This window comes from Cognatundibacterium curvum, assembly GCF_014284235.1.
GTDB lineage: Bacteria > Pseudomonadota > Gammaproteobacteria > Burkholderiales > Burkholderiaceae_D > Undibacterium > Undibacterium curvum.
Map to the genome: position 1 here is coordinate 230,686 of NZ_JACOGD010000002.1, position 55,201 is coordinate 285,886.

Sequence of the window (55,201 nt, forward strand, 5' to 3'; positions counted from 1 at the left end):
CGCTTCGCTATCCGTGAAGGTGGTCGTACAGTCGGTGCAGGCGTTGTTGCTAAAATCATCGAGTAATTTGTAATTTTGTAGTACACTAGTCGGCTGCCGTGTTTTTAAGCACGGCAGCCGACTTTTTTAGTATTCGCTCTTTGTAAAATTGCCACACTCTTTTGAGATGCTGGCTCGCTCTTTATAGGAATGGTTATGTCTACACAAAATCAAAAAATCCGCATTCGTCTGAAAGCATTCGATTACAAGCTGATCGATCAATCTGCTCTGGAAATCGTTGAAACAGCAAAGCGCACTGGTGCCGTTGTTAAAGGCCCGGTTCCTCTGCCAACACGTATCCAGCGTTTCGACGTATTGCGTTCCCCACACGTGAACAAAACTTCCCGTGATCAGTTCGAAATCCGTACGCACCAGCGTCTGATGGACATCGTTGACCCAACAGATAAAACTGTTGACGCATTGATGAAACTCGACCTGCCAGCTGGCGTTGACGTAGAAATCAAATTGCAATAATCCAGATTTGCCTTCTTTTTAAAAGAAATACGAAAAATTCAGAAAATTTGACATACCACAAATTTTAGGAATTTCAAATATTTTGCCTTGTAAATTAAAAATTTGCGGGCTATAATGGAAGGCTTAAACGTGGGTCAGCTTCGGCTGGCCTATTTGTTTAAGTTTTTTAAACATCAGCCTCACCCAATCGTAGGTGAGAATGGAGAAAATAATGAGCTTGGGCCTAGTTGGTCGCAAGGTTGGCATGATGCGTATCTTTACTGATGACGGGGATTCTATTCCGGTTACAGTATTGGATGTATCCAACAACCGCGTGACGCAAGTCAAAACTCCTGAAACAGACGGTTACTCTGCTGTTCAGGTTACATTCGGTCAGCGCCGTGCATCCCGCGTAACTAAAGCGGCTGCCGGTCACCTCGCAAAAGCAGGTGTTGAAGCTGGTACAGTCTTAAAAGAATTCCGTGTTGAAGCTGCTAAAGCTGCTGAACTGAAAGCTGGCGATGTCGTGCCAGTAGGTTTGTTCGAAGCTGGTCAGAAAGTCGACGTGCAAGGCGTGACAATTGGTAAAGGCTATGCCGGTACCATCAAGCGTTACCACTTCTCTTCTGGTCGTGCAACTCACGGTAACTCCCGTTCCCATAACGTTCCAGGTTCTATCGGTATGGCGCAGGATCCAGGTCGTGTTTTCCCTGGTAAGCGCATGACTGGTCATCTGGGTGACGTAAAGCGCACTGTGCAAAATCTGGAAATCGCTCGCGTTGACGCAGAGCGCCAGTTGTTGCTGGTGAAGGGTGCCGTGCCTGGTGCAAAAAATGGTCAGGTGATTGTATCTCCTGCTGTTAAAGTTAAAGCTAAGAAGGGAGCCTAATCCATGGAACTGAAGCTCCTAAACGAACAAGGTCAGGCAGCAACCAGCGTTGCAGCATCCGACACTATCTTCGGTCGTGATTACAACGAAGCTTTGATTCATCAAGTTGTTGTTGCTTTCCAAGCGAATGCACGCAGCGGTAATCGTAAGCAAAAAGATCGTGAAGAAGTCCACCACACAACCAAAAAGCCATGGCGCCAAAAAGGCACTGGCCGTGCACGTGCTGGTATGTCTTCTTCTCCACTGTGGCGCGGGGGTGGTCGTATATTCCCGAATACGCCAGATGAGAACTTCTCTCACAAAGTTAACAAAAAGATGTATCGCGCAGGTATCTGCTCGATCCTGTCTCAGTTAGCACGTGAAGATCGTTTGCAAGTGGTTGATCATGTTGCTGTTGATGCGCCTAAGACAAAACTCTTGTCTGAAAAACTCAAAGCAATGGGTTGCCTGGATTCCGTTCTGATCATCACTGATGAATTTAACGAAAATCTGATGTTGGCAGCACGTAACCTGGCTAACGTATTGGTTGTAGAGCCACGTTATGCTGATCCAGTTTCTTTAGTGTTCTACAAGAAAGTGTTGATCACTAAGCCAGCACTGGCAAAGATTGAGGAGATGCTGGCATGAGCGCATTAGTCAAACATAGCGAAGAACGCCTGTTGAAGGTGTTGCTGGCTCCTGTGATTTCTGAAAAAGCAACTATGGTTGCTGAAAAGAATGAACAAGTGGTTTTCCTGGTTACTCCAGATGCAACCAAGCCAGAAATCAAGGCCGCCGTCGAATTGCTGTTCAAGGTTCAGGTTGAATCTGTTCAAGTAGCAAATCGTCAAGGTAAACAAAAACGTACCGGTAGATTTACTGGCCGTCGCAATCATACAAAACGCGCTTTTGTATGCTTGAAGCCTGGTCAGGAAATCAACTTCACTGAGGGGGCATAATTATGGCACTCGTTAAGATGAAGCCAACCTCACCAGGTCGTCGTGGTATGGTGAAAGTGGTAACAGAAGGCCTGCATAAAGGTCGTCCGTTTGCTGCTTTGTTGGAAAAGAAATCCAAAACTGCTGGCCGTAATAACAACGGTCATATCACTACCCGTCATATCGGTGGTGGTCACAAGCATCACTACCGTGTAGTTGACTTCAAACGCAACCACAAAGACGGTATCCCTGCGACAGTTGAACGTATTGAATACGATCCTAACCGTACAGCGCACATTGCATTGTTGTGCTACGCGGACGGTGAACGTGCATACATCATCGCCCCTAAAGGCGTTGCAGCTGGTGATCAGTTGATGAGCGGTTCCCAGGCTCCGATCAAAGCAGGTAACTGCTTGCCAATCCGTAACATCCCAGTCGGTACAACTATGCACTGCGTAGAAATGTTGCCAGGCAAAGGTGCACAGATTGCACGTACAGCAGGTGCTGGCGTTGTATTGATGGCGCGTGAAGGTACTTACGCACAGGTTCGCCTGCGCTCCGGCGAAGTTCGTCGCATTCATATCGAATGCCGCGCAACCGTTGGTGAAGTAGGTAATGGTGAGCACAATCTGCGTAAAATCGGTAAAGCCGGTGCGATGCGCTGGCGTGGTGTTCGTCCTACCGTTCGCGGTGTGGTCATGAACCCGATCGATCACCCGCACGGTGGTGGTGAAGGTAGAACAGCAGCTGGTCGTCATCCAGTATCTCCATGGGGTCAACAGACCAAGGGTAAGAAGACACGTCGCAATAAGCGTACTACTTCCATGATCGTCTCACGCCGTGGTAAGAAATAAGGGATAACACATGACACGTTCATTGAAAAAAGGGCCGTTTTGTGACGCCCACCTGGTGAAGAAAGTCGAAGCTGCTCAAGCAACTAAAGACAAAAAGCCAATCAAGACTTGGTCCCGTCGTTCGACAATTATGCCGGACTTCATCGGTTTGACCATTGCGGTTCATAACGGTAAGCAACACGTACCGGTTTATGTTTCCGAAAACATGGTTGGTCATAAGCTCGGCGAATTCGCGCTGACCCGTACGTTCAAGGGTCACGCTGCCGATAAAAAGGCTAAGAAATAAGGACCGATGATGGAAACTAAAGCAACTCTTCGCGGTGTGCGTCTGTCTGAGCAAAAAGGTCGCCTGGTGGCAGATCTGATCCGCGGTAAAAAAGTAGATCAGGCATTGAATATCCTGACTTTCAGCCCGAAAAAAGGCGCTGCAATCATTAAGAAAGTGTTGGAGTCTGCAATTGCAAACGCCGAGCACAATGATGGCGCTGACATCGATGAACTGAAAGTAAAGACTATCTATGTCGAAAAAGGTGCGATTCTGAAGCGTTTCACAGCACGCGCTAAAGGTCGTGGTGATCGTATCTCTAAACAATCCTGTCACATCTACGTGACTGTTGGTAACTAAGGAGTCACGATGGGACAGAAGATACATCCAACCGGTTTTCGTCTGGCGGTAACACGTAACTGGTCTTCCCGTTGGTATGCAGGCAATGGCAACTTTGCTTCCATGCTCGGTGAAGATCTGAAAGTACGTGAGTACCTGAAGAAAAAACTGAAAAACGCTTCCGTTGGCCGCATCACTATTGAGCGTCCGGCTAAGAACGCACGCATCACCATTTACAGCTCCCGTCCAGGCGTTGTAATTGGTAAAAAAGGCGAAGACATCGAAGTTCTGAAAGCAGATTTGTCCAAGATGATGGGCGTGCCAGTTCACGTCAACATCGAAGAAATCCGCAAGCCAGAAATCGACGCTCAGCTGATCGCTGACTCTATCGCTCAGCAGCTCGAAAAACGTATTATGTTCCGCCGCGCGATGAAACGTGCGATGCAGAACGCAATGCGTCTGGGCGCACAAGGCATCAAGATTATGTCTGGTGGTCGTCTGAACGGTATCGAAATCGCACGTAAAGAATGGTATCGCGAAGGCCGTGTGCCTCTGCATACACTGCGCGCTGATATCGACTACGGCTTCGGCGAAGCATCCACAACTTACGGCATTATTGGCGTTAAAGTGTGGGTCTACAAAGGTGATCGTTTGGCAAATGGCGATGCGCCTGTTATTGAATCGACTCCGGAAGACGACAAAAAACGTCGTGGCCCACGTCGTGACGATGGCAAGCCAAATAGCCGTCCACGTGCTAAGCGTCCTGAAGGGCAAAATACATCTGGTGCAGCAGCTCCAGCTAAGCGTGTACGCGCAAAAGCTGACGCAGCACCAGCTGAGAAAGCAGGAGAATAATCATGCTGCAACCAGCACGCAGAAAATATCGTAAGGAGCAAAAAGGCCGTAACAAGGGTATCTCGCATACTCGTGGTACAGCTGTTTCCTTCGGTGAGTTTGGCTTGAAAGCGGTTGGCCGTGGTCGTATCACAGCGCGTCAGATTGAAGCTGCGCGTCGTGCAATGACACGTCACATCAAGCGCGGTGGCCGTATCTGGATCCGCGTTTTCCCAGACAAGCCAATTTCCCAGAAGCCTGCAGAGGTTCGTATGGGTAATGGTAAAGGTAATCCTGAGTACTATGTTGCTGAGATTCAACCAGGCAAGATGTTGTATGAGATGGATGGCGTTGATGAAGCGCTGGCACGCGAAGCTTTCCGCTTGGCCGCTGCTAAATTACCATTGTTGACAACGTTTGTCGTACGTCAAGTCGGCACTTAATAGGGAGTTGTAAATGAAAGTATCTGAACTCCAAAGTAAAGATCAAGCGGCTTTGACCAAAGAACTCAATGATCTGTTGAAGGCACAATTCAGTCTGCGTATGCAAATCGCTACTCAGCAACTGACTAACACTTCTCAGTTGAAAAAAGTTCGTCGTGACATCGCACGCGTGAAAACCGTCATGAATCAGAAGGATGCCAAATAATGAACGATCAAGTTAAAGTGGCATTGAAGCGCACATTGATTGGCAAAGTTGTGTCTGACAAGATGAACAAAACAGTCACAGTACTGGTTGAACGTCACGTTAAACATCCTTTGTATGGCAAGATCATCGTTCGTACTGCAAAGTACCATGCACACGATGAAGCAAACCAGGCAAAGGCTGGCGACACAGTTGAAATTCAAGAAGGTCGTCCAATTTCCAAGACTAAAGCTTGGACAGTGACACGTGTGGTTCAAGTCGCGCAAGTCGTATAAATTTATTGCACAAAAATTTTTTTGATGCGATAATGATGGGCTGTTATTTACAAAGTGCGTGAATAACAGCCTAAATGTCTTTCGCAACACCCTCTCGTTGTGAAAGTGGTTAAAAAAATCGTCCACCTAATCAGTTGGCTCGTGCATTGTGGGTTATGTAGGGGTTTGCTGGCAGGACCAAGACTGACTACAAACTTGCATTGTGCAAGTTGTGTGGATTAAGTTGGGAAAGAGAACATTATGATTCAAACAGAAAGCCGGCTGGAAGTAGCTGACAATACTGGTGCGCGCGAAGTACTGTGCATTAAAGTATTGGGCGGTTCCAAGCGTCGTTATGCGGGTATCGGTGATGTAATTAAAGTCACTGTGAAGTCTGCTGCTCCGCGCGGTCGTGTAAAAAAAGGTGAAATTTACAACGCCGTGGTTGTGAGAACAGCTAAGGGTGTTCGTCGTCAAGATGGCTCGTTGGTCAAATTTGATGGCAATGCTGCAGTATTGTTGAATGCAAAGCTTGAGCCTATCGGCACTCGTATTTTCGGCCCAGTGACACGCGAACTGCGTACTGAGCGCTTCATGAAAATCGTGTCTTTGGCTCCAGAAGTGCTGTAAGGAGTCGTGATGAATAAAATTCGTAAAAACGACGAAGTCATCGTCTTAACGGGTAAAGACAAAGGTAAACGTGGTCAGGTGCAAGCTTGCATCGACAGCGATTACGTTGTTGTAGCTGGTGTTAATGTTGCTAAAAAAGCAGTTAAACCAAACCCAATGACTGGCGCAGTTGGTGGCATCGTAGATAAATTGATGCCGATTCATGTGTCGAATGTTGCATTGTTCAATGCAGCTTCCGGCAAAGCAGACCGTGTAGGCTTTAAGGTCGTGGATGGTAAGAAAGTCCGCGTCTACAAGTCGACTGGCGAAGTTGTGAAGGCATAACATCATGGCCCGTCTACAAGCATTATATAAAGATAAAATCGTTGGTGAACTGACTGAAAAGTATGCGTACAAAACAGTCATGGAAGTTCCACGTATCCTGAAGATCACCCTGAACATGGGTTTGTCTGAAGCAGTTGCAGACAAAAAGATCATTGAGCATGCAGTTGGTGACCTGACGAAAATTGCTGGTCAAAAGCCAGTTGTTACCAAGGCTCGCAAAGCGATCGCTGGTTTTAAAATCCGTGAAGGTTATCCAATCGGCTGTATGGTAACTTTGCGTGGCGCTCAGATGTATGAATTCCTGGATCGTTTCATCACTGTGGCTCTGCCACGTGTACGTGACTTCCGTGGTGTTTCTGGTCGTGCGTTTGATGGTCGTGGTAACTACAACATCGGTGTCAAGGAACAGATCATTTTCCCTGAAATCGAGTACGACAAGATCGACGCATTGCGTGGTATGAATATCAGTATCACGACAACCGCAAAGACCGACGAAGAAGCGAAAGCGCTCCTCGCCGCATTTAAATTTCCGTTCAGAAACTGAGGTCGCCATGGCAAAATTGGCACTGATTAATCGTGAGCAAAAGCGTGCAGACTTAGTGAAGAAATTCGCTGGCAAGCGCGCCGAATTGAAGGCCATCATTGATGACCAATCAAAGACAGAAGAAGAGCGTTATTTAGCTCGTCTGAAGTTGCAGGCTTTGCCACGTAATTCTAACCCGACCCGCCAGCGTAATCGTTGCGCTTTGACAGGTCGTCCACGTGGTACATTCCGTAAGTTCGGTCTGGGCCGTATTAAAGTCCGTGAAATCGCCATGCGTGGTGAAATCCCGGGTATGACTAAAGCCAGCTGGTAATAGGAGAATATGCAATGAGTATGAGCGATCCTATCGCCGATATGCTGACCCGCATCCGCAATGCACAAGTAGTTCAGAAAACTGTAGTTGCGATGCCGTCTTCTAAGGTAAAAGTTGCAATTGCAAACGTACTGAAAGACGAAGGTTACATTGAAGATTTCGCAGTTTCGGAAACTGCAGGTAAGTCCGAGTTGAAAATCGGCTTGAAATATTATGCAGGACGTCCTGTTATTGAACGCTTGGAGCGCGTATCCCGCCCAGGTCTGCGTATTTACAAAGGTAAAGACGAGATCCCAAGTGTGATGAACGGTTTGGGCGTGGCCATCGTGTCCACACCAAAAGGCGTCATGACTGACCGCAAAGCGCGCGCAACCGGTGTCGGTGGCGAAGTTATTTGCTACGTCGCCTAAGGAGTGAAAGATGTCTCGAGTAGGTAAGATGCCAATCGCTTTGCCGGCCGGTGCAGAAGTTGCAATCTCAGCAGAGCAGATTACAGTAAAAGGTCCTATGGGCGTGTTGTCACAAAGCCTGAACGGCTTGGTGACAGTTGCGAACAACAACGGCACTTTGAGTTTTTCTCCAGCCAATGACGGCCGTGAAGCCAATGCGATGACAGGCACCCTGCGTGCCCTGGTCAACAACATGGTAAACGGTGTTACTAAAGGCTTTGAAAGAAAACTCACATTGGTCGGCGTTGGTTACAAAGCGCAAGCCCAAGGTGATAAGTTGAATTTGTCTTTAGGTTTCTCCCACCCAGTTGTACATCAAATGCCAGAAGGCGTTTCCTGTGCTACGCCAACTCCTACTGAAATCCTGATCAAAGGGATGGATAAGCAAAAAGTAGGTCAAGTTGCAGCTGAGGTCCGTGCATACCGCAGCCCAGAGCCATACAAAGGCAAGGGCGTCCGTTACTCGGACGAAGTGGTTGTAATTAAAGAAACCAAGAAGAAGTAATAGGGGTTGACGATGGACAAGAAACAATCACGTCTGCGCCGCGCACGTCAAACCCGTGCCAAGATCGCAGAACTCAAAGTGAACCGCCTGGCCGTGCATCGCACCAATTTGCACATCTACGCAAACATTATTGGCCCAGACGCCAAAGTGTTGGCATCGGCTTCTACATTGGAAGCAGAAGTACGTGCAGAGTTGGCTGGCAAATCCGGTGCGGGTGGCAACACTTCCGCCGCGACTTTGATCGGCAAGCGTGTAGCAGAGAAGGCAATCAAAGCAGGGGTTACCGAAGTTGCGTTTGACCGCTCCGGTTTCCGTTACCATGGTCGCATCAAGGCGCTGGCAGAAGCTGCGCGTGAAGCTGGCCTGAAGTTCTAAGGAAAATTTGTCATGGCAAAAATGCAAGCAAAAACAGCAGCCGACAAGCCGGATGATGGCATGCGCGAAAAAATGATCGCGATCAACCGTGTAACCAAAGTGGTTAAGGGTGGTCGTATCATGGGCTTCGCTGCATTGACAGTAGTTGGCGACGGCGATGGCCGTATCGGTATGGGCAAAGGAAAATCGAAAGAAGTTCCTGTAGCTGTACAAAAAGCGATGGAAGAAGCACGTCGCAAGATGATCAAAGTGACACTGAAAGACGGTACTCTGCAGCACACCGTTACAGGTAAGCACGGTGCATCTTCCGTCATGATTTCTCCTGCGAAAAAAGGTACTGGCGTTATCGCTGGTGGTCCAATGCGCGCGATTTTTGAAGTAATGGGTATTGAAAACGTTGTGGCTAAATCCAACGGTTCCACTAATCCTTACAACATGGTTCGTGCGACTTTGAATGGTCTGTCTAAGATGAGTACTCCATCTGAAATCGCTGCAAAGCGTGGCAAGACCGTTGAAGAAATCCTCGGTTAAGGAGAGCGCGATGACTACTAAGACAGTTAAAGTGCAATTGGTCAAAGGTCTGATCGGCACACGCCAGGATCACCGTGCAACCGTACGTGGTCTGGGCCTGCGTCGCGTCAATTCGGTTTCCGAATTGCAAGACACGCCAGCAGTACGCGGCATGATCAACAAAGTCTCGTATCTTGTGAAGGTTGTAGCGTAAGTCGTCAGGCTTATGTTCGGAGCAAATTATGGAATTGAATAACATCCAACCTGCTGATGGCGCAAAACACTACAAACGTCGTGTTGGTCGTGGTATCGGTTCAGGTTTAGGTAAGACAGCGGGTCGCGGCCATAAAGGTCAAAAATCCCGTTCCGGCGGCTTTCATAAAGTCGGTTTCGAGGGCGGTCAGATGCCTCTGCAACGTCGTTTGCCAAAACGCGGTTTCAAATCGCTGGCAACACCGTTTAAAGCAGAAGTTCGTTTGACAGACCTGGAAAACCTGCCAGTGACTGAAATCGACATTCTGGCTTTGAAACAAGCTGGTGTCGTTTCTGAACTCGCACGTACAGTACGTGTGATTCTGTCTGGCGCGATTTCCAAAAAAGTTACTTTGAACGGCTTGATCGTCACTAAAGGCGCTAAAGCTGCAATCGAAGCTGCTGGCGGAACCATCGCTTAATTCAGTGCAGACACCGGAGCAATAATTGGCAACATCTCCACAACAAGCTAAAAGCGCTGCAAGCGGATTCCCATGGGGTCGACTCTGGTTTTTGCTGGCTGCGCTGGTTGTCTACAGGATCGGTGCTCACGTGCCGGTCCCGGGTATAGACCCTACTGCATTGGCGGACTTGTTTAAACAAAACCAAGGCGGTATTTTGGGGATGTTTAACATGTTCTCCGGTGGTGCATTGTCACGGTTTACCGTGTTTGCGCTGGGTATCATGCCGTATATTTCGGCATCGATTATCATGCAGTTGATGTCTATTGTTTCTCCGCAACTGGAAGCACTGAAAAAAGAAGGTGAGTCCGGACGCAGAAAAATTACACAATACACTCGGTATGGAACGCTGGTTTTGGCGACTCTTCAGGCGTATTTCATTGCGTTTGGATTGGAAGCACAACCAGGTCTGGTGATAGATCCAGGTTTGGCATTCCGTTTTACGACTGTAGTTACGTTGGTAACCGGAACGATGTTCCTGATGTGGTTGGGTGAACAAATTACTGAGCGTGGCTTGGGTAATGGTATTTCTATCATTATTTTTGCCGGTATCGCTGCAGGTTTGCCTGGTGCATTAGGTGGTTTGTTCTCACTGGTTAGCACTGGTGAAATGCATCCTGCTTCGGTCCTGTTAATCTGTGTGATTGCTGCTGCTGTCACGTTCATGGTGGTATTTATTGAGCGCGGTCAGCGTAAGATCCTGGTGAACTATGCGAAACGTCAGGTAGGTAACAAAGTGTATGGTGGGCAAAGCAGTCATTTGCCTTTGAAGCTGAACATGGCAGGTGTGATTCCTCCTATTTTTGCTTCCTCCATTATTCTGTTTCCTGCGACGATTACCAGCTGGTTTACGAAAGGTGCTGAATCTTCCGGTGGTTTTATTACCTTCCTGAAAGATCTGGCAGCTTCTATGGCGCCGGGTGAACCGATCCACGCCTTGTTGTACGCTGCAGCAATTATTTTCTTCTGCTTCTTCTACACCGCACTGGTGTTCAACAGCAAAGAAACAGCTGACAACCTGAAAAAGAGTGGAGCGTTTGTTCCGGGAATCCGTCCAGGTGACCAGACTGCACGTTACATCGATAAGATCCTGATGCGTCTGACACTGGCCGGTGCGGTTTATATTACGCTGGTTTGTTTGTTACCAGAATTCTTAATCGCCAAATGGAAAGTACCATTTTACTTCGGTGGCACCTCGCTGCTGATTATCGTGGTCGTGACCATGGACTTTATGGCTCAGGTTCAGAATTATGTGATGTCCCAGCAATATGAATCGCTTCTTCGTAAAGCAAATTTCAAGGGCGGGATTCCTTCGCGGTGATTGCCTCGAGGAACAGCAGATCGAATGGCAAAAGACGACGTTATACAGATGCAGGGCGAGATTCTTGAGAATCTTCCGAATGCGACATTTCGAGTTAAGTTGGAAAACGGGCATGTTGTACTAGGCCATATTTCCGGGAAGATGCGAATGAACTACATCCGTATCCTTCCTGGTGATAAGGTGACAGTGGAATTGACGCCTTATGATTTGAGCCGGGCGCGAATAGTGTTCCGTACCAAGTAAATTAAATTGTATTAAAAGGGAAGAGGGCAAAAATGAAAGTTCTCGCATCAGTTAAGCGGATCTGCCGCAACTGCAAAATCATCAAGCGCAAAGGTGTTGTTCGTGTTATCTGCACAGAACCACGCCATAAACAGCGCCAAGGTTAATTAACGTTATTGAACGAGGAATAACGAATGGCACGTATCGCAGGGGTTAATATCCCAAATCATCAGCATACCGTAATCGGCTTGACAGCTATCTATGGTATTGGCCGTCCACGCTCACAGCAAATCTGTGAAGCAACTGGTGTTCTGACCACTAAAAAGGTCAAAGATCTGGACGACAACGAACTCGAAAAGCTTCGCGACGAAATCGGTAAATTCATCGTTGAAGGCGATTTGCGTCGTGAACTGTCCATGAACATCAAGCGTTTGATGGACTTGGGTTGCTATCGTGGCTTGCGTCACCGTAAAGGCTTGCCAGTTCGTGGTCAACGTACACGTACTAACGCACGTACACGTAAAGGCCCACGTAAAGCAGCGCAATCTTTGAAGAAATAATCCAGGCTAGCCCGGATCCAAGGAAAACATTATGGCAAAAGCTCAAAATAACGCGGCAGCAGCACGTGCGCGTAAGAAAGTTAAAAAGAACGTTGCAGAAGGTATTGCTCACGTTCACGCTTCTTTCAACAACACTATCATCACGATCACTGATCGCCAAGGCAACGCGTTGTCTTGGGCAACTGCTGGTGGTGCCGGCTTCAAAGGCTCTCGTAAGTCTACTCCGTTTGCAGCTCAGGTTGCAGCAGAGGCAGCTGGTAAAGTTGCTGTAGAATGCGGTATCAAAAATCTGGAAGTACGTATCAAAGGCCCAGGCCCAGGTCGTGAATCTTCTGTTCGCGCTCTGAACAATCTGGGTATCAAGATCTCCCTGATCCAGGACGTAACACCAGTTCCACATAACGGCTGCCGCCCTCCAAAGCGTCGTCGTATCTAAGCAGCGATATTTGTTGCTGGCGTTCTGACGATTTTTTCGTTAGAATGCAAGCCCGCCATTTTGTTGGCGGGTTTTGTGTTGGGAAATTTTATTTCAGACAATAAGCATGTTGCTTACTGTCTTTAAGACCACTGTCTGATAGCAGGTAGATCAGACTAGCGCAGCCTGTGCTGCGTCAATTATTAAAGGAAATTACTGTGGCACGTTATATCGGACCTAAAGCTAAGTTATCCCGCCGCGAAGGCACGGATCTGTTCCTGAAAAGCGCACGTCGCTCTTTGGACTCCAAGTGCAAATTAGATGCAAAACCAGGTCAACATGGTCGCACTTCTGGTGCTCGTACCTCTGACTTCGGTAACCAATTGCGCGAAAAGCAAAAAGTTAAACGTATGTACGGCGTTCTGGAACGTCAATTCCGCCGCTACTTCGCTGAAGCAGACCGTCAAAAAGGTAACACAGGCGAAACACTGTTGAAATTGCTGGAATCCCGTCTGGACAACGTTGCTTACCGTATGGGCTTCGGCTCCACACGCGCTGAAGCACGTCAGCTGGTGAGCCACAAAGCATTCACAGTTAACGGTATCGTTGTGAACATCGCTTCTTACCAGGTTAAAGCTGGTGACGTAGTTGCTGTTCGTGAAAAAGCGAAAAAACAAGTACGTATCGTTGAAGCGCTGTCCCTGGCTGAACAGTCCGGCATGCCTTCTTGGGTTGCTGTTGATGCGAAGAAAATGGAAGGTACTTTCAAGTCCATGCCAGATCGCAGCGACATCGCTCACGATGTCAACGAATCCCTGATCGTTGAATTGTATTCTCGTTAATTCTGAGTTTCACTGCCTGCCTGTTTTTCGACAGGCAGGCTTTTTTCTTTAATGCCATCAGCCTTATCGGTGTAACGAACCGAGGGTATTGAAAAGGACATTTCATGCAAAACAATCTGTTGAAGCCACGTATCATTGATGTGGAAATGCTGGGTGCCGGTCACGCTAAAGTGACTATGGAACCGTTTGAACGTGGCTATGGCCATACACTGGGTAATGCGCTGCGTCGCGTGCTGCTGTCGACTATGACAGGCTATGCACCGACTGAAGTAACTATTGCTGGTGTGGTTCATGAGTATTCCTCCCTCGATGGCGTTCAGGAAGACGTTGTTGACATCCTGCTCAACTTGAAAGGCGTAGTCTTCAAGTTGCACAACCGTGATGAAGTAACGCTGACATTGAAGAAAGATGGCGAAGGCGCAGTGCTGGCTTCTGACATCGATCTGCCACATGATGTTGAACTGATCAACCCGGAACACGTGATCGCGAATCTGACAGCCGGCGGTAAGCTGGACATGCAGATCAAGGTAGAAAAAGGCCGTGGCTATGTGCCAGGTAACGTACGTCGTTTGTCCGAAGATGCAAACAAGACTATCGGCCGTATGATACTGGACGCGTCCTTCTCTCCAGTGCGTCGTGTTTCCTATGCGGTTGAATCTGCCCGTGTGGAACAGCGTACCGATCTGGACAAGCTGGTCATCAATATCGAAACCAATGGCGTGATCTCTCCTGAAGAAGCAATTCGTCAGTCTGCACGCGTACTGGTTGATCAATTGACCGTATTTGCAGCATTGGAAGGCACTGAAGCAGCAGCTGAAGCACCATCCCGTGCACCTGCAGTGGATCCGGTTCTGTTGCGTCCAGTCGATGATCTGGAACTCACAGTCCGTTCCGCAAACTGCCTGAAAGCAGAAAATATTTACTACATTGGTGATCTGATCCAGCGTAGCGAAAACGAACTGTTGAAGACACCAAACCTGGGTCGCAAGTCTTTGAACGAAATCAAAGAAGTTTTGGCATCCCGTGGTCTGTCTTTGGGCATGAAGCTGGAAAACTGGCCACCTGCTGGCCTGGAAAAATAATTTATCCCGATGAACGGTTCTGTCCGGATCGTTCATTTTTTAACGTCGTAAATAATTACCGGCCCGCGACTGATGTCGATAGAAGAGCTGGCATTGAAATCTGAAAGGAAATACCATGCGTCACCGTCACGGCTTACGTAAGCTGAATCGTACCTCTTCCCACCGTCTGGCTATGCTGCGCAACATGACAGTTTCCCTGCTGCGTCATGAAGCCATCAAAACAACTCTGCCAAAAGCAAAAGAATTGCGCCGCGTTGTAGAGCCTATCCTGACTCTGGGTAAAACTGACACACTGGCTAACAAACGTCTGGCATTTGCCCGTTTGCGCGATCGTGAAATCGTTCAGAAGCTGTTCGCTGAACTGGGCCCACGTTACGCAACACGTAACGGCGGCTACCTGCGCATCCTGAAAATGGGTTTCCGCGTTGGCGACAATGCACCTATGGCTTACGTTGAACTGGTAGATCGTCCAGAAACAACTGAAGTTGCAGACGCTCCTGTAGCAGAATAATTGGGAAGTTCGTTTCCTGATGCAAAGAAAACCGCTCAATCCGAGCGGTTTTTTTTCGCCTGTTGTCTGTCCACCGAAGTCATATCAGGCTTGGCTTTGCGGCTCGTCGAAGAAAAAAAAATGAGGCATGACTAATGCTAGCTTGGTGCAGTATGTGCTCCTTGCGCCATCCCGGCTTGTTTGTACAGCAGGGTAAGATGCAATCGCCAGGCGGGGCGTATCCCGACGCGCCGCAGGTGGATAAAGTTCTTACCAATTCATTCAAGAATGGTTTGTCCTATCGGGTTGCAGATTGGCCTTGTTTGACCTTTTGTCGTTTGGAGAAAGAGGATGTTTAGCCTTACGATGTGGCAGGTAGTGATTTGATTAATGATGGCGACAAATTCATGCGGCTCATCGCGATGTGCCCTACTTGTGCGGGTTAGTGCCTCGCAATCGAAGTGGTAGCTAACGAATCAGGTCAAATTAAAATAAATGATATCAAAAGCTTTGAGTCGATTTTGCAGAGTGAATTTCGTATAAAAAGTGGGGAGTTGGAAATGTATGATGCTATCGCACTGAATGAACCACAATCGGCTTCAATTGCTGTGGCAAAAAATCAACTGAATCAATATGTTAAAACGATTTCGATTGAAGGTAATGCCACTAATTTAACGCTGAAAGGCACTTATGGCGTTTGTAAGTTTGTGCCATCGCGAAATGCATCTGATTTTGATAAAAAGATAGACAATGCCTACTCTGCTCTTTCTGTCATTTATTCTGCCCACGACATAGGTATGTTCGTTGACCCGAGATCTCCAGAAATTGATACTACTTCGACAGATATTTCTTTCACTGTTTTTGAGTCGCCAAGGCATGGAAAATTAACCGAGTTTAATGATGTACATGGCTTGAAAGATTTTAAATATGAACCTGATGAGAATTTCATAGGTACTGAAAAAATAGTGTTATTAGTGAAAGGCAAAGAGGGTCGGACAGATTTGGATAGGCCTAAAGGTACTCCAATTGAATTTAAACTTGTTTATTACATCAAGGTGACGAAGGAGAAATACCGTGATTATTTGCAATTAGAGAAAAATGGTGCTCGAATTGATAACAAATATTGTCCACGTATATTTTGGCCAATTTCGCTTTCAAAAGTAATAATAAATGATTTGTATAAGCAAACCGACTTCACCAACTGGAAAACCACTGCCAAGCTAAACGCCATGCTAGCCAACGCCAGCGGCTCACTGACTAACTTCAGCGACCTGACTGCCTGCCCGCGCGTTGCGACGTAACGCTTCGCCGTGAAACAAGGTGCCGTAACTTAGCGTTACCATCTCCAACAACAGTACACAAGCCTGTTGGCAGCGAATCCTGCTGCGTCCATCAGCAGCAAGCCGTCAATGATGGCTATGGTCTGGTCACGGCTCCCCGCCATGCATACATGAAGACCTTGTGCTTATTCGTACGTGCCTAAGCGACACTTGTTACAATACCAGACTTCTTTCTTCCCTATGGTGCTGACATGTCGACTCAGACCACATCAGTTTTGTTGGTGATGACGAATTGCCCGGATCGCGCCAGCGCTTTGCGTATCGCGCAGGCTTTGCTGGAAAAAAGCCTGGTTGCTTGTGTGAACGTTTATCCGGAAATGCTGTCACTGTACAACTGGCAGGGAGAACAGGAACAAGCCCCGGAAGTGGCTTTGCATTTGAAAACCAGGGCTGAACTTTATCCTCAGCTGGAACAGGCGATCATCGCGCTGCACCCTTACCAAGTACCGGAAATCATCGCCATCCCCGTCGTTCAGGGCTTACCCGCCTATCTGGATTGGGTACAGGCAGAAACAGGAAATAATCACTATGCGTATGACAAGCAGTAACTCCACTTTGCCCGCGTTCTGGCGGGTCCTGCAGGCAGCCATGATGGCTTTGCTATTGAGCTGGCTACAACCAGCGATGGCAGAAGATTTTCTTGATCCTGAGGTTGCATTCAAGGTGAATGCAGTCATGCTTGAACCCGGCGTGGCTGAAGTCACTTTCACCATCGCCGATGGCTATTATCTGTACCGCGAGCGTCTGAAATTCAGTTCTGAGCAAGCCAAGCTGGGCGAGCCTGTGCTGCCTAAGGGTAAAGTCAAATTTGACGAAACCTTTAACAAAGAAGTGGAAACCTATCGCGAAAAACTGGTGGTACGTATCCCAGTGCAGGCTGATAAGGATTTCGTACTGAAGGTCGCACGTCAGGGTTGCGCGGATCTGGGTCTGTGCTATCCACCGATGGAAAGTGAGTTCCCACTCAGCGTCAGCGCCAGTACAAATGCGGCCTCCGCGAATGGGGCTGCAGGCTCAGCATCGTCAAAAGCGGGTGCAGCTGCTGCGACAGATAACGAGAGCAGCAGCATCAGCGCTGCCTTAAAGAGTGGCAAGCTGGTGGTGATTCTGCCGCTGTTTTTCATACTCGGCCTCGGACTGTCGCTGACGCCTTGTGTACTGCCTATGGTGCCTATTCTGTCTTTCATCATCGTTGGTGAAGGTGCGGGTGTGAGTCGTATGCGCGGCTTCTTGCTGTCGCTGGCCTATGTGCTTGGGATGTCGCTGGTCTACACCGGCATGGGCGTCGCTGCTGGTCTGGCTGGCGAAGGCTTGGCGGCGACTTTGCAAAATCCCTGGGTGCTGGGTGCTTTCTCTGCGCTGATGGTGTTGCTGGCCTTGTCCATGTTCAATGTCTATCAATTGCAGATGCCTGCAGCCTTGCAGACGCGCCTGACGCAGGTGTCTGAAGGCCAGCGCAACAGCAAGGCAGGCAAGCTGATCGGCGTTTTCCTGATGGGCGCGATTTCTGCCCTGATCGTCGGCCCTTGCGTGACTGGCCCGCTGATAGGTGCGCTGGTCTACATCAGCCAGACCCGTGACGTGTTAGTCGGTGGTGCGGCGATGTTTGCGATCGCCATCGGTATGGGGGTGCCTTTGCTGTTAATCGGTATTTCAGCCGGTAGCCTGTTACCCAGAACCGGTATGTGGATGGAATACATCAAACGCTTCTTTGGTGTGCTGATGCTGGGCATGGCCTTGTGGATGATTTCTCCTGTGATTCCGGCCTGGTTGCAAATGACGGGTTGGGCGCTTTTATTGCTGGCTTATGCGGCTTATCTGTTGTGGATACAGCGCTCGGGCCTGTTAGCGAAAGCTTTTGGCCTGCTGTTCGGTTTGCTGGGCGCAATCCAGCTGGTGGGCGTGGCGACCGGTGGTCGCGATGTGTATGCGCCGCTGGCACACTTGTTGGGTACTCAGGTACACGGCGCCAGCTTCCAGCGTGTAAGAACGGTGGCTGAACTCGATGCCGCGCTGGCGCAAAACAAAGGCAAGACTGCGATGCTGGATTTTTATGCAGACTGGTGCGTGTCTTGTAAAGAAATGGAAAAGCTGACCTTCACCGATCCAGCCGTCAAAGCGAAGATGGAAGCGATGCTCTTATTGCAGGTAGACGTGACTGCGAATAACGAGGATGATAAGGCACTGCTCAAACGCTTTGGCCTGTTTGGTCCGCCGGGTATCATCTTCTTCAATCAACAGGCGCAAGAGATCGCGGGCAGTCGCGTGGTCGGTTATCAGAATGCAGAGAAGTTCCTGCAATCGCTGAGCAAAACCGATCAGCCTTAAGCGCTGGCTGGGCACTGAGATGCTTATAACTGTTTATATATAAGCATCTCACTTATCTGTACTTGAATGTGCGGCCTCACCGGTTTTATAGTGCAGTCTTGGTTCTTATGGAGAAAAACATGACTTTACGTTTAGGCGATATTGCACCGGATTTTGAGCAGGATTCCTCAGTTGGTCCTCTGAAGTTTCATGAGTGGGCTGGCAATTCATGGGTGGTGTTGTTTTCCCATCCTGCCGATTTCACACCCGTCTGCACCACAGAGCTGGGTCTTACGGCCAAGCTGAAGCCAGAATTTGATAAACGCAATGTCAAGGCCATCGCCTTGTCCGTTGATGGCGCGCAATCGCATCTGGATTGGATTAAAGATATCGAAGAAACCCAAAAAACAGTGGTGGGCTTCCCTATCATCGCCGATGCAGACCGTAAGGTCGCCGCGTTGTTTGACATGATACATCCTAACCAGTCCGAGACCGTGACGGTACGTTCGCTGTTCATCATCGATCCAAACAAAAAAGTCCGCCTGATCATCACCTACCCTTTGACCACTGGCCGTAACTTTGATGAAGTGCTGCGCGTGATCGACGCGCTGCAACTGACCGATGGTTATACCGTGGCAACACCAGGTAACTGGCGCGATGGTGACGACGTGATTATTCCTTTGTCGATCAAAGATGAAGAAGTGATCAAACAAAAATACCCGAAAGGCTATCAGGCACCTAAACCTTATCTGCGCATTACACCGCAGCCGAATAAATAAGTGCTGCCCAAGCTATCAGTGAAAAACCCCGGTCTTTGCACCGGGGTTTTTCTTGTCTGTGAAGTTTGGGTTCCCACATTTCAGAGCACGGAGCATGACACCCTGATCAGGTACTCTGTAAAGCTTCCCATTCGCTGCGCAACAAGGCATACATCCTGACATCGACAAAGCGTCCGCGGTTGTAGCCAGCGCCGTGTGCGATGCCTTCGAATTGAAAGCCATTGTTGATCGCGACTTTTTCAGAGCCGGTATTGCCAGCTTCCATGTGAATTTCCAGCCGGTTCAGCAAGGTGGTTTCAAACAGATAGCGCGTGAGCAGTGCCACTGCTTCGCTCATGATGCCTTTGCCATGGAAGGCGGTAGAAAACAGGGAGTAACCGATTTCGCGTGACTGAAAGTACGGCACTGTCTTGAAATGAAACACCCGGCCCAGTATCTGTTCATCGTCACCGATGATCAGAAAGTATTCCATGTTTTCTTTAGAGCTGTGCTGCTCCTCAAAGCGTTTTTCTAGCTGGCCCGGCAGCATCAGTTCGGTCGGCAGCCAGGGGCCGCGTGCGTCCAGATCATTGAGTAAGTGGATGAGTTGCGGAATTTCTTCTTTTTTAGGGTGACGCAAATAAAAGCAGCTGCCGCGTAGCATGGTGTCTCCTTCAAATCAAAAGTATAGACTGAATGAATATGCGCCTTCCCAAACGAAATGCCTTGGAAAGGCGCATGAATACTCAGTCTCTGTTTCTGCGTTTAAGTTAAATCTGCTCAGCTCTGTCCAGCTCAGCTCAGCGCATAGGCGTGATGTGCTCGGCATAGTCATACAAAGCGCCGAGGATTTCTTCGGTACGCTCATCGGCCTCTTCAGATAAGGCATCGATGCGCTCGAAAAAAGCGTCGACGGTCATGGCCTGGCCAGCGCCATCGTGTAAGCGCGCGGCGCGGTGCTCTTCCCAGGCAAGGCTTTCTTCCTGGCTCAGACTATCGGGGAAATTACGGGCACGATAGCGGAACAATAATTCTTCCAGACGTTTGTCCTGAAATGCCAGCGAACGCTGTGCGATTTCTTCGCCGGATAGTTCGCGTAGCTGATTCAATAGCTTGCGGTCAGCCGCACCGATAAAGCCATTGTATAAATCCTCATCCACATCATTGGCAGCGCTTTGCGGACGATCAAATACGGCTTCCCAGATCGCCTGCATATCGGGTGCGGCGGCCGCCAGTTCGGCATGCGCCAGGATGCTGCTCATATCGATGCCCCAATGCGCGGCGCGTTCTGCGCTCAGGGTATTGAGCTTGCTGATCACGATGGGCGACTTATTGATGTGGATGGTTTTCAGCGGCAAGCGGCTCACGCCTTCCGGCAATTCGCTGGCCTTGCTAAACATCCTCAGTTGTATCTGCTCTGCCGACAGCTGGAATAACTCAGTCGGATCAGCCTGCAAATCCCAGACGATGATTTCGTTTTTATTGGTCGGATGCATAGCCAGTGGCCACACCACGCTGATGCAGCCGCGTTCAGCCGGGATCATGCCACTCACATGCAGCAGCGGGCGGCGCTGCGGCCAGCCTATTTCTTCCATCACTCTTTCTTTTTTACGCAGACCGAGGCAGAAGTCAAACAGGCGCGGATTATTTTGTTTGACTAAACGGGCCATCGCGATGGTCGCGCGCACATCGGACAAGGCGTCATGCGCGGCTGTATGCGCGATGCCATTGGCCTGAGTCAGATGCTCCAGCCGGAAGCTGGGTTTGCCGTCTTCATGTTGCGGCCACTGTATGCCGTCGGGGCGCAGCGCATAGGCGGTGCGTACTACATCGAGTAAATCCCAGCGGCTGCAATTGTTTTGCCACTCGCGTGCATACGGATCGATCAGATTGCGCCAGAACAGAAAGCGCGTCACTTCATCATCAAAGCGTATCGTGTTGTAACCCACACCGATGGTGCCGCTTTGGGCGAAGGCGGCTTCTATTTGCTGCGCGAATTCATGTTCAGGTATGCCGTGTTCCAGACAGGTTTGCGGTGTGATACCGGTAATCAGGCAAGAGACCGGGTCCGGCAAAAAGTCGGGCGCAGGCTGGCAATACAGCATCAGCTCTTCGCCGGTTTCATTCAGCTCGGCATCGGTGCGTATCGCAGCGAATTGCGCCGGACGGTCGCGGCGCGGCACGGCGCCAAAGGTTTCATAGTCGTGCCAGAGAAAACTTAATTCTTGATTCATAAGTCGTGTTTACTTTCTTGGAGCTGACGCCAACATGGTCAGCGTCGTTCCCGCAATTGATCTTCCAGATAGCGCTGGCGGCGGAATACCAGCAACAGCACCACCACGATCAGCAGCATCGCGCCCATTGTGATCCAGAATCCCATTTTGTCCTTCAATAAGGGCATCACTTCGAAGTTCATACCGAAGATGCCGGTGATCAGGGTCAGTGGCATGAACAGCGCCGTGATCACTGTCAGCGTGCGCATGATTTCGCTGGTACGGTGCGCCATCGCTGAAAAATGAATTTGCACCGCCGATTCAAGTGAAGCTTCGAGGCGCCGCGCATGATTCAGCACGCGGCTGATATGCTCCATCACATCATTGGTGCGCACCAGCAGTAAGTCTTTGGCGCGGCCCTGATCATCGGCTTGCCCGTCGTGGGTATCGACGATGTGATCACGCAGTTCTTGCAAGGCATCGCGCTGTTCTTCGCACAGATTATCGAGCTTACGTAATTCCAGACGCGAGTCGAGCAAAGCCATCCAGTTGTTAAACGGACGGCGCGGGTCCAGCAGCGCATGCTGCCAGCGGTCGAGTTGTTGTGTCAGTGGCTGACGTAATTCCAGATACTGATCTACCATCGCATTCAGTAAGCGCAGCATCAGGTCTTCCGGTGAAGCCGGCAAGCGACTCGCATGCGGATTGCCTTCCGATTTTCCTTTGTAGTTCAACAGCTTTTGTCTGGCATTTTCTATCGTGCGGCTATTCGCCGCGCGCACCGTCAGCAAAGCATTTCCCAACAAAAAAAATGCGACCGGCACCGTCGCCAGCTTATTCAGTGCGGCGGGAATCTTACGCTTGAAGGGCTCGCCATTTTCCTGACACTGCGCCGAATCAGGCTGCAGAGCCAGCTTGCGGAACACCACCATTTCATAATCATGGGTGCTGTCGAAATACGAGGGATGACTCAGATTGACCGCGTCGGTCAGATGCAGATCGTAAATGTGCACGCCGGTGAGCGCTTCGATGCGGCTGCGCCAGGCTTCCGGATCAGCACTGACTTCATCGTGCGTGGAGTCTATCCACAGAAAGCAGTTGCTGGCCGGTGTGCAGTCCGGATTCAGCGTGACCTGATGATCATTAATGTGAAAAATATCCATATCTGGCAGAGAGGAAGCAGAAAAGCAGCATCAAAGAAGGGCTATAGCGCTGCGCCAACCGTCAGTATCGCGGTAAGGCGGCGGCTTGGCAAATGCGGCGTTGCGCAGTCAGGAAGGGAAGGTCAGCAGCGTGGCTGCTGACCAGTATCAGTCTGATTTGTGCAGGACCTAAATCATACTTAAATCAGACTTAAATCAGACCTGAAATCAGGCTTGTTTTAGCAGGCGGGCGATATCACGTGCAAAGTAGGTCAGCACGCCATCGGCACCCGCGCGTTTAAATGCGAGCATGGCTTCCATCATGGTTTTATCGTGATCCAGCCAGCCATTCTGGGCTGCCGCCTTGATCATCGCGTATTCACCACTGACCTGATAGGCAAAGGTTGGCACCTGAAATTCATCTTTGACGCGACGTACGATGTCCAGATAGGGCATGCCGGGTTTCACCATCACCATGTCTGCGCCTTCGGCCAGATCCAGTGCGACTTCACGCAAAGCTTCATCGCTGTTGGCCGGGTCCATCTGGTAATTGGCTTTATTGCTCTTGCCCAGATTTGCAGCAGAACCGACCGCATCGCGGAAGGGGCCGTAAAACGCAGATGCATACTTGGCAGAATAGGCCATGATGCGGGTATGGATGTAGCCTGCTTCTTCCAGTGCACAGCGGATCGCGCCGACGCGGCCATCCATCATATCGCTGGGCGCGACCACATCGGCACCGGCTGCAGCATGGGTCAGCGCCTGACGCACCAGCATGGCCGTGGTGACATCGTTGAGCACATAGCCATTGTCATCAATCAGGCCATCCTGGCCGTGGCTGGTGTAAGGATCGAGTGCCACGTCAGTCAGGATACCGAGCTCAGGATGGGCCGCTTTCAAGGCACGGACAGCGCGCGGAATCAGACCATTCGGATTAGTCGCTTCTATGCCGTCCGGTGTTTTGAGAGAGGCATCGATGGCCGGGAACAGCGCCAGTACCGGTATGCCCAGTTGTACGCAGTCGGCGGCGACTTCCAGCAGGAAATCGATGGAGACCCGCTCGACGCCAGGCATAGAGGCAACCGGCTGGCGTTGTTGTTCGCCATCGACCACAAACACCGGATAAATCAGGTCAGCGCTGGTGACGGTGTTTTCACGCATCAGCGCGCGCGAAAACGCATCTTTGCGCATACGGCGCATACGGACAGCGGGAAAAGCGGAGGGCAGGGCAGAATTTTTGATTGACATGGTGAGATAAATTTTTAGGCTGGTCAACGAAACTTTTCAGAGATACATGCGTCTTAAGCTACAGGTTGGAGCGTACTCCATGCCTACCGCTTCTCCTCCCTGAGCGGGACACCATTCGTCCCTATTCGAACTGGTGTTACTTTCCCCGGCAACATAGCATGATGCCGGGGATTTTTTTTAGCTGAGCGCTGCAAAACCGCGCGCCTTGCGCCTTACTCAGACTGGATTGGCGTCGCTGTCTGGCAGCGCTGCATGGTTAGCGGCAGCAACAGTATCTGCATCAGTATCAGCAATAGAATCAGTGTCAGCATTGTCGGCTACTGCGGCAGGCAGTTCTTGATCCAGCCCAAGCAGTGCGCGCACAGTGGCATCCGCTTCTTCAATACCAATCCGCTTTAAGGCCGAGAATAATTGTACGCTATACGGGAACAGCGGACCCTGGTCATCCTTGTAGCGCTCCAGCACCGTTTTGGCATGACGCAAGGCATTGGCGGATTCGTTATTGTTGAGCTTATCGGCCTTAGTCAGGATGCAGTGTATCGGGCGACCGCTAGGTGCAAACCATTCCAGCATCTGTATGTCGAGGTCGGTGAACGGACGGCGTGCATCCATGATCAGCACCAACGCAGCGAGCTGGGTGCGGCGCTGTACATAGGCGCCGAGCAATTGGTTCCAGTGATTTTTAGCGGCACCGGGAACTTCCGCATAACCATATCCAGGCAAATCGACCAGCATGGCGCGGATCTCATCGACCTTGGTTTCATCCTTGCGATGCATCGCAACGTGGGCGCCACCGATGGAAAAGTAATTAATGTGTTGGGTTCGTCCCGGAGTCTTTGATGCAAAACAAAGCTTCTTCTGGTTGCATAGTGTATTAATAGCGGTCGACTTGCCGGCGTTGGAACGGCCTGCGAATGCGATTTCCGGAACATGGGTCCGCGGCAGATCTCGTAAATGATTGACCGTGGTAAAAAAGCGGGCTTGCCAGAGGATAGACATAAAGGAAAGGAAAAGTGGAAAAATGCAACAGTTGGCCGTTATAACGCCTGAAAGCTATTGTACAATAAGGGGTTAGGTAATGGGCAGCGCTATCTTTTTCCGTGCCTACTCTGGTTGCTGTTTCTCTCTTTTCCGCAGCAGCTTCGCAGCTACGTGTCGCCAACAGGGCAGATTTCTATTATTTAGTCTCAGGGTGTATGAATGAAACGTGCTTACTTACCAGTTATGAAGTCTCTTGGCATGGCCGTACTGGCTTTGTCCTCCCTCACTTCAGTCGCGTATGCGAATCAGGAAGCGAAGCCTGCTAAAGCGGATGCAGCCAAAGGCGAAGCGCTGTACAAAAACGGTGATGCGGGACGCGGTATCGTCGCCTGCGCGTCATGCCATGGTGAAGCCGGAAATTCCACCATCAGCGCGAATCCAAAATTAGCTGCCCAGCATGATGCCTATCTGGTCAAACAACTCACTGAGTTCGCCAGCGGTGCGCGTAATAATGCGACCATGACCGCATTTGCCAAAAGCCTCACGGCTGACGACATGAAGAATGTCGCGGTCTATCTGAACGCACAAAAATCTGCACCGGGCGCAGCGAAAAACAAAGATATCGTCGAACTCGGCAAACAAATTTACCGTGGCGGTATCGCTGAGAAAAATGTACCTGCCTGTGCCGGTTGCCACAGCCCGAACGGTGCCGGTATCCCAGCCCAGTTCCCGCGTATCGCCGGACAGCATCAGGATTACACGCTGGCGCAGTTACAGGCTTTCTACAATGGCTCCCGTAAAGATGGCGCAAAGATTCAGGGTTCACGCGTCAACAGCGTGCAGATGACAACGATAGCGAAGTCTATGTCTGAAGATGAAATGCGCGCAGTCGCTGATTACATCGCCGGACTGAAATAATATCGGATGGATTTAAAGCCGCCCCAGCGGTGCGATGGCAGCTTGTTCTGCCTGAGCAGCCAGTTCAGGATTGACGGCTAGTCGCCATGCATGACCGGGATAGCTGTAGCAGTTCCGGATGCCTGAAAAACGGCTGACTTGAAGGAATGATGAAGGGGGTGGCGCGCAGCCATCCCCTTTTTTTTGATCAGACGCCGGCCGTCGCGCGCTTGCAGCTCATCCTGGCTGATTGCTCACTGCATTCGCGTGCTGAACAGGCTCAGCGCAGGCGCATCAGGCGGAAACATGAGCCTTGTAGAATTTTCATCGGAACAGTATGGACAATAAGTTGGATTTTGAAAGCCCCACCGATACCGGCGGGATACAGCTGCGCACACGACAGGCCTGGCTGGCTGACAGTGTGGAATTGCTGTCCTCTATGCGTTTTGCCATCAGTATTCTGGTGCTGATCGCAATCGGTGCGGTGATAGGTACGGTGCTCAAACAGAATGAGCCTATGCCGAACTATGTGAATCAGTTCGGTCCTTTCTGGTATGAGGTGCTGGATAAATTCGGTCTGTATTCGGTCTACTCCGCCTGGTGGTTTTTATTGATGGTTGGCTTGCTGGTGGTATCGACCAGCCTGTGTGTAATCCGTAATGCGCCCAAGATGCTGAAGGATATGCGCAGCTGGCGTGACAATGTACGCGAACAGTCACTGAGGAATTTCCATCACCGTGGTGAGTGGACTTCGGCGCAGCAGCCAGCTACGGTGCAGCAGCGCGCCCAGCAATTATTAGCCAGCCTCGGTTACCAGCAAAAGCTGGTCGCAAAAGACGGTGCCACACTGATCGCCGCACGTCAGGGCGCCGCTAATAAATGGGGTTATATCCTCGCGCATTCGGCGATTGTTGTGATCGTACTGGGTGCGATGCTGGACTCCGAATTACCTATCCGTTTGCAACGCTGGTTTGGCGGCAAAGTACCCTATGAAGGTGCCGGTATTATCGCCAACATTCCAGAACAACACCGCCTGCCATTGGGGAATCCCAGTTTCCGTGGTAATTCGCTGATTCCGGAAGGCAGCAGCAGCAATACCGCCATCATTACCCAGTCTAGCGGCGTGCTGATTCAGGATTTGCCTTTCACGCTGCAACTCAAAAAATTCCATATCGATTTTTACAGCAGTGGCATGCCTAAACTGTTCGCCAGCGATGTGATACTGACCGACCATGAAACCGGTAAAAAAACCGAAGCCACCATCAAGGTCAATCAGCCTTTAATTTACCAGGGTATTGCAGTTTATCAGTCCAGCTTTGAAGACGGTGGCAGCCGCCTGCAGGTACAGACTTATGCGATGACGGGCGATAGCGCAACGGGTACTGGCCTGAAAGGTGAAGTCGGTGGCAGCACGCCGCTGACCGCCGCAGACCAGCAGCAATACAGCATAGAATGGACAGGATTCCGGCCGTTTAACGTAGAGAATATGGCGAAGAATGGCACGGATGTGCGTGCTGTTGATACGAATAAAAGCTTCAATGAACGGCTGAGTGCGGATCTGGGTAAGCAACTAGGTTCTGCTGCCAAAAACGTCAATACCAAAGAATTTAAAAACGTAGGCCCCAGCTTCCAGTACAAGCTGCGTGACCAGACTGGTCAGGCCAAAGAGTTCATGAATTACATGCAGCCCATGCTGATTGATGGCGATTACATGATACTGAGCGGGGTGCGCGAGTCGGCGGCCGATGGCTTCCGTTTTCTGCGCATACCGGCGGATGACAATGACAGTGTGACGGAATGGATGCGTTTGCGCGCGGCCTTGCACAATAAGGCCTTGCGGGAAAAAGCCGCCGATCGCTTTGCGGCTGGCGCCTTACCGGCGAGCATGGCCAATTCTGGCGATATGCGCCAGCAGATCCAGGCTTCAGCGGCCAACAGCCTGGCGATTTTTGCAGGGAATGGCCAGGATGCCGGTTTTGTCGCGATCTCGCGCTATCTGGAACAAAAAATACCGGCGGCTGATCAGGCCAAGGCAGCAGACGTGATGATTAAGATACTCAATGGCAGCTTATGGAATTTGTGGATGCTGGCCAGGGAGCAGGACGGTTTGCCCGCATTGGAAATGACAGACAAGCATGCGCGCTTCCTGCAACTGGCGACCACCGCCTTGTCGGATGCAGCCTTTTATCACGCGCCTGTGTATTTGCAATTGCGTGGGTTTGAAGAGGTGAAGGCATCGGTATTACAAATTACCCGTTCACCCGGTAAGAATGTGGTGTATTTTGGTTGCCTGTTGCTGGTACTCGGTGTTTTTGCCATGTTTTACATCCGTGAGCGCCGCCTGTGGATTTGGCTCAAAGCGGATGGGCAGGGATCACATATACTGATGGCCATGAGTTCACAACGTAAGACCCTGGATTTTGAAAAGGAATTTGCCCAGCTCAGTCAGGGACTGGCGGCAATCGCACAGGAAGCCAAACCGTGAGTGCGGGTGCACAAACGTACTGAACACACAGGACACAGATTATTTACACTGAAGCGTATTTTCGCTTCAGGCCGGAGGCAAAGAAAATGATGGAAATGACACAGAATTATCAGGTGCAGCAGAGCTTTTTCAAGCGCCTGAGCATCGTCGACTGGGCGTATGCAGCAGCCTTGTGCGCAGCATCGCTGTTTGCTTTGTCGCGTTTCGGGTCCTTTATGGATATCTACGAAAAAGCGATATTGCTGCTGGCAGCGCCGACTTTCGCCTGGCTGGGCTGGCGCTGGAAACCGGTGCGGCCGCTGATGCTGATACTGGCATTGCTGAGTTTGTCAGCAGTCAGCCTGTATGCGGGCAATCTGGAGCTGGCGAATCAAAAATTTTTCCTCAAATATCTGCTGTCCAGCCAGTCTGCGATACTGTGGATGAGTACGCTGTTTTTTCTGGCCACCCTGTTTTACTGGGGCGGGCTGATACTGCGTTCAGATTTCGGTTCCTCGGTAGGCTCGATACTGTGCTGGGCCGCCGTGGTGATGGGCTTTACCGGCATGCTGGTGCGCTGGTATGAGTCCTACCTGGTCGGTGCCGATATCGGCCATATACCGGTATCGAATCTGTACGAAGTATTCGTGTTGTTTGCATTGATCACGGCTTTGTTCTACCTCTACTATGAGCAACAATACGCGACGCGTGCGCTCGGTGCTTTTGTGCTGCTGGTGATTTCCGCTGCCGTCGGTTTTCTGCTGTGGTATTCGGTCAGTCGTGATGCGGCAGAAATCCAGCCGCTGGTCCCTGCGCTGCAAAGCTGGTGGATGAAAATTCATGTACCTGCCAACTTCATCGGTTACGGCACCTTTGCGCTGGCAGCTATGGTGGCGGTCGCCTATTTGTTAAAGTCCAAAGGCTGGCTGGCAGACCGTTTGCCCGCGCTGGAATTGTTGGATGATGTGATGTACAAGGCGATCGCGGTTGGCTTTGCCTTTTTCACCATTGCCACTATTCTCGGCGCTTTATGGGCCGCAGAAGCATGGGGCGGCTATTGGTCCTGGGACCCGAAAGAAACCTGGGCACTGATCGTCTGGCTGAATTATGCCGCCTGGCTGCATATGCGCCTGATGAAGGGCTTGCGCGGTCAGGTTGCTGCCTGGTGGGCCTTACTGGGTCTGCTGATCACCAGCTTTGCTTTCCTGGGCGTGAACATGTTCCTGTCCGGCTTGCATTCCTACGGCACGCTCTGATGGAGGCAAGACACTGAGTCTTTACCTCGTAGTAAAAAGCCATGCATTTGCATGGCTTTTTTATTTGGGCTGAGGCCAAACAGCGTCTGGCCAGATGGAGTTCGTCCACCAGATACTTAGCTTTCTTGCGCTTCGTTTGCTCCATTTTGTAAGGTTCTGCGAAAATTTCCGACTCATGAGAGACTAGCGCCTTCGCTGCACGGGATCTGACTCAAAAACTACTGCAGCAGCAGCTGGCGTTAAGCACAGCTTATCCATCTACGCTCACAGGAGTGAATCATGATCATACGACACGCGGGCTATGGCCTGGACCAGCCTTATCCTTCAGAAATCACGCCACGTGCCGTGTTTGAGGAGCGGCGTCAGTTTATCCGCCAGCTGGCGCTGGGCTCCGTGGCTGGCAGCGCTTTGTGGGAAATGGCGAACCGGGAGGCGCATGCACAAACCGCGTCTGCACAGAAGCTGGTCGCCAGCCCGAATCCGGCCTATGCGATACTGGATAAAAAGACTTCGCAGAAAGATGCGACCACCTACAATAATTTTTACGAATTCGGTACCGATAAATCTGAGCCTGCGATCATGGCAGGCAGCCTGAAGACACGGCCCTGGACGGTCAGCATAGAAGGTGAAGTCAAGAAGCCCTTTGTGCTCGATATCGACAGCCTGCTTAAGCTGGCGACGCTGGAAGAGCGTATTTACCGTTTCCGATGCGTGGAAGGCTGGTCGATGGTAGTGCCGTGGATAGGGTATTCACTGTCGCATCTGATCAAAAAAGCCGAACCTACCGGCAATGCCAAGTACATAGAATTCGTGACCCTGGATGATAAAAAACAGATGCCCGGTGTGCGTTCGCCGGTACTGGACTGGCCTTATACCGAGGGCTTGCGGCTGGATGAAGCAGCGCATCCGCTGGCGCTGCTGACCTTTGGCATGTATGGCGAGGTGTTACCGAATCAGAATGGTGCGCCGGTGCGTATGGTACTGCCGTGGAAGTATGGCTTTAAGTCCGTCAAATCTATCGTCAAAATCCGCTTTACCAAAGAGCAGCCAGCCACTGCCTGGAATAAAACAGCGCCGCGCGAATATGGCTTTTATTCAAATGTGAATCCCGAGGTCGATCACCCGCGCTGGTCGCAGGCGTCTGAACGCCGCATCGGTGAAGATGGTTTGTTTGCGCGCAAACGTAAGACTCTGATGTTCAATGGTTATCCTGAAGTGGCATCTTTGTATGCCGGGATGGATCTGAAAAAATTCTATTGACCCCAGGCTGCTGCCACCCTCGCTGAAGCACAATCGCCGACTATGAATCTGACTGCACCGCAATTAAGCCGCTTAAAAGTAGTGGTGTTTCTGGCTGCCTTAATCCCATTGGGTCACATGCTGAGTGGCATCCTGATGGAGCGACTAGGCGCTAATCCGCTGGAATATCTGACCCGTTACAGCGGCGACTGGGCCTTGTATTTTCTGATGATGACACTCGCGGTCACGCCGCTACGTAAATTGCTGCAACAGCCGTGGTTATTGCGTTTCAGGCGCATGCTGGGCCTGTACACGTTTTTCTATGCGGCCCTGCATTTCCTGATGTTCTTTTGGTTCGATCATTTTTTCGATTTGCAGGAGATGTGGGCGGATGTACTCAAACGTCCGTTTATTGCAGTCGGGCTGATGGCGTTTTGTGCTTTGCTGCCGCTAGCTGTGACCAGCCACAACGGCATGATCAGGCGCATGGGTGGCAAAGCCTGGCAACGCCTGCATCAGTTGATTTATGTGATTGCGCCTCTGGCCGTGCTGCATTACTACTGGATGAAAGCCGGTAAGCATGACCTGACCCGGCCTTATTTGTTCGCGTCGTTGGTAGCAGCCTTGCTGCTGTACCGGGTCGTCGTCAAATGGCGTGAACGCGCTGAACGTCGCCCTGTCTGATGGTGTAAGGATCAGTAGCGCCAGGCCAGGCCTATTCCCAACTGATGGCTGCGGCTGGTCTGCGTTTGTTTCCATTGCAGGCCAGCATCGATATCCAGATTAGGGGTGCAGGCATAGATCAGGCCTACAGTCTGATAACGCTGCCAGCGTTTTTCCTGGCGTGATTCCGGCGAAATCAGACCGAGATCCAATACGGCCTGCCAGCCTGGGCGGAACTCATACAAGGCCGCACCCGATAGCCGCCACACAGTCGTGTGCTGAGCGCTGCTGGCTTGCTCGTCGCGATAATGGTGCCAGTTCATGTAGACGTTGCTGTGTACCGTCAGCTGATCCTGATGATAGCTGTGTATCAGTGTTGTGCTGAGCTGATAGGCATTGTCGCTCAAGCCTTTACGCTCAGCCCCGCTGGGGATAAAGGCTTCCAGCTTAACGCCATAGCTGTGCTGCGCATTCTGAGCAAACAGATATTTGACACCTGCTGAGGCATCGGCCACACCGGCGAACTGATTCAGTCTGCCTGGCAGATTAAAAAACACATCGAGCTGGTCGCTGGCACCATAGGTGTAGGTCAGCGCACTGATTTGCTGATTCGCCTGAGCTGTCAGGTTGCTGCGGCGGGCATCCGTATTCAATTCCCATTGTTGTTTTCCCTGGGTTTGTACATTCGGATCTTCGGTCACCAGTGGGTGCGCAGCCCATGCGTGTGGGCTGAGGCAGGAAAGGGATGCGCTGAGCATCAGGATATGAGTAATTGTTGATTTTTGCATCGCTAAAAATTCCACGGCATAATGTGTTTGAAATTAGCCTACCAAATTTTTATGACAAGCTATCTATTACAAGAAAAATCTTCGGAGACCCTGGTTCAGCGCAGCGCATTGCGCATTTTGCGCATCATAGGCTGGCAGGTCAGATATAAGCCACTGCCTGGCCCCAGAGGTGTGATCATCGTCTATCCCCATACGTCTAACTGGGATTTCCCTATCGGTATTCTGGCCAAACTCGCGATTGGCATGCCATTTCACTTTATCGCCAAGTCCTCCCTGTTTGAGGGGCTGACCGGTGCAACCTTAGGTAAAGTAGTGCGTGCGCTGGGCGGTGAACCGGTAGAACGCGGCAGTTCAACTGGCGCCATCGCACGCCTGGCGAAAACCATGCACAGCGCTGACTGGTACTGGATGGCGCTGGCACCGGAGGGAACGCGTAGTTTGCGGCCACACTGGCGCAGCGGGTTTTACCATATAGCGCTGGAAGCGAAAGTTCCTTTAGCTTGTGCGTATTTTGACTTCAAACGCAAAGAAGTCAGCCTGGTCGACTATCTGACACTCAGCGGTGAGCAGGAGGCAGATATGGCGCAAATTCGTCAGGTTTATCAGGGGGTACAGGGCTGTCGGCCACATCTTGCGGGCCCGATACAACTACGTCAGGATCAGCAGTAAGCGCGAATACTGTCGCTAAGTGAATTCTTCAGTTTGTTTTTTGCGCGTTGTCCGGATTGGTGCTGAGCGGCTTGCTTTGTGCCTTTTCCGTCACTTTTTCCGGCATCGTCAATGGTCCCTTTTGTCCGCAGGCAGTCATCAGGCAAATCAACAGCAGGGATGAAATCAGGGTACGCATCTTGGTTTACCTTAACACCGTATAAAATGGCGTTTTCAAAGATTTAAACCACGGGAGTGTACCATGACTGAAACCGAATTCCTCGATTTGGCTGAAACTTGCCTCAAGCAAGTGGAAGAGATGTTCGAGCAGGCTTTCGAAGACGATTTGTACGATGTAGAGTGCGCACGCAGTGGCAATGTACTCACGATAGAGTTCGTGCAGAACGGCTCAAAAATGATCGTCAACAGTCAGGCGCCAATGCAGGAAATGTGGCTGGCTGCGCGTAGCGGTGGCTTCCATTATAAATACGATGGCCAGCACTGGCTCAATACACGCGATGGTTCAGAATTGTTTGCGACCTTGTCCCGGCTGGCGCTGGAACAAGGCGCTTAAGCCGGCTTACTCTTCGATGACTTTGGCCGGTGCAGATAAATCTGTCACCCCGGTACCCGGTGGATTTTCTGCATAGTAGAAATCTCCGTTGACCGAAATAATTCCATTTGGAATAGGGCGCTCTTCGATAGGAATATCTTTGAGCGCCTTTTGCATATAACCTATCCAGATCGGCAAGGCCAGTCCGCCACCGGTTTCTTTATTACCCAGATTCTTAGGCTGGTCGAAACCTATCCAGGCGATTCCCACCAGTTTAGACTGATACCCTGCAAACCAGGCATCGACCGAGTCATTAGTGGTACCGGTTTTACCGGCCAGGTCCGTCCGTTTCAAAGACATGGCCTTGGTTGCCGTTCCGAAGCGAACGACATCTTTCATCATGCTGTCCATCAGGAAGGCATTGCGCTCATCAATCACCCGGTTATTTTCATCACCGGCTTTTTCCGGTGCCGCCTGCACCAACACTTTGCCATTGGTATCGGTGATTTTAGAAATCAGATAGGGATTGATTTTGTAGCCGCCATTGGCAAAAACGGCATAGCCAGCCGCCATTTGCAAAGGCGTGACCGCACCTGCGCCTAAGGCCAGAGTCAGATAAGGTGGGTTTTTCTCGGGGATGAAGCCAAAGCGATTGGTATATTCCTGGCCATACTTGGCACCGATGCGGTGCAGGATACGGATAGAAATCATATTTTTCGATTTGGTCAACCCTTTACGCATGGTCATAGGACCTTCGTATTTGCCATCATAGTTTTTTGGCTCCCAGGCCTGACCACCGGTCTGACCGGCATCGAAGCTCAGCGGCTCATCATTGATGATGGTGGCCGGGGACAGACCTTTTTCCAGCGAGGCAGAATAAATAAATGGTTTGAACGAAGAACCAGGCTGGCGCCAGGCTTGTGTCACATGATTGAATTTATTCAGGTTGTAATCGAAACCACCGACCAGGGCTTTAATCGAGCCATCCACGGTACTTGCTGCGACAAAAGCTGACTGTACTTCAGGCATTTGGGTGATGACCCAGTTTTTGCCTTCTTGCATAACGCGTATCACAGCGCCGCGCTGTATGCGCTTGTTAGCAGGTGCTTTCACAGACAAACCACTGGCTGCAAAACTCAGACCGGCTTCTTCGATGCGAATTTCTTCACCAGTCGCCAATACGGCTCTTACTTGCTTGGGATTCACTTCAAGCACCATCGCCACCAGCAAATCATCGCTGTTACTGTGATCGGCTAGTTCTTTTTCGATTGCTTCGTCAGCCGCTTCTTTGCCAGATGGGATACTGATGATGGCTTCCGGACCGCGATAACCATGCCGTTTCTCATACTCCATTACACCACGGCGCAAGGAGAGATAGGCTGCGTCCTGATCGGCCTTGGTAATGGTGGTGTACACATTCAAACCGCGGGTATAAGTTTCTTCTTTAAATTGCTCATAAACCAACATGCGTGCCATTTCCGACACATATTCAGCATGCACGCCAAAATCGCTGCTGTCGGTCTTAGTGATCAGTTCTTCGTTGCGCGCCTGTTCAAATTCCGCATCATTTATGTAACCAAGTTGTTTCATCCGTTGCAAAATGTATTGCTGACGTACCGTTGCGCGCTTGGGATTGGCGACCGGATTGTAGGCTGAAGGTGCTTTCGGCAAGCCTGCTAACATGGCTGCTTCGGCTACGCTGATATCTTTAAGTTGCTTGCCAAAATAAATCTGGGCAGCAGAAGAAAAGCCATACGCACGTTGGCCCAGATAGATCTGATTCATATAAATTTCCAGAATCTGGTCCTTGCTCAGATTCTGTTCTATCTTCCAGGCCAACAGAATTTCGTAAATTTTACGCTTGAAAGTTTGCTCGCTGGAAAGGAAAAAATTGCGTGCAACCTGTTGGGTAATGGTCGATGCGCCTTGCTTGGCGCCGCCGCTCAGATTGTGCAGCGTCGCCCTTGCAATACCTAGGTAATCGACACCACCATGCTCATAAAAGCGATCATCTTCTATCGCGAGTACCGCCTTCTTCATCACATCCGGTATTTCATTAAAACGCACGACATTGCGACGCTCTTCTCCGAACTCGCCGATCAGTACATGGTCTGCCGTGTAGATACGCAAAGGCATTTTCGGGTTATAGCTGGTGATCGAATCCAGCTCAGGCAGATTGGGGTAGGCCATCGTCAGCGCAAAGCCTATCATTAACGCAACCGCGAGGATCAGTCCTGTGATGATGAGCAGGGTGTTGAGCAGTATCCGGCGCAGTAACCGCGGTTTGTCTGATGCTGTAACCATGGTTTTTTCCGGAGTTGTGTTTGTTTGAGCGGACATGAATTTTTACAGTAACGATTAGCAATTTGCATTATAACGTCTCGGCGCTGCTGTTCTCGTTTAGCTTTGATGCAGGATGTTTCTGTGAGTTAAGGAAAAACGTTCGTGGACAATTGGCAACGCAGCAGATGGCTGCTCTGAGGAAATTCTTTACCAATGCGGTCTATATTGCTAGCATTTCATGTAAGCTTGGATAATTGTTTCGTAAATTGCGGTTTTTAAAGACTTTTTTCTACGCACTTTACATTTTTCAGGCGGTTTTGTTTCAATTTGTAAAAAACACACATCTACGTGTTTATGAGGGGATATTCTTGGCTTTAGATCTTGCTTCACTGCTCGGCAGAAAAAATCCGCCTCTCATCGGTCTGGATATCAGTTCCTTCGATATCAAACTGGTTGAGCTCTCAGAGGGAAGTAATAAGGCTTTCCGTCTGGAGCGCTACGCGTCTGAACCTTTGCCTAAAGGTGCAGTACTGGATGGGAATATAGAAAATATTGAGCAGGTATCGGACACGATACGGAAGTTGTTAAAAAAGAGTGGTACTTCAGCAAAGAATGTCGCACTGGCGATGCCAGCATCCGCAGTTATTACGAAAAAGATTTTCCTTCCTATGACCCTCAGCGATCAGGCACTTGAAGTGCAGGTCGAATCTGAGGCGAGTCAATATATTCCCTTTTCTATGGATGAAGTAAGTCTGGATTTTTGTGTGATCGGCCCCGCTGCGAATCAGGAAGATGTGGAAGTCATGCTCGCTGCTTCACGCAAAGAAAAAGTAGAGGACAGGGTTGCTGTTGCTGAGGCAGCAGGTCTGCAGTCTAAAGTGATGGATATTGAGTCTTACGCAGCACGTGCAGCGATGCAGCGTTTGATTGAGAAGCAGGCTAATGAAGGCCGCGACCAGATTTACGCAATGTTTCAGATTGGTGCCAAGCGCACCTATATCTACATCATGCTCAATGGCGAGGTGGTGTATGAAAGAGAGCAGCAATTTGGCGGAAGTCAGCTCACGCAGGATATTGTGCGTAACTATGGATTGTCGCAGGAAGAAGCTGAGATTAAGAAGAAAAACGGCGACTTACCCGACAGTTATGAAATGGAATTGCTGGAGCCCTTCCTGGAAAACGCCGCGCTGGAAGTGACGCGTGCAATCCAGTTCTTTTTCACGTCTACGCCTTATACGCGGGTAGATCAGATTTTCCTGACCGGTGGCTGTGCAGTGGTCACCGGACTGGTGGATATCGTGGCGGAACGAACAAAAATTTCAACGGCGGTAGTCAGCCCGTTCAAAGGAATGGAACTGGCGCCCGGCGTGAGTGAAAAAGCATTAAGAAATGATGCGCCAGCCTATACAGTCGCCTGTGGTCTGGCCTTGCGGAGATTTGGCTGATGATAAAAATTAATCTTCTTCCACACAGGGAAGAGAAGCGCAAACAGCTGATCAAGGATTTTTATTCTTTGCTGTTGTTGTCTGCCATTGTTGGCGCACTGATTACCGTGGTGGTGGGTGCGATTAACGCACGTCAGATAGGCATACAGAACGACCGCGTGAATTTCATTAAGAAAGAGAATGCCGTACTGGATGACAAAATCAAGGAAATCGCTAATCTGAAGCAGGAAATTGACTCGCTCAAGGCACGCCAGCAGGCAGTTGAAGATTTACAGGGTGATCGCAATCAGCCGGTATTTTTGTTGCAGGAATTGGTAAAACACACCCCGGAAGGGGTTTATTTGCGTGCTTTGAAACAGGATGGTCAGCGTGTGACTGTGAATGGCTATGCGCAATCTCAGGAGCGGGTGGCGGAGTTTATCCGCAATCTGGGTAGCAAATCTGAATGGATGTACAAACCTGATCTGATCGATATTCATTCCGCTGGCATCGGTCAGGGGCGTGATGCAAAAAAAGTGTCCGACTTTTCTGTGAATGTAGGCATTAAGCGTCCACGTGAGAAAGATGAGGCACCAGCTTCTGTCGCTGAGCTGGCGAAGCCTGGCCCTGCTAAATGAAAGTAAATGACATCAGTCAACGAAGAGAATTGGAAGGTCGGGGATGGCAATAAATGTTCAGGAAGCGTTTGAAGATATCAGCGCTCAATTTAAGGACCTGAATGGTCTGCATCCGGGGCTGTGGCCTATCGCGCCGCGGATGGCTGCGGCATGCGGCGTGCTGGCAGTGGTATTGGGTCTGGGCTGGTTTTTCTACTGGAGTACCCAAACCGAAGAAATCGAAGCGCGCCAGCAGGAAGAACTTAGTCTCAAGCAGCAGTACCGGGACAAGATGCAGCAGGCGATCAATCTGGATGCGTTGAAAGATCAGCGTGCGCTGGTACAGCAATACGTGGCGACCATGGAAAAGCAATTGCCGAGTAAGGCTGAGATGGATGCATTGCTATCCGATATTAACCAGGCAGGTGCTGGCCGGGGGCTGCAGTTTGATTCGTTTAAACCCGGTGTGCCTGTGATCAAAGACTATTATGCGGAATTGCCTATTGACGTAAAGCTGTCTGGCAATTATCACGATTTGGGTGAGTTTGTGTCTGATATTGCGAAATTGCCGCGTATCGTCACTCTGAATAATCTGTCTATTTCTGCTAACAAGGATGGCTTGCTTACCCTCGATGTCGTTGCGAAAACTTTCCGTTATCTGGACAAAGATGAAGTAATCGCCCAGGCTAATTTGAAAAAGGCGCCCAAGAAATGATGCGTAAATTTCTAGTTCTGACGGTCTTGTTGGGGCAAACACTGATGCTGAGCGCTTGCGGTGACAATGGCGCCTCTGAGCTCACTGAGTGGATGGAGTCAGTAAAAAAAGAAACTAAACTGGTGACACCCAAGCTCAATCCCCCTAAGGTTTATGTGCCGGTTTCCTATGACGTGAAAGCGGAAGTGGACCCCTTTAATCAGGAAAAATTGCTGGCAGTCTTGGCTCGCATGAAGCCCGATAGTGGAAATGGTTTAAGACCCAATATGGACAGACCGCGCGAAGAGCTGGAAGGCTATCCGCTGGATGCCTTGAAAATGGTGGGGGTGATTGAAAAGAAGTCAGCCCGCATAGGTTTGATACAGTCGGATAAAAAAGTGTATCAGGCCAAGCAGGGTGGTTACATCGGACAGAACTTTGGGTTGATCACAAAAATTACCGATGTTGAAATCCAGATTAAAGAAACGGTCCAGGATGCAACAGGAGAGTGGGTTGAACGTAATGTTAAGCTTGAGCTGCAGGGGAGTCAGAAATGAAAGCGTTGATAAATACAAGTAAAAGGGGCGCTATGTTTGTCAAAGCCTGTTTCCTGTTACTGATAGGGCTGACGCAGTTAGCCTTTGCTCAGTCGAACAGTATTGAGTCTTTGGTCACCAATCAACAGGGAGCCAATATTGTCGTTAAGATAGGCATGAAAAATCCGCTGAACAAGCAGCCCGCGGGTTTTTCGATTGCCAGCCCATCCAGAATTGCACTGGATTTTCCTGATGTCACGAATGGCACAGGCAAAAGTACTGTGGATGTGAATATCGGTGATCTGCGTACGGTTACGCTGGTTGAGGCATCTGGCCGTACCCGCATGATTTTCAATCTTAATAAGCCGCTCAATTATGCCGCTACGATAGAAGGAAAATATCTGATCGTAACGATAGACGGTTCTGGTGGAGTTGCGACAGCAGTCAATTCCCAAGGCTTGCCAGTCAATCCTGATGCGGCTCCGCAAAGCAAAGCCAGTTTGAGAGATATCGATTTCCGTCGCGGCGTCAATGGTGAAGGCCGTGTCGTTGTCGATCTGCCTTTGAATCAGGTTGCCGTTGATGTACGCCAGCAGGGACAAAAAATACAGGTGACGTTCCTGAAAGTCGCTTTGCCGGAAATTCTGCGCAAACGCCTCGATGTAGCCGATTTTGGCTCTCCTGTACAGACGATCACTACAACACCGAATGGCGAGAATGTACAGATGGTGATCGAGCCTAAAGGATTGTGGGAACAGAGTTCGTATCAAAGCGACACCCAATTCGTACTCGAAGTGCGCCCGATTAAGGAAGACCCGAATAAACTGGTACAGGGTACCCAAGGCTATCGTGGCGAACGTATTTCGTTTAACTTCCAGAATATTGAAGTGCGTGCCATTTTGCAGATCATTGCTGAGGTCAGTGGCCTGAACGTGATTGCCAGTGACACCGTGACCGGCACTATCACCCTGCGTTTGAAAGATGTACCTTGGGACCAGGCGCTGGATAATATTATGCAAATCAAGGGCCTTGATATGCGTAAAAACGGCAATGTGATCTGGATTGCTCCTAAAGATGAGTTGCTGACAAAAGAGAAGCTGGAACTCGAGCAAAAAGCACAAATTGCAGAATTGGAGCCTTTGAAAACAGAAGCATTCCAGCTGAATTATCAAAAAGCTGAAGCGTTCAAACAAGTATTCGGTGTCGATGGTTCCTCAACAAATCGCCTCCTGTCTAAGCGTGGCAGTGCAGTGATAGAACCCCGCACTAACCAGTTGTTTATTACTGATATTCCTTCCAAAATCGAGGAAGTCAGAAAGCTGATACAAAAAACCGATATCGCATCGAAGCAGGTGTTGATCGAAGCGCGTATTGTGGAAGCGGATGATAAGTTCAGTAAAAATCTGGGCGCTAAATTAGGCTTTACAGACATGCGCGGCTTGCGTGGTGGCGATGTAGGCTATCAGTTACAGGGTAATCAAAGGGTTGCATTGACCGGTAATTACCTCGGTGTTGGTGAGCAGACAGGTCAGGCAAAAATCACAGATCAGAGCTTTGTCCCTAACTCCCAGTTCGTCTCTTTACCTGCATCTGGTATTAACGGTTTGAATCCGGGTAGTTTAGCGGTTAGCCTGTTCTCTGCAGCAGCCAACCGCTTCCTGAATCTGGAATTGTCTGCATTGGAAGCAGATGGCAAAGGTAAGATTATTTCCAGTCCGCGTGTGGTGACAGCGGATCAGTTGAAGGCCTTGATCGAACAAGGTACCGAGTTGCCATACCAGGTAGCGACTGCAAGTGGCGCGACTTCGATCTTCTTCCGTAAAGCGACTTTGCGACTGGAGGTTACACCGCAAATCACACCGGATGGCAATGTGATACTGGATGTAGAAGTGCATAAAGACAGCGTGGGCCAGGAAACCAGGATGGGTTATGCCATCGATACGAAAGAGGTAAAAACCATGGTGTTGGTTGAAAATGGCGGTACAGTCGTGCTAGGGGGTATCTTCCAGCAGACAGAACGTGATAATGTAACAAAAATACCATTTTTTGGTGATCTGCCCTTATTTGGAAATCTGTTTAAAAGCACAGGTAAAACCAATGACAAGACAGAGTTGCTGATATTTATCACGCCGAAGATTATGGCAGACCGTTTCAGTGCTAAATAAACGGTTTATCTTTCTTGAACCATCACAGTTTTAATTTAATTCATATATTTGCTTAACTACAGGTGCTCCATGGCAACTTTCTTCCGGTTCTTGACGGGTTTATTTTTATCAGCCTTCCTGGCTGCATGCGGCGGCGGCGGCGGTTCAGCCGGGAATAATGGTAGCGGTGGAGCTAATGTGCCTTTGTTCACGAGTTCGCCAACCTCTATCAGTCTGATCCCCGGAGAGACTGCGACCTACACTATTGGTGGCGGTACGCCAAACTATATTGCAGCAGCTGGAAATTCAGCCGTATTGGTGAGCGTTAAGGATAAGACCTTGTCCATAACCGCCGTTGCAAGCGGTACCTCTACTGTGACGGTGACGGACAATGTAGGTGCAAAACTGTCGATTTCTGTCAATATTGGCACCGGCATCCCATTGTTTACAACAGCACCAAGCAGTGTGAATATCGGTGTAGGTAGCCGCACCTCTTCATTCATCATTGGTGGTGGTAGTGCAGTCTATGCGGTCAGTGTAGATAATCCTTCTATTGCTGCCGTAAGCAGCGTTGGGAACCAATTTTCCGTCATTGGATTGGCTAACGGCAGCGCGGTTGTGAATGTAGTCGATTCCTTAGGTGCATCTGTCAAAATTAGCGTACTGGTCGGTTCCGCGACTGCAGTAACCGGTGAATTGGTGACCACTGCACCTGCTACAGTAAAACTCGGTGTCAGCAGCTCCTCGACCTTCACCATTTCAGGTGGTACAGCTCCTTATTTCGCAGGTAGTGGCGACAATACGGTAGCTACGGCAACGGTTGTTGGCAATATTCTTACCATTAACGGTATCGCAAACGGGAACACAACAGTTAAGGTTCAGGACTCGAACAGTAAATCGGTAACAATCAGTATGCAGGTTGGTAATGCGCTCGGATTGTTCTCCTCTGCGCCTTCTGATATTACTGTTGGGACGGGTGCTAACTCGCCGGCATTTACTATTGGCGGCGGTACGCCTCCCTATTCTGTCGTTGCGGCGAATTCGTTGATTGCGACCGCAGCTATGTCTGCAAGTGGAAACAACTTTATTGTCACTGGTGTTTCTGCAGGTTCAACCATCGTGACCTTAAAAGACAGTGTCGGTGCTCCGCTTGCTATCAATGTAACGGTCAGTGGTGGTACGTCTGCTCCATTGTTCACAACGGCGCCAAGCGCGATCACTCTGCAGTCCGGTTTGAGCGCATCTTATACCGTTGGCGGTGGTGTGCCGAAGTATGATGCAACCAGCAGTAATCCTGCCGTATTGAGCGCAGTCCAGACAGGTACGGATCTGACCTTGAAAGCACTGTCTGCTGGTACCGCAAACGTGGTTATTTCTGATTCTAAAGGAACGCGTCTTGGTGATATCGTTGTCACGGTTTCCGGTGGTACTACTTCAAATTTATTCTCGACAGCACCGTCTACTGTAGCGATGGCAATTGGTGCGAGCCCAAGCTACTCTATTTCCGGCGGTGTCGCTCCATATACCGTAATCAGTAGCAATCTTGGTGTGGTATCTGTCGCACCGGTATTCCCATTGACTACAAACTCCATTTTCACCTTGACGGGTGTTGGTGCCGGATCTGGTTCTATCCGGATTACTGACAGCGTTGGTACTAAGCTTGATATTGCGGTTAATGTCACAGGTAGCTCGACGGTTGATCTGGCAACTTCTGCGCCTGCAACTGTTAATCTCGGTGTGGCCGCAAATGTGAATTACAGTATTATTGGTGGCGTTGGGCCTTACTTTATTGAGCCAGGCGATAAAACACTGGTCAATATCACGAGACCTTCAACCAATACCTTCCAGTTGACGGGTGTTGCAGCTGGCTCAACCAAAATCTTTATTTCTGATAGTGCTGGCAAGAAAATATTATTCGACGTTGTCGTTCTGGCTGCAACGAGTCAGGCTATGGTAGTTTCGCCAAATAGTGTTTCCTTAGCCAATGTAGGAGATGTATTGTATTTCCGTGTGGATGGTGGAAATCCACCATACACCGTGATTTCGAACAATCCTGCCGCTATTTCGATCACGAGTGGCACTGTACTTAGCTCTTCGGGTGTATTTACTGCCTACATGGCCAATACCGGTACCGCCGTCAGTATTGTTGTTTCTGATTCGAAAGGCGTTACCCAGACAGTTTCTATCGCAAGTATTACTGCGGCGACCGGCGGCATGTTCCTTACACCGCAAAAATGGTCGATAGACGAAACCAACAATGTGGCAGTTACCCTGACTCTGACGGGTGGGGTCGCACCTTACCAGGTGTTTAATAGCAGCACTCTATTGGCCAGCGTTGTGGCCACCACAAATGGTACACCTTCGAATCTTTTCTTTAATGATCGCATCCTTACTGTGAACGTCGGTACACAGGGGACTCGCTGTGTCAATGGCAATCAGGCAGTAACATTTACTGTGGTGGATAGTCTGAACAGGACGACTACAAGTACAATGACGATCGTTGATCGTAATGGCGGTGCCGGTTGCTGATGTCTGTAGCATGAAAAGTGACAAATCAGTTTTCTGGCAACTCCAGTAAAAGCCAGGAAACTGCAATGTCAGGTAATATCTTTTTAGTAGGATTAATGGGCTCCGGTAAGACCACAGTCGGCCGGGCCCTGGCAAAAAAACTCAATAAACGCTTTATTGATTCAGACCATGAAATCGAGGCGCGAACTGGCGTCTCGATTCCTGTCATTTTTGAGATTGAAGGCGAAGCCAGTTTTCGGCAGCGTGAAGCTGACGTCATACGTGATCTGACCGCGCAAGATAACATCATCCTTGCTACCGGTGGTGGCGCGATTCTGAACCCCGAAAGCCGGCGTTTGCTGGAGCAACGCGGCACAGTAATTTATCTGCGTGCCAGCGTACACAGCATTTTGCAACGTACCCGTAACGATAAGAACCGACCTCTGTTACGTACAGCTGATCCACGTAAAAAACTGGAAGAGCTGGAGGCGCAACGCCATCCCCTGTATCAGGAAATTGCCGACGTAGTGATAGAAACCGGTCGCCCGAACGTGCAGCATCTGGTACAACATATTCTTGATAAACTTCCATCCCAGATTCCCGATGTGCCGCAACAGGCGGTTCCAGTTATGAATAATTCTGTATCACCTAAAATATCTGCTTTGAACGGCAACACTGGCATCCAAACCTTGCATGTTAATCTGGGTGAGCGTAGCTACCCGATATACATTGGTCAACAACTGCTGAATGACAGCACGCTCCTGACGCAAGCGATACCAGCAAAGCGCGTGGTGATTGTGACTAATACTGTCGTTGCACCACTGTATCTGTCAGCTTTGCAGCAGCAACTGCAGGATATCGGTAAGACCGTGTCTGCTGTGATTCTGCCGGATGGAGAAGAGCATAAGCACTGGGCTACCCTGATGCAGATTTTTGATCATTTGCTGGAACAAAAATGTGACCGGAAAACTTATCTGGTCGCTTTGGGTGGTGGCGTGATTGGTGATATGACGGGATTTGCCGCTTCAGCCTTTATGCGCGGTGTTCCTTTCGTGCAGATACCGACCACTTTACTGTCACAGGTGGATTCATCTGTGGGAGGTAAAACCGGTATCAATCATCCGCTGGGCAAAAACATGATAGGTGCGTTTTATCAGCCACAAGCGGTGCTAGCCGATACAGCGACACTGAATACCTTGCCGGACAAAGAATTGTCCGCCGGACTCGCCGAAGTCATTAAACACGGCGCGATTATTGATACGGACTTTTTTGTCTGGATAGAAAAAAATATTCAGGCATTGCGCGCCAAAGATCCGGCCGCACTCGCTTATGCCGTAGCGCGTTCTTGCGAAATCAAAGCTGACGTAGTGCGTCAGGATGAGCGCGAAGGTGGTTTGCGTGCCATACTGAATTTTGGTCACACTTTTGGTCATGCGATTGAATCTGGCATGGGTTATGGTAACTGGCTGCATGGCGAGGCAGTAGGTTGTGGCATGGTGATGGCAGCAGATTTATCTTGTCGTCTGGGTTATCTGGACTTTGTGTCACGGACCCGGATTAAGCAATTGGTGGAAGATGCAGGCTTGCCGGTCACCGCACCTGATTTAGGAACAGAACGCTGGCTGGATTTGATGGAGGTCGATAAGAAAAATGAAGGAGGGCAGATCAAGTTCATACTGCTCAAGCCCCTTGGCAGCGCTCATATTACATCTGCACCCAAGGACAAATTATTAGAAACTTTAAGTCATAGTATTCTGCCCTGACGATGATGTTTTCCGACACGCATTTAGCTTCCTATGCCGCCCAGTCTGCGAGTTCGCGAGGGCGGCTTTTTATTGAGCCGGGTTCCGATACGCGCAGCCAGTTCCAGCGTGACCGCGATCGCATCATCCATTGCTCTGCTTTTCGCCGCTTGGAATACAAGACCCAGGTATTTGTGAATCATGAAGGGGATTTATTCCGCACCCGTCTCACCCATAGTCTGGAGGTGGCTCAGATTGGCCGCTCTATCGCACGAAATTTACGTTTAAATGAAGATTTGGTCGAGGCCATCGCACTGGCGCATGATCTGGGGCATACGCCTTTCGGGCATGCTGGCCAGGATGCCTTAAATAGCTGTATGCAGGATTATGGTGGCTTCGAACATAATCTGCAGAGTTTGCGTATCGTTGATGCGCTGGAAGAGCGTTATGCGGCGTTTAATGGCTTGAATTTGTGCTTTGAGACGCGCGAAGGCATACTCAAGCATTGCTCGCTCACGAATGCACAACAACTCGGCGACCTGGGTTTGCGTTTCATCGAAAAAACGCAGCCCTCACTGGAAGCGCAATTGACGAATCTGGCAGATGAGATTGCATACAATAATCACGATATTGACGATGGAATACGTTCAAATTTATTAAGTGAGCAGCAGATGATGCAAGTCAGCCTATATGCGCAGCATCGTCAAATAGTGGAAACGATGTATCCTGGAATTCAAGGCAGGCGCGCTATCTCTGAGACGATACGACGCATGATCAATACGCTGATTACGGATCTGATCTCGACCTCGCAGGCGCGTATTCTGGATGTGATGCCAAAAACGATAGATGATGTCAGAGCTGCGCCAAAACTGATCGCATTCTCTGATGTGGTACACGTACAGGCCAGCGAGTTGAAGCATTTTTTATTTCAGCACTTGTATCGCCACTATCAGGTGAATCGCATGACCTCGAAAGCACGTCGCGTGGTGCGTGAATTGTTTGATGCCTTGATGCAGGAACCTGGTTTGCTGCCGCCTGATTATCAGATTCAGCGCAAAGATGATATGCAAGCACAGGCCAGAAAAATTGCTGATTATATTGCCGGTATGACCGACCGCTATGCGATGCGCGAACATCGTCGTTTATTCTCTATCCATGAAAGTTAATGCAGGAGTCACTATGAATCTGTTTTCAAATACCAATTCAAAAAAATCTGTGAAAGCCTTATTTACGACCAGCCTGCTGGCTGTAAGCTTCAGCGTCAGCGCACTGTCGTTAAGCGATCTGAGTAATCAGGATGCGAGTACCGGGCTGAAGGCCGCACTGGATAAGGGCTCGGTGGCTGCAGTTGCTAAGCTGGGCGTGGAGAACGGATTTTTGAATAACGATAAAGTCAAAATTCAATTGCCAGGTTTATTGGAACAAGCCAGACCGATACTGAAGATGACAGGCAAAGGCCAGCAATTAGATGAACTCGTCGTTTCTATGAACCGTGCGGCTGAAGCGGCAGTTCCTATGGCAAAACCCTTGCTGGTGAATGCAGTCAAATCGATGACGCTGACTGATGCGAAAAACATTTTGACCGGTGGTGAAACATCGGTGACTGACTTCTTTAAACAAAAAACTGCCTCACCGCTGACGCAGCAATTCCGCCCTATTGTGAAAGGTGTTACCGATAAAGCGGGATTGTCAGCGAAATATAATAGTGTAATGGGCCAGGCGCAAAAGTTTGGCGCGGTATCTGAGCAGGAAGCAACAGTCGAAGGCTATGTCACGCAAAAAGCATTGGACGGTTTGTATCTGATGATCGCTGAAGAAGAAAAGGCGATACGTCAGGATCCACTGGGTGCAGGCAGTAAAGCGATCAGCAAAGTATTTAGTCTGCTCAAATAAAATCTTGCCATGGCATGCCATGATAGATAACTGTCCCTAATTTATTTCAGCTTGCCGCCGATAAGTGCTGGTACGGCTTACTATCGGCGGCGGTTGCGCTGGCTACCTGAGCTGCCTGCGATCCAGTCCTGAGACACGTACAACATTCGCTGTAGTTGTTTCGGTTTTAAACTGGGCAACCAGCTCAGAAAGCCGGTCCGATTGTTCCCGCATACTTTCCGCAGCGGCTGCTGCCTGTTCGACCAGCGCTGAGTTTTGCTGGGTCATTTCATCCATATTCGTGATGGCATCATTCACCTGATGTATACCGGTGCTTTGTTCATTGCTCGCATTACTGATTTCATTGACCAGACTCGCAACTTTACGAATGTCCCCGACGACCCTGCTCATGGTATATCCCGCCTCATTGGCCATCGTGCTGCCTGATTCAACTTTGTTCACGGAATCAGTGATCAAGCCTTGTATATCTTTTGCGGCAATGGATGCGCGCTGAGCCAGGTTACGCACTTCTCCTGCCACCACCGCAAAGCCACGGCCCTGCTCACCAGCTCTGGCAGCCTCTACTGCTGCGTTGAGTGCAAGGATGTTGGTCTGGAACGCAATACCATTAATCACATTAATAATTTCCTCGACTTTTCTGGAGCTGTCGCGGATATCATTCATGGTAGCAACCATGCGACTGACAACGAGTCCGGCTTGCTCTGCAACTTCGCTGGCAGAATTCACAAAGCGATCAGCCTCTCTCGCATTTTCTGCATTTTGTTGCACTGTAGAGGTTAACTCTTCCATGGAGCTGGCCGTCTCTTCCAGAGTGCCAGCCTGGACCTCGGTTCTCGCCGATAAGTCGGCGTTGCCGCTCGCAATTTCTCTGGCTGCAGTCTGTATGCTGGCAGATCCTGTCCGCACTTCCTGAACGACTTGCGTTAAGCCTTCTCCTATGCCGTTCATTGCGGTCAGCATTTTGCCTATTTCATTGTCGCTCTTCGCTTCTACCCGATGACTCAGATCGCCGCTTGCCAGCGAATTAGCCAGGGCGGTGGCCTGCTGAAGAGGGCGTGTTACAACGCGGCTTACCATCGTCATAAAGAGCAGGCCGCCTGCAACTAACAGGGCAAGCGCTAAGCTCCCCAGCCAGATGATCTGTTGCATACTTTCTTCCGCCAGCTCGCCGCTGTTGACGCTACCGGCAAGTATCCATTTCGTGGTGGGAATCGTACGGAAGACAAGCAGTTTTTCTTTAACTTTTGTATCCGTCTGTTTGCTGTCGGCTGAGTCGTAGCGCAGCAATCCCTGCTTTTTTTCCAGCATGGTTTTCACAAATAACTGGCCATCAGCTGATTTTGAATCAAGGATGTTATTGCCTTCGTCAGAGGGATGTATCATCAGTGTCCCTTGTTGCTTGCCATCTTTCATATCAAACGCGTAGAAATAACCCGTGCTCTTAATTTTCATCGCTTTGATTTTTTCTTTGAGCAGACTCAGTGTGGGGTCGATATTGATACCTATGAAGATCGCGCCTGCCAGCTTTCCATCACTACCCATGAATGGGTTGTAGTAAGTCATATAATTTTTACCAAACAGTTTGGCGGCACCGGTGAATTTTTTTCCCTCCATGAGCAAGGGATAGGCTGGGTGTGCTTTATCCAGTGCCGTGCCGATTGCGCGCTCACCGTTCTCTTTTTTTAAGGAGGTCGAGACCCTGATAAAATCATCACCATCTTTGACAAAAAAAGTTGCAATTGCGCCAGTGCGTGCAGTGAACGCATCGACTTGTTCAAACTGATTATTGATGAGCTGTTCGTTTAAGGTAAGTGCCGCAGTACTTTTTCCTGCAACGTTGATTTTTTGTTCAGCGTGAACCGCCAGTTTATCGCCAAGCTCAATGCGCAAGTTGTTACCGGTTCTTTCGGCATCCGCTTTGACTGCGCTGTCAAATACTTCAAAACTGTCATTCACTGAGTTCAGTAAATTGTTAATTTCATTGATAGCGCTTTGTTCCTGAGAACGATGCAGACTATAAGCAACAGCACTGGTGAAAATCACGAATACGAGGACGGCACCAGCAGATACACTTGCGCCCAGGAACTGTCCTATTTTTTTATCTTTGCCTGAAAGCAGCTTCATATTGTCTCCGTTATTTTATCGGTATGTGTTCTGCACGCGGATCTCAGTGTGGCTGAAATTTGCTAATTTGCATCATCATCTTAGGTCGCGATTATTAGAGGACATAGAAGTTTTTTGAGCTTTTTAACAATTCTTCACAAGCACTGATCTATGCAGGGGCAGGTGAATAGGATGGCTCAACGGGCGTTGAACAGGGATGATCAGACAAGCACCTCATGCAGTGCGCGAATCCGGTTTCCGGGTTGTATGAGTCGGAATATCTGGAAGAGGCCAGATTTGTACACGGGAGATATGTTGCCTTTAGGTGGCTGGCAGCCGGGTGTATGGTCCGATACATGCGGCCGACGACAAAGCCGGTGCAGACCAGTGCGTATTGTGAAACTAAAGCCAGGAAATGCTGATTGCGTAGTTTCACTTAAGTAGATCTTGTTGCAATGCGGCATGAAGATTTCTGTTAATTTGTAAGGAGCGCATATTCACAGAACAGCCACACAAGAGAGCTTGCTTGAATAGTGCAAAGCCAAGTCGTAAAACAACACCAAACTCTGGAGACCGACATGTCCTACAAAATGAAATCCCTGATTGCTGTTGCACTAGTTAGCTGGTCCGCTGCCGGTATGGCAGCTGAGCCGATCAAGATCGGTGTATCTGGCCCGTTCACCGGTGGCTCCGCGCCTATGGGCGTGTCCATGCGTGATGGCGTCAAACTGGCAGTGGCTGAGATTAATGCGAAGGGCGGTGTGCTTGGCCGTCAGATTCAATTGGTGGAACGTGATGACGAAGCTAAAAATGAACGCGGTGTGCAGGTCGCGCAGGAATTGATCAACAAAGAAAAAGTCGTCGCGACAGTAGGTTATATCAATACCGGCGTCGCGCTCGCTGCGCAACGCTTTTACCAGGAAGCCAAAATTCCGGTGATGAATAATGTGGCGACCGGCAGCGTGGTGACCAAGCAATTCCTGCCACCGGATCACAAGGATAACTACATCTTCCGTACTGCAGCCAATGACACCATACAATCGGCCATGATTGTGGAAGAAGCGGTGGGTAAGCGTAAATTCACCAAGGTAGCGATTCTGGCCGACTCGACCAACTATGGTCAGCTGGGGCGCGAAGATTTGGAAAAAGCGCTGGCGGTGAAAGGCGTGAAGCCGGTTGCAGTTGAAAAGTTCAACATCAAGGATGTGGACATGACCGCCCAATTGCTCAAGGCAAAGCAGGGTGGCGCGCAGGCCGTGCTGACTTATGGCATAGGACCTGAACTGGCGCAGATCGCCAATGGCATGGAAAAGCTGGGCTGGAAAGTACCGATGATAGGCAGCTGGACTCTGTCTATGGGCAACTTCCTCGACAATGCCGGTAAAAATGGCGATGGCGCTACTATGCCACAGACCTTTATCCAGGAGCCGAATACACCTAAACGTAAGGCCTTCATCGAGGCCTATCAAAAGTCTTATAAAGTCGAGCGCATTCCTTCTCCTGTCTCCGCAGCACAAGGCTATGACTCGATCTACCTGTTGACCGCAGCCATCCGTCAGGCCGGTACCACTGAGGGTGAAAAAGTCCGTGAGGCTTTGGAAAATCTGAGTGAAAAGGTAGACGGCGTCGTTACGACTTACAGCAAACCATTTACCCGCGATGATCACGAAGCGATTAAAGCCGGTATCCCGGTCATGGGTGAGGCGAAGAACGGACACATCGTTCAGGCCAAATAAGCAGCTGGTTTTTCCTGGTATTTTCCTTGTGGTCCAGACCGCTGATTGTTTGCAGCGGTCTGGACTGACTCACCATCACATCTGTTGTACGGTTTCAGTCTGAACCTGATATGGCTTCTGGCTGGCTGTCGGCACATGTCGAGAGGAGAGGGCGCAGCGCAAGCCTGCCCACTGCTCAGGCCGTGGCAGAAGCTAAATACTGGCGCACTTGTCCTCATTTACTGTCGGGTACAGAAAATGGAAATCCTGTTACAACTTGTGTTTAGCGGCATCGCGCTGGGCATGATATACGCGGTCATCGCATTCGGTTACCAGCTCACTTTTGCCACCTCCGGCACCTTGAATTTCGGGCAGGGGGAATCGCTGATGCTGGGCGCGCTGGTCGGCCTCAGTCTGGTTGGTCAGATACACGGCGGGCCGTATATGAATTACTGGCTGATGATACCGCTGGTGATCGTATTTGGCGCTTTGCAGGGCATGGTGGTTGAATGGATAGGTGTCCGCCCTGCGATTAAAATCAAATCTGAATTTGGCTGGATTATGTCCACCATTGCGCTCGCGATTATTTTCAAAAATGTGGCTGAAAATATCTGGGGCAAGGACGATCTGACTTTTCCTTCCCCTTTGTCTGCGGCACCGTTTCAGATTTTCGGCGCCAATGTACAGGCGATGCAAGTCGTGGTGGTGCTGGGTGCGCTGGCGATGATGCTGGCGGTGGAAATATTTAACCGTAAATCTATCTACGGCAAAGCCGTGGTGGCCACCTCGAATGACCGTGATGCTGCCGGATTGATGGGGATTAACACCAGCATGGTGATTACGTTTTCCTATGCCTTGTCATCTGCTACTGCAGCGTTTGCCGGTGTGCTGGTCGCGCCCTTGACACTGACCGGCGCCACCATGGGTTCTGCGCTGGGCTTGAAGGCGTTTGCAGTGGCGATTATCGGTGGACTGACTTCCGGTGTCGGTGCGATTGTGGGTGGACTGATACTCGGTATTGCAGAAACCCTGACCGGATTTTATATCTCCACCGGTTACAAAGAAGTTCCCGGTCTGCTGTTGCTGTTACTGGTGCTGGCGGTGAAACCTGCCGGTTTGTTCGGTAAAGCAGCCATCAAAAAAGTATAAGGAGCCATCATGCGTAACAAGAGCTTCCTGTTGGGGCTGGCCGGTGTCGCCGCGCTCGGACTATTCCCTGTGTTTGTACACAATCCCTATTACCTGCATCTGGCTGAAACGATCCTGATTTACGCGATTCTGTTGTTTGGGCTCGATATCGTAGTCGGCTATACCGGTCAGGTATCTTTGGGTCATGCCGGTCTGTTTGGCATAGGCTCCTACACCACGGGTGTGTTGGTGTTTAAACTCGGTTGCCCGGTGCTGCTCGCGCTGCCAGCCAGCATTGCGGTGACGGCAGTCTTCGGTGCCTTGCTGGCGCTGCCAGCATTGCGCGTGACGGGGCCGTATCTGGCGATGGTCACGCTGGCTTTTGGTACCATCATCCAGATCCTGATTAATGAGATGACTTTCCTGACTGAAGGGCCAATGGGTATCAAAGTCGCTAAGCCGGTTTTGTTTGGACAAAAGCTGGGTGAGGTCGGTCATTTTTATCTGGTTGCCGGACTGATGGTCGTGGCACTGATCGTCGTTCACCGCATTCTGCGTTCTCATCTGGGACGCGCATTTCAGGCCTTGCGCGACAGTCCGATTGCTTCCGATTGTATGGGCGTGTCGGTGTATCGCTACAAGGTCTACGCCTTCGTCATCAGCGCAGCGCTGGCGGGCCTGGCCGGGGCTTTATATGCGAGCTCTGAAGAGTATATCTCCCCCAATACCTATAACTTCGAGCTGACCATATTATTCCTGCTGGCGGTCATTATGGGGGGCCGTAAGAGCCGTATCGGCTCTTTGCTGGGTGCCTTTATTGTGGTGATGTTACCGTCGCTGCTGGCTGATATTGATCTGTTCCGAAAAATCGCGACCGTTGCCGCTGTAGCTGGCGTGGCGGGTTCTGCCTGGCTGTTGTGGCAGGGACGCAAGACATTGCGCGAGGTGCTGGTGCCGGTCGTCGCGACGGCTGGTATGGCGGCGTTTTCCTACAAGCTGGAAAACATTACCGACTGGCGTCTGACTATCTTCGGACTGATGACCTTGTTTGTTGTGTATTACCTGCAGGATGGCATCGTCGGATTTGTGCAGTCTATGCTGGGTAAGGGACCACGCCATTTACTGGCGCATAGCGATGCGACGCAACTCAATGACAAACTCGCGATTACCCAGGCCAGTGAAGAACGCATCGGCGTCTTGCTGAGCGCACGTCAGGTGCTGATGCAGTTCGGCGGCCTCAAGGCCTTGAATCAGGTGGACCTACAGGTGGCAAAAGGCAGTGTGCATGGTTTGATCGGCCCGAATGGTTCCGGTAAAAGTACCATGATGAATGTGCTGACCGGGATTTATCAGCCGACCGATGGTGTGGTTGAATTTGCGGGTAAAGCGATTTCCGGCAATACCCCATCGGCAATTGCACTCGGTGGCGTAGCGCGTACTTTTCAGAATGTGCAGCTGTTCGGCGAAATGACCGCTACTGAGAATGTGCTGGTCGGTCTGCATAACACCTTCCGCAGCAATATCCTGGATGTGATGCTGCATACGCCGCGCTACCAACGCGAGGAAGATGCAGCACGGGCGCGGGCCGCCAGCATCCTGCATTTTGTCGGCTTGTCCGATCTGGCCAACGAAGAAGCGCGCAATCTGCCTTATGGTAAGCAGCGTTTGCTGGAGATAGGACGGGCACTCGGTTTGAATCCGCAACTGCTGTTACTGGATGAGCCTGCTGCAGGTCTGACTGCTCCCGATATCAAGGAACTGGTGGCAATCATCCGCAAAATTCGCGAACACGGTATCACCATTATCCTGATCGAACACCATATGGATGTGGTGATGTCTATCTGTGACACCGTGACGGTGCTGGATTTCGGCCAGAAAATCGCGGAAGGGCAGCCCGCACAGGTACAGGCTGATCCTAAAGTCATTGAAGCCTATCTTGGTGGCAGTGTCAGCGAAGATCTGGCTGCCGCATCCACCAGCGCAGCCTGAGGAGAGATCGATGCTGAGTATACAAAACTTACATGCTGCCTATGGCAAAGTACAGGTGTTGCATGGTATTTCATTGGATGTTCCTAAGGGTAAAGTGGTCACGCTGATAGGTTCGAACGGAGCTGGTAAAACCACTACGATGCGCGCGATTTCCGGCATGATCAAACCAAAAGAGGGGACGGTCACGCTGGCTGGCAAGAATGTGACCGGCATGGATTCGCATCAGATCGCACGTGCTGGTCTGGCCCATTCACCGGAAGGCAGAAGGGTGTTTGCCACCATGTCGGTGACGGATAATTTATTGCTGGGCGCCTTCCCGCGCTTTACCCGGGCCCGGCCACGTGGTGATATCGAACATGATTTGCAAAATGCGATGGAGTTGTTCCCGCGTTTGCGTGAACGGCGCCATCAGCTGGCGGGTACTTTGTCTGGCGGCGAACAGCAAATGCTGGCGATGGCGCGCGCCGTCATGCTTAACCCTGAAGTGATTTTGCTGGATGAACCATCAATGGGACTGGCGCCTATCCTGGTGGATGAGGTGTTCAGGATTATCCAGCGCCTCAAGCAAGAGGGCAGAACCATGTTACTGGTCGAGCAGTTTGCGGCTGCCGCGCTGGCGGTAGCGGACTACGGTTATGTGCTGGAGAATGGCAGGATTTCTGTGCATGGCCCGGCCGTTAAGCTACAAAATGATCCTGCGGTGCAGGCCGCCTATCTGGGCGGTGGTCATACGCATTGAGGTGCAGGCAGGGCTCATGCCCTGCCTGTATAGAGGATTAGCGATGCGTGCTGTGCTGCACGCATCGCCATTTCATCTTCAGAACGGGTAGGCGACTCTGACCACTGCCAGGTTGGCACCCGGATTCGGGCGCTTGATCGCACCGTTCGAAAAATGCTGAACCTTCAGACCGACATCCAGTCCGCTGGCAAATACATAGCCGGCGCCCAGATGATCGCCAAACTGGAAAGCGGTCGAAAAACGGCGACCATTATTGTTGTAGACATGGCTGAATAAATGCATGCCTATACCCGCTTCTGCATACACACCTTTTTTACTGGATTGCTGCCATCTGAATACCGGTGTGATCCCGATATCCGTGATGTTCTGGCTGGCACCGGCTACGCCCTGATAGGCATTGTTGCG

The 55,201-nt window shown here is 50.2% G+C and carries 64 protein-coding genes (2 of these 64 running past the window's edge); 54 read left to right on the forward strand and 10 right to left on the reverse strand.

The window, feature by feature from the left end:
* The 34 genes from tuf to H8K43_RS04325 form a co-directional block, all read left to right on the forward strand.
* Window positions 1-66, forward strand: the end of a protein-coding gene (gene tuf / locus H8K43_RS04160; protein ID WP_186902645.1) for an elongation factor Tu. The gene continues 1,125 nt to the left of window position 1, outside the view; only the last 66 of its 1,191 coding nucleotides appear in the window; the start codon falls outside the window, past its left edge; its stop codon occupies window positions 64-66.
* A gap of 129 nt (window positions 67-195) precedes the next feature.
* The gene (gene rpsJ, locus H8K43_RS04165; protein ID WP_110255911.1) at window positions 196-513 is read left to right on the forward strand and encodes a 30S ribosomal protein S10; all 318 of its coding nucleotides are present in this window, start codon (window positions 196-198) and stop codon (window positions 511-513) included.
* Window positions 514-724: 211 nt separating this feature from the next.
* Window positions 725-1,381 carry a 50S ribosomal protein L3 gene (gene rplC / locus H8K43_RS04170; RefSeq protein WP_162021786.1) on the forward strand — a complete coding sequence of 219 codons (657 nt, stop codon included), beginning with the start codon at window positions 725-727 and terminating at the stop codon, window positions 1,379-1,381.
* Between the two features lie 3 nt (window positions 1,382-1,384).
* Window positions 1,385-2,008 carry a 50S ribosomal protein L4 gene (gene rplD / locus H8K43_RS04175; protein WP_186902694.1) on the forward strand — a complete coding sequence of 208 codons (624 nt, stop codon included), beginning with the start codon at window positions 1,385-1,387 and terminating at the stop codon, window positions 2,006-2,008.
* A complete protein-coding gene (rplW, locus tag H8K43_RS04180) occupies window positions 2,005-2,319 on the forward strand; it encodes a 50S ribosomal protein L23 (protein ID WP_162021784.1) in 315 nt (104 codons plus the stop codon). The genes rplD and rplW overlap by 4 nt, the downstream gene beginning before the upstream one ends.
* Window positions 2,320-2,321: 2 nt before the next feature.
* Window positions 2,322-3,152, forward strand: coding sequence for a 50S ribosomal protein L2 (rplB, locus tag H8K43_RS04185; RefSeq protein ID WP_186902695.1), 831 nt, complete (start codon window positions 2,322-2,324; stop codon window positions 3,150-3,152).
* A 10-nt stretch (window positions 3,153-3,162) separates the two neighbouring features.
* Window positions 3,163-3,438 carry a 30S ribosomal protein S19 gene (rpsS, locus tag H8K43_RS04190; RefSeq protein WP_007875308.1) on the forward strand — a complete coding sequence of 92 codons (276 nt, stop codon included), beginning with the start codon at window positions 3,163-3,165 and terminating at the stop codon, window positions 3,436-3,438.
* 6 nt (window positions 3,439-3,444) lie between these two features.
* Complete coding sequence (gene rplV, locus H8K43_RS04195; protein ID WP_186882659.1) at window positions 3,445-3,777, forward strand: 50S ribosomal protein L22; 333 nt, start codon at window positions 3,445-3,447, stop codon at window positions 3,775-3,777.
* Between the two features lie 9 nt (window positions 3,778-3,786).
* The gene (rpsC, locus tag H8K43_RS04200) at window positions 3,787-4,611 is read left to right on the forward strand and encodes a 30S ribosomal protein S3 (protein WP_162021782.1); all 825 of its coding nucleotides are present in this window, start codon (window positions 3,787-3,789) and stop codon (window positions 4,609-4,611) included.
* Between the two features lie 2 nt (window positions 4,612-4,613).
* Complete coding sequence (gene rplP, locus H8K43_RS04205) at window positions 4,614-5,033, forward strand: 50S ribosomal protein L16 (RefSeq protein WP_186884629.1); 420 nt, start codon at window positions 4,614-4,616, stop codon at window positions 5,031-5,033.
* A gap of 13 nt (window positions 5,034-5,046) precedes the next feature.
* The gene (gene rpmC / locus H8K43_RS04210) at window positions 5,047-5,238 is read left to right on the forward strand and encodes a 50S ribosomal protein L29 (RefSeq protein WP_186902696.1); all 192 of its coding nucleotides are present in this window, start codon (window positions 5,047-5,049) and stop codon (window positions 5,236-5,238) included.
* Complete coding sequence (rpsQ, locus tag H8K43_RS04215) at window positions 5,238-5,510, forward strand: 30S ribosomal protein S17 (protein WP_162021779.1); 273 nt, start codon at window positions 5,238-5,240, stop codon at window positions 5,508-5,510. The genes rpmC and rpsQ overlap by 1 nt, the downstream gene beginning before the upstream one ends.
* 240 nt (window positions 5,511-5,750) lie before the next feature.
* Window positions 5,751-6,119 carry a 50S ribosomal protein L14 gene (gene rplN, locus H8K43_RS04220; RefSeq protein WP_006464924.1) on the forward strand — a complete coding sequence of 123 codons (369 nt, stop codon included), beginning with the start codon at window positions 5,751-5,753 and terminating at the stop codon, window positions 6,117-6,119.
* A gap of 9 nt (window positions 6,120-6,128) precedes the next feature.
* Window positions 6,129-6,443, forward strand: a complete 315-nt coding sequence (gene rplX, locus H8K43_RS04225; protein WP_162021778.1) for a 50S ribosomal protein L24 — start codon at window positions 6,129-6,131, stop codon at window positions 6,441-6,443.
* Between the two features lie 4 nt (window positions 6,444-6,447).
* Window positions 6,448-6,987: a 50S ribosomal protein L5 gene (rplE, locus tag H8K43_RS04230; protein WP_162021777.1), complete on the forward strand. Its 540-nt coding sequence runs from the start codon at window positions 6,448-6,450 to the stop codon at window positions 6,985-6,987.
* 7 nt (window positions 6,988-6,994) lie between these two features.
* Complete coding sequence (gene rpsN / locus H8K43_RS04235) at window positions 6,995-7,300, forward strand: 30S ribosomal protein S14 (protein ID WP_162021776.1); 306 nt, start codon at window positions 6,995-6,997, stop codon at window positions 7,298-7,300.
* Window positions 7,301-7,314: 14 nt separating this feature from the next.
* Window positions 7,315-7,710, forward strand: a complete 396-nt coding sequence (rpsH, locus tag H8K43_RS04240; RefSeq protein WP_162021775.1) for a 30S ribosomal protein S8 — start codon at window positions 7,315-7,317, stop codon at window positions 7,708-7,710.
* A gap of 10 nt (window positions 7,711-7,720) precedes the next feature.
* Window positions 7,721-8,254: a 50S ribosomal protein L6 gene (gene rplF / locus H8K43_RS04245; RefSeq protein ID WP_162021774.1), complete on the forward strand. Its 534-nt coding sequence runs from the start codon at window positions 7,721-7,723 to the stop codon at window positions 8,252-8,254.
* A gap of 12 nt (window positions 8,255-8,266) precedes the next feature.
* Window positions 8,267-8,629, forward strand: coding sequence for a 50S ribosomal protein L18 (rplR, locus tag H8K43_RS04250; protein ID WP_162021773.1), 363 nt, complete (start codon window positions 8,267-8,269; stop codon window positions 8,627-8,629).
* 12 nt (window positions 8,630-8,641) lie between these two features.
* A complete protein-coding gene (gene rpsE, locus H8K43_RS04255; RefSeq protein ID WP_162021772.1) occupies window positions 8,642-9,160 on the forward strand; it encodes a 30S ribosomal protein S5 in 519 nt (172 codons plus the stop codon).
* Between the two features lie 10 nt (window positions 9,161-9,170).
* Window positions 9,171-9,353: a 50S ribosomal protein L30 gene (gene rpmD / locus H8K43_RS04260; RefSeq protein WP_162021771.1), complete on the forward strand. Its 183-nt coding sequence runs from the start codon at window positions 9,171-9,173 to the stop codon at window positions 9,351-9,353.
* 28 nt (window positions 9,354-9,381) lie between these two features.
* Window positions 9,382-9,813, forward strand: a complete 432-nt coding sequence (gene rplO, locus H8K43_RS04265; protein WP_162021770.1) for a 50S ribosomal protein L15 — start codon at window positions 9,382-9,384, stop codon at window positions 9,811-9,813.
* Window positions 9,814-9,838: 25 nt separating this feature from the next.
* On the forward strand, window positions 9,839-11,173 hold the full coding sequence (secY, locus tag H8K43_RS04270; RefSeq protein ID WP_162021769.1) for a preprotein translocase subunit SecY: 1,335 nt from the start codon (window positions 9,839-9,841) through the stop codon (window positions 11,171-11,173).
* Between the two features lie 24 nt (window positions 11,174-11,197).
* Window positions 11,198-11,416 (forward strand): translation initiation factor IF-1, encoded by a 219-nt coding sequence (gene infA, locus H8K43_RS04275; protein ID WP_005663428.1) that lies wholly within the window; start codon window positions 11,198-11,200, stop codon window positions 11,414-11,416.
* 32 nt (window positions 11,417-11,448) lie between these two features.
* Complete coding sequence (gene rpmJ, locus H8K43_RS04280) at window positions 11,449-11,562, forward strand: 50S ribosomal protein L36 (RefSeq protein ID WP_014004415.1); 114 nt, start codon at window positions 11,449-11,451, stop codon at window positions 11,560-11,562.
* A gap of 27 nt (window positions 11,563-11,589) precedes the next feature.
* The gene (rpsM, locus tag H8K43_RS04285; RefSeq protein WP_162021768.1) at window positions 11,590-11,955 is read left to right on the forward strand and encodes a 30S ribosomal protein S13; all 366 of its coding nucleotides are present in this window, start codon (window positions 11,590-11,592) and stop codon (window positions 11,953-11,955) included.
* Window positions 11,956-11,986: 31 nt separating this feature from the next.
* Window positions 11,987-12,391, forward strand: coding sequence for a 30S ribosomal protein S11 (gene rpsK, locus H8K43_RS04290; RefSeq protein WP_110255932.1), 405 nt, complete (start codon window positions 11,987-11,989; stop codon window positions 12,389-12,391).
* Window positions 12,392-12,588: 197 nt separating this feature from the next.
* Window positions 12,589-13,212 carry a 30S ribosomal protein S4 gene (gene rpsD / locus H8K43_RS04295; protein WP_162021767.1) on the forward strand — a complete coding sequence of 208 codons (624 nt, stop codon included), beginning with the start codon at window positions 12,589-12,591 and terminating at the stop codon, window positions 13,210-13,212.
* Window positions 13,213-13,316: 104 nt separating this feature from the next.
* Window positions 13,317-14,294, forward strand: a complete 978-nt coding sequence (locus H8K43_RS04300) for a DNA-directed RNA polymerase subunit alpha (RefSeq protein WP_186902697.1) — start codon at window positions 13,317-13,319, stop codon at window positions 14,292-14,294.
* 115 nt (window positions 14,295-14,409) lie between these two features.
* Window positions 14,410-14,805 carry a 50S ribosomal protein L17 gene (gene rplQ / locus H8K43_RS04305; protein ID WP_162021765.1) on the forward strand — a complete coding sequence of 132 codons (396 nt, stop codon included), beginning with the start codon at window positions 14,410-14,412 and terminating at the stop codon, window positions 14,803-14,805.
* A gap of 440 nt (window positions 14,806-15,245) precedes the next feature.
* A complete protein-coding gene (locus tag H8K43_RS04310; RefSeq protein WP_186902698.1) occupies window positions 15,246-16,085 on the forward strand; it encodes a hypothetical protein in 840 nt (279 codons plus the stop codon).
* 230 nt (window positions 16,086-16,315) lie between these two features.
* Entirely contained in the window at window positions 16,316-16,672 is a 357-nt protein-coding gene (gene cutA, locus H8K43_RS04315; RefSeq protein ID WP_186902699.1) for a divalent-cation tolerance protein CutA, read from the forward strand.
* Entirely contained in the window at window positions 16,653-18,452 is a 1,800-nt protein-coding gene (dsbD, locus tag H8K43_RS04320; protein ID WP_186902700.1) for a protein-disulfide reductase DsbD, read from the forward strand. The genes cutA and dsbD overlap by 20 nt, the downstream gene beginning before the upstream one ends.
* A 119-nt stretch (window positions 18,453-18,571) precedes the next feature.
* Window positions 18,572-19,210, forward strand: a complete 639-nt coding sequence (locus H8K43_RS04325; RefSeq protein WP_186902701.1) for a peroxiredoxin — start codon at window positions 18,572-18,574, stop codon at window positions 19,208-19,210.
* A 106-nt stretch (window positions 19,211-19,316) separates the two neighbouring features.
* Here H8K43_RS04325 and H8K43_RS04330 read toward each other — a convergent pair whose 3' ends face one another.
* The 5 genes from H8K43_RS04330 to yihA form a co-directional block, all read right to left on the reverse strand.
* Complete coding sequence (locus H8K43_RS04330) at window positions 19,317-19,853, reverse strand: GNAT family N-acetyltransferase (protein ID WP_186902702.1); 537 nt, start codon at window positions 19,851-19,853, stop codon at window positions 19,317-19,319.
* Window positions 19,854-19,989: 136 nt separating this feature from the next.
* The gene (sbcB, locus tag H8K43_RS04335; RefSeq protein WP_186902703.1) at window positions 19,990-21,423 is read right to left on the reverse strand and encodes an exodeoxyribonuclease I; all 1,434 of its coding nucleotides are present in this window, start codon (window positions 21,421-21,423) and stop codon (window positions 19,990-19,992) included.
* A gap of 38 nt (window positions 21,424-21,461) precedes the next feature.
* Window positions 21,462-22,565 (reverse strand): magnesium transporter CorA family protein, encoded by a 1,104-nt coding sequence (locus tag H8K43_RS04340; protein WP_186902704.1) that lies wholly within the window; start codon window positions 22,563-22,565, stop codon window positions 21,462-21,464.
* A 207-nt stretch (window positions 22,566-22,772) separates the two neighbouring features.
* Window positions 22,773-23,792, reverse strand: a complete 1,020-nt coding sequence (gene hemB, locus H8K43_RS04345) for a porphobilinogen synthase (protein ID WP_186902705.1) — start codon at window positions 23,790-23,792, stop codon at window positions 22,773-22,775.
* A gap of 216 nt (window positions 23,793-24,008) precedes the next feature.
* Window positions 24,009-24,791, reverse strand: a complete 783-nt coding sequence (gene yihA / locus H8K43_RS04350) for a ribosome biogenesis GTP-binding protein YihA/YsxC (RefSeq protein ID WP_186902706.1) — start codon at window positions 24,789-24,791, stop codon at window positions 24,009-24,011.
* 201 nt (window positions 24,792-24,992) lie between these two features.
* Between yihA and H8K43_RS04355 the strand changes: the two genes are divergently transcribed.
* From H8K43_RS04355 to H8K43_RS04375, 5 genes are all read left to right on the forward strand, one after another.
* Entirely contained in the window at window positions 24,993-25,691 is a 699-nt protein-coding gene (locus H8K43_RS04355; protein ID WP_186902707.1) for a c-type cytochrome, read from the forward strand.
* A 316-nt stretch (window positions 25,692-26,007) separates the two neighbouring features.
* On the forward strand, window positions 26,008-28,155 hold the full coding sequence (locus H8K43_RS04360; protein ID WP_186902708.1) for a cytochrome c biogenesis protein ResB: 2,148 nt from the start codon (window positions 26,008-26,010) through the stop codon (window positions 28,153-28,155).
* A gap of 86 nt (window positions 28,156-28,241) precedes the next feature.
* Complete coding sequence (ccsB, locus tag H8K43_RS04365) at window positions 28,242-29,390, forward strand: c-type cytochrome biogenesis protein CcsB (RefSeq protein ID WP_408058481.1); 1,149 nt, start codon at window positions 28,242-28,244, stop codon at window positions 29,388-29,390.
* Window positions 29,391-29,669: 279 nt separating this feature from the next.
* Window positions 29,670-30,650 carry a protein-methionine-sulfoxide reductase catalytic subunit MsrP gene (gene msrP / locus H8K43_RS04370; RefSeq protein WP_186902709.1) on the forward strand — a complete coding sequence of 327 codons (981 nt, stop codon included), beginning with the start codon at window positions 29,670-29,672 and terminating at the stop codon, window positions 30,648-30,650.
* Between the two features lie 42 nt (window positions 30,651-30,692).
* The gene (locus H8K43_RS04375; protein ID WP_186902710.1) at window positions 30,693-31,313 is read left to right on the forward strand and encodes a protein-methionine-sulfoxide reductase heme-binding subunit MsrQ; all 621 of its coding nucleotides are present in this window, start codon (window positions 30,693-30,695) and stop codon (window positions 31,311-31,313) included.
* A gap of 11 nt (window positions 31,314-31,324) precedes the next feature.
* Here H8K43_RS04375 and H8K43_RS04380 read toward each other — a convergent pair whose 3' ends face one another.
* Entirely contained in the window at window positions 31,325-32,080 is a 756-nt protein-coding gene (locus H8K43_RS04380) for a transporter (RefSeq protein ID WP_186902711.1), read from the reverse strand.
* 51 nt (window positions 32,081-32,131) lie between these two features.
* Between H8K43_RS04380 and H8K43_RS04385 the strand changes: the two genes are divergently transcribed.
* Window positions 32,132-32,749, forward strand: a complete 618-nt coding sequence (locus tag H8K43_RS04385; RefSeq protein ID WP_186902712.1) for a 1-acyl-sn-glycerol-3-phosphate acyltransferase — start codon at window positions 32,132-32,134, stop codon at window positions 32,747-32,749.
* A 28-nt stretch (window positions 32,750-32,777) separates the two neighbouring features.
* On the opposite strand, the gene lptM is transcribed toward H8K43_RS04385, so the two are convergent.
* The gene (gene lptM / locus H8K43_RS04390) at window positions 32,778-32,927 is read right to left on the reverse strand and encodes an LPS translocon maturation chaperone LptM (protein WP_186902713.1); all 150 of its coding nucleotides are present in this window, start codon (window positions 32,925-32,927) and stop codon (window positions 32,778-32,780) included.
* A gap of 63 nt (window positions 32,928-32,990) precedes the next feature.
* Here lptM and cyaY point away from each other — a divergent pair, with 63 nt between their 5' ends.
* Entirely contained in the window at window positions 32,991-33,302 is a 312-nt protein-coding gene (gene cyaY, locus H8K43_RS04395) for an iron donor protein CyaY (RefSeq protein ID WP_186902714.1), read from the forward strand.
* Window positions 33,303-33,308: 6 nt separating this feature from the next.
* Here cyaY and H8K43_RS04400 read toward each other — a convergent pair whose 3' ends face one another.
* The gene (locus H8K43_RS04400) at window positions 33,309-35,585 is read right to left on the reverse strand and encodes a penicillin-binding protein 1A (RefSeq protein WP_230403663.1); all 2,277 of its coding nucleotides are present in this window, start codon (window positions 35,583-35,585) and stop codon (window positions 33,309-33,311) included.
* A 347-nt stretch (window positions 35,586-35,932) separates the two neighbouring features.
* Between H8K43_RS04400 and H8K43_RS04405 the strand changes: the two genes are divergently transcribed.
* The 9 genes from H8K43_RS04405 (at window position 35,933) to H8K43_RS04445 (ending at window position 47,122) form a co-directional block, all read left to right on the forward strand.
* The gene (locus tag H8K43_RS04405; RefSeq protein ID WP_186902716.1) at window positions 35,933-37,009 is read left to right on the forward strand and encodes a pilus assembly protein PilM; all 1,077 of its coding nucleotides are present in this window, start codon (window positions 35,933-35,935) and stop codon (window positions 37,007-37,009) included.
* Entirely contained in the window at window positions 37,009-37,626 is a 618-nt protein-coding gene (locus H8K43_RS04410) for a PilN domain-containing protein (protein WP_186902717.1), read from the forward strand. Before H8K43_RS04405 ends, H8K43_RS04410 begins: the two co-directional genes overlap by 1 nt.
* A 43-nt stretch (window positions 37,627-37,669) precedes the next feature.
* Window positions 37,670-38,320 carry a type IV pilus inner membrane component PilO gene (locus H8K43_RS04415; RefSeq protein ID WP_186902718.1) on the forward strand — a complete coding sequence of 217 codons (651 nt, stop codon included), beginning with the start codon at window positions 37,670-37,672 and terminating at the stop codon, window positions 38,318-38,320.
* Window positions 38,317-38,856, forward strand: a complete 540-nt coding sequence (locus H8K43_RS04420; RefSeq protein ID WP_186902719.1) for a pilus assembly protein PilP — start codon at window positions 38,317-38,319, stop codon at window positions 38,854-38,856. Before H8K43_RS04415 ends, H8K43_RS04420 begins: the two co-directional genes overlap by 4 nt.
* Window positions 38,857-38,888: 32 nt before the next feature.
* A complete protein-coding gene (gene pilQ, locus H8K43_RS04425) occupies window positions 38,889-41,000 on the forward strand; it encodes a type IV pilus secretin PilQ (RefSeq protein WP_230403664.1) in 2,112 nt (703 codons plus the stop codon).
* A 69-nt stretch (window positions 41,001-41,069) separates the two neighbouring features.
* Window positions 41,070-43,508, forward strand: a complete 2,439-nt coding sequence (locus H8K43_RS04430) for a beta strand repeat-containing protein (protein WP_186902721.1) — start codon at window positions 41,070-41,072, stop codon at window positions 43,506-43,508.
* A 65-nt stretch (window positions 43,509-43,573) separates the two neighbouring features.
* Complete coding sequence (gene aroKB / locus H8K43_RS04435) at window positions 43,574-45,250, forward strand: bifunctional shikimate kinase/3-dehydroquinate synthase AroKB (protein ID WP_186902722.1); 1,677 nt, start codon at window positions 43,574-43,576, stop codon at window positions 45,248-45,250.
* A gap of 2 nt (window positions 45,251-45,252) precedes the next feature.
* Complete coding sequence (locus H8K43_RS04440; RefSeq protein ID WP_408058482.1) at window positions 45,253-46,395, forward strand: deoxyguanosinetriphosphate triphosphohydrolase; 1,143 nt, start codon at window positions 45,253-45,255, stop codon at window positions 46,393-46,395.
* A gap of 13 nt (window positions 46,396-46,408) precedes the next feature.
* A complete protein-coding gene (locus H8K43_RS04445) occupies window positions 46,409-47,122 on the forward strand; it encodes a DUF4197 domain-containing protein (RefSeq protein ID WP_186902723.1) in 714 nt (237 codons plus the stop codon).
* Between the two features lie 102 nt (window positions 47,123-47,224).
* Here H8K43_RS04445 and H8K43_RS04450 read toward each other — a convergent pair whose 3' ends face one another.
* Window positions 47,225-49,246 carry a methyl-accepting chemotaxis protein gene (locus H8K43_RS04450; protein ID WP_186902724.1) on the reverse strand — a complete coding sequence of 674 codons (2,022 nt, stop codon included), beginning with the start codon at window positions 49,244-49,246 and terminating at the stop codon, window positions 47,225-47,227.
* 557 nt (window positions 49,247-49,803) lie between these two features.
* On the opposite strand from H8K43_RS04450, the gene H8K43_RS04455 reads away from it, so the two are divergent.
* From H8K43_RS04455 to H8K43_RS04470, 4 genes are all read left to right on the forward strand, one after another.
* Window positions 49,804-50,961: an ABC transporter substrate-binding protein gene (locus H8K43_RS04455; protein ID WP_186902725.1), complete on the forward strand. Its 1,158-nt coding sequence runs from the start codon at window positions 49,804-49,806 to the stop codon at window positions 50,959-50,961.
* Window positions 50,962-51,198: 237 nt separating this feature from the next.
* A complete protein-coding gene (locus H8K43_RS04460; protein ID WP_186902726.1) occupies window positions 51,199-52,089 on the forward strand; it encodes a branched-chain amino acid ABC transporter permease in 891 nt (296 codons plus the stop codon).
* 9 nt (window positions 52,090-52,098) lie between these two features.
* Window positions 52,099-54,057 carry a branched-chain amino acid ABC transporter ATP-binding protein/permease gene (locus H8K43_RS04465; protein WP_186902727.1) on the forward strand — a complete coding sequence of 653 codons (1,959 nt, stop codon included), beginning with the start codon at window positions 52,099-52,101 and terminating at the stop codon, window positions 54,055-54,057.
* Between the two features lie 10 nt (window positions 54,058-54,067).
* Window positions 54,068-54,796, forward strand: a complete 729-nt coding sequence (locus tag H8K43_RS04470; RefSeq protein ID WP_186902728.1) for an ABC transporter ATP-binding protein — start codon at window positions 54,068-54,070, stop codon at window positions 54,794-54,796.
* A gap of 78 nt (window positions 54,797-54,874) precedes the next feature.
* Here H8K43_RS04470 and H8K43_RS04475 read toward each other — a convergent pair whose 3' ends face one another.
* Window positions 54,875-55,201, reverse strand: partial view of an acyloxyacyl hydrolase gene (locus H8K43_RS04475; RefSeq protein ID WP_186902729.1) — the 3' portion only. 213 nt of this gene lie beyond the right edge of the window; only the last 327 of its 540 coding nucleotides appear in the window; its start codon lies off the right edge, out of view; the stop codon is at window positions 54,875-54,877.

Coding starts and splice junctions, on each gene's coding strand:
- rpsJ (WP_110255911.1), top strand. CDS start 196: ATGTCTACACAAAATCAAAAAATCCGCATTCGTCTGAAAGCATTCGAT.
- rplC (WP_162021786.1), top strand. CDS start 725: ATGAGCTTGGGCCTAGTTGGTCGCAAGGTTGGCATGATGCGTATCTTT.
- rplD (WP_186902694.1), top strand. CDS start 1,385: ATGGAACTGAAGCTCCTAAACGAACAAGGTCAGGCAGCAACCAGCGTT.
- rplW (WP_162021784.1), top strand. CDS start 2,005: ATGAGCGCATTAGTCAAACATAGCGAAGAACGCCTGTTGAAGGTGTTG.
- rplB (WP_186902695.1), top strand. CDS start 2,322: ATGGCACTCGTTAAGATGAAGCCAACCTCACCAGGTCGTCGTGGTATG.
- rpsS (WP_007875308.1), top strand. CDS start 3,163: ATGACACGTTCATTGAAAAAAGGGCCGTTTTGTGACGCCCACCTGGTG.
- rplV (WP_186882659.1), top strand. CDS start 3,445: ATGATGGAAACTAAAGCAACTCTTCGCGGTGTGCGTCTGTCTGAGCAA.
- rpsC (WP_162021782.1), top strand. CDS start 3,787: ATGGGACAGAAGATACATCCAACCGGTTTTCGTCTGGCGGTAACACGT.
- rplP (WP_186884629.1), top strand. CDS start 4,614: ATGCTGCAACCAGCACGCAGAAAATATCGTAAGGAGCAAAAAGGCCGT.
- rpmC (WP_186902696.1), top strand. CDS start 5,047: ATGAAAGTATCTGAACTCCAAAGTAAAGATCAAGCGGCTTTGACCAAA.
- rpsQ (WP_162021779.1), top strand. CDS start 5,238: ATGAACGATCAAGTTAAAGTGGCATTGAAGCGCACATTGATTGGCAAA.
- rplN (WP_006464924.1), top strand. CDS start 5,751: ATGATTCAAACAGAAAGCCGGCTGGAAGTAGCTGACAATACTGGTGCG.
- rplX (WP_162021778.1), top strand. CDS start 6,129: ATGAATAAAATTCGTAAAAACGACGAAGTCATCGTCTTAACGGGTAAA.
- rplE (WP_162021777.1), top strand. CDS start 6,448: ATGGCCCGTCTACAAGCATTATATAAAGATAAAATCGTTGGTGAACTG.
- rpsN (WP_162021776.1), top strand. CDS start 6,995: ATGGCAAAATTGGCACTGATTAATCGTGAGCAAAAGCGTGCAGACTTA.
- rpsH (WP_162021775.1), top strand. CDS start 7,315: ATGAGTATGAGCGATCCTATCGCCGATATGCTGACCCGCATCCGCAAT.
- rplF (WP_162021774.1), top strand. CDS start 7,721: ATGTCTCGAGTAGGTAAGATGCCAATCGCTTTGCCGGCCGGTGCAGAA.
- rplR (WP_162021773.1), top strand. CDS start 8,267: ATGGACAAGAAACAATCACGTCTGCGCCGCGCACGTCAAACCCGTGCC.
- rpsE (WP_162021772.1), top strand. CDS start 8,642: ATGGCAAAAATGCAAGCAAAAACAGCAGCCGACAAGCCGGATGATGGC.
- rpmD (WP_162021771.1), top strand. CDS start 9,171: ATGACTACTAAGACAGTTAAAGTGCAATTGGTCAAAGGTCTGATCGGC.
- rplO (WP_162021770.1), top strand. CDS start 9,382: ATGGAATTGAATAACATCCAACCTGCTGATGGCGCAAAACACTACAAA.
- infA (WP_005663428.1), top strand. CDS start 11,198: ATGGCAAAAGACGACGTTATACAGATGCAGGGCGAGATTCTTGAGAAT.
- rpmJ (WP_014004415.1), top strand. CDS start 11,449: ATGAAAGTTCTCGCATCAGTTAAGCGGATCTGCCGCAACTGCAAAATC.
- rpsM (WP_162021768.1), top strand. CDS start 11,590: ATGGCACGTATCGCAGGGGTTAATATCCCAAATCATCAGCATACCGTA.
- rpsK (WP_110255932.1), top strand. CDS start 11,987: ATGGCAAAAGCTCAAAATAACGCGGCAGCAGCACGTGCGCGTAAGAAA.
- H8K43_RS04300 (WP_186902697.1), top strand. CDS start 13,317: ATGCAAAACAATCTGTTGAAGCCACGTATCATTGATGTGGAAATGCTG.
- rplQ (WP_162021765.1), top strand. CDS start 14,410: ATGCGTCACCGTCACGGCTTACGTAAGCTGAATCGTACCTCTTCCCAC.
- cutA (WP_186902699.1), top strand. CDS start 16,316: ATGTCGACTCAGACCACATCAGTTTTGTTGGTGATGACGAATTGCCCG.
- dsbD (WP_186902700.1), top strand. CDS start 16,653: ATGCGTATGACAAGCAGTAACTCCACTTTGCCCGCGTTCTGGCGGGTC.
- H8K43_RS04325 (WP_186902701.1), top strand. CDS start 18,572: ATGACTTTACGTTTAGGCGATATTGCACCGGATTTTGAGCAGGATTCC.
- H8K43_RS04330 (WP_186902702.1), bottom strand. CDS start 19,853: ATGCTACGCGGCAGCTGCTTTTATTTGCGTCACCCTAAAAAAGAAGAA.
- sbcB (WP_186902703.1), bottom strand. CDS start 21,423: ATGAATCAAGAATTAAGTTTTCTCTGGCACGACTATGAAACCTTTGGC.
- H8K43_RS04340 (WP_186902704.1), bottom strand. CDS start 22,565: ATGGATATTTTTCACATTAATGATCATCAGGTCACGCTGAATCCGGAC.
- hemB (WP_186902705.1), bottom strand. CDS start 23,792: ATGTCAATCAAAAATTCTGCCCTGCCCTCCGCTTTTCCCGCTGTCCGT.
- yihA (WP_186902706.1), bottom strand. CDS start 24,791: ATGTCTATCCTCTGGCAAGCCCGCTTTTTTACCACGGTCAATCATTTA.
- H8K43_RS04355 (WP_186902707.1), top strand. CDS start 24,993: ATGAAACGTGCTTACTTACCAGTTATGAAGTCTCTTGGCATGGCCGTA.
- H8K43_RS04360 (WP_186902708.1), top strand. CDS start 26,008: ATGGACAATAAGTTGGATTTTGAAAGCCCCACCGATACCGGCGGGATA.
- ccsB (WP_408058481.1), top strand. CDS start 28,242: ATGATGGAAATGACACAGAATTATCAGGTGCAGCAGAGCTTTTTCAAG.
- msrP (WP_186902709.1), top strand. CDS start 29,670: ATGATCATACGACACGCGGGCTATGGCCTGGACCAGCCTTATCCTTCA.
- H8K43_RS04375 (WP_186902710.1), top strand. CDS start 30,693: ATGAATCTGACTGCACCGCAATTAAGCCGCTTAAAAGTAGTGGTGTTT.
- H8K43_RS04380 (WP_186902711.1), bottom strand. CDS start 32,080: ATGCAAAAATCAACAATTACTCATATCCTGATGCTCAGCGCATCCCTT.
- H8K43_RS04385 (WP_186902712.1), top strand. CDS start 32,132: ATGACAAGCTATCTATTACAAGAAAAATCTTCGGAGACCCTGGTTCAG.
- lptM (WP_186902713.1), bottom strand. CDS start 32,927: ATGCGTACCCTGATTTCATCCCTGCTGTTGATTTGCCTGATGACTGCC.
- cyaY (WP_186902714.1), top strand. CDS start 32,991: ATGACTGAAACCGAATTCCTCGATTTGGCTGAAACTTGCCTCAAGCAA.
- H8K43_RS04400 (WP_230403663.1), bottom strand. CDS start 35,585: ATGGTTACAGCATCAGACAAACCGCGGTTACTGCGCCGGATACTGCTC.
- H8K43_RS04410 (WP_186902717.1), top strand. CDS start 37,009: ATGATAAAAATTAATCTTCTTCCACACAGGGAAGAGAAGCGCAAACAG.
- H8K43_RS04415 (WP_186902718.1), top strand. CDS start 37,670: ATGGCAATAAATGTTCAGGAAGCGTTTGAAGATATCAGCGCTCAATTT.
- H8K43_RS04420 (WP_186902719.1), top strand. CDS start 38,317: ATGATGCGTAAATTTCTAGTTCTGACGGTCTTGTTGGGGCAAACACTG.
- pilQ (WP_230403664.1), top strand. CDS start 38,889: ATGTTTGTCAAAGCCTGTTTCCTGTTACTGATAGGGCTGACGCAGTTA.
- H8K43_RS04430 (WP_186902721.1), top strand. CDS start 41,070: ATGGCAACTTTCTTCCGGTTCTTGACGGGTTTATTTTTATCAGCCTTC.
- aroKB (WP_186902722.1), top strand. CDS start 43,574: ATGTCAGGTAATATCTTTTTAGTAGGATTAATGGGCTCCGGTAAGACC.
- H8K43_RS04440 (WP_408058482.1), top strand. CDS start 45,253: ATGATGTTTTCCGACACGCATTTAGCTTCCTATGCCGCCCAGTCTGCG.
- H8K43_RS04445 (WP_186902723.1), top strand. CDS start 46,409: ATGAATCTGTTTTCAAATACCAATTCAAAAAAATCTGTGAAAGCCTTA.
- H8K43_RS04450 (WP_186902724.1), bottom strand. CDS start 49,246: ATGAAGCTGCTTTCAGGCAAAGATAAAAAAATAGGACAGTTCCTGGGC.
- H8K43_RS04455 (WP_186902725.1), top strand. CDS start 49,804: ATGTCCTACAAAATGAAATCCCTGATTGCTGTTGCACTAGTTAGCTGG.
- H8K43_RS04460 (WP_186902726.1), top strand. CDS start 51,199: ATGGAAATCCTGTTACAACTTGTGTTTAGCGGCATCGCGCTGGGCATG.
- H8K43_RS04465 (WP_186902727.1), top strand. CDS start 52,099: ATGCGTAACAAGAGCTTCCTGTTGGGGCTGGCCGGTGTCGCCGCGCTC.
- H8K43_RS04470 (WP_186902728.1), top strand. CDS start 54,068: ATGCTGAGTATACAAAACTTACATGCTGCCTATGGCAAAGTACAGGTG.